At 36.6% G+C, this 56,277-nt stretch carries 47 protein-coding genes and 1 pseudogene; 38 read left to right on the top strand and 10 right to left on the bottom strand.

Annotated features, from left to right (window positions below):
• Positions 1 to 50: 50 nt before the first annotated feature.
• The 5 genes from AC58UU_RS37115 to AC58UU_RS37095 all read left to right on the top strand — a co-directional run bounded on the left by AC58UU_RS37115 (position 51) and on the right by AC58UU_RS37095 (position 5,377).
• Complete coding sequence (locus tag AC58UU_RS37115) at positions 51 to 260, top strand: hypothetical protein (protein WP_497322451.1); 210 nt, start codon at positions 51 to 53, stop codon at positions 258 to 260.
• A 745-nt stretch (positions 261 to 1,005) separates the two neighbouring features.
• The gene (locus tag AC58UU_RS37110) at positions 1,006 to 1,404 is read left to right on the top strand and encodes a hypothetical protein (RefSeq protein WP_497322450.1); all 399 of its coding nucleotides are present in this window, start codon (positions 1,006 to 1,008) and stop codon (positions 1,402 to 1,404) included.
• A gap of 93 nt (positions 1,405 to 1,497) precedes the next feature.
• Positions 1,498 to 2,523 carry a hypothetical protein gene (locus tag AC58UU_RS37105; protein ID WP_497322449.1) on the top strand — a complete coding sequence of 342 codons (1,026 nt, stop codon included), beginning with the start codon at positions 1,498 to 1,500 and terminating at the stop codon, positions 2,521 to 2,523.
• Positions 2,524 to 3,088: 565 nt separating this feature from the next.
• Positions 3,089 to 3,721, top strand: a complete 633-nt coding sequence (locus AC58UU_RS37100) for a hypothetical protein (RefSeq protein ID WP_497322448.1) — start codon at positions 3,089 to 3,091, stop codon at positions 3,719 to 3,721.
• A gap of 210 nt (positions 3,722 to 3,931) precedes the next feature.
• A complete protein-coding gene (locus tag AC58UU_RS37095; protein WP_497322447.1) occupies positions 3,932 to 5,377 on the top strand; it encodes a caspase family protein in 1,446 nt (481 codons plus the stop codon).
• A gap of 264 nt (positions 5,378 to 5,641) precedes the next feature.
• Here AC58UU_RS37095 and AC58UU_RS37090 read toward each other — a convergent pair whose 3' ends face one another.
• Together AC58UU_RS37090 and AC58UU_RS37085 are read right to left on the bottom strand one after the other, a co-directional pair.
• The gene (locus AC58UU_RS37090; protein ID WP_497322446.1) at positions 5,642 to 6,766 is read right to left on the bottom strand and encodes an amidoligase family protein; all 1,125 of its coding nucleotides are present in this window, start codon (positions 6,764 to 6,766) and stop codon (positions 5,642 to 5,644) included.
• 105 nt (positions 6,767 to 6,871) lie between these two features.
• Positions 6,872 to 7,075, bottom strand: coding sequence for a hypothetical protein (locus AC58UU_RS37085; protein WP_497322445.1), 204 nt, complete (start codon positions 7,073 to 7,075; stop codon positions 6,872 to 6,874).
• Positions 7,076 to 7,713: 638 nt separating this feature from the next.
• Between AC58UU_RS37085 and AC58UU_RS37080 the strand changes: the two genes are divergently transcribed.
• The 8 genes from AC58UU_RS37080 to AC58UU_RS37045 all read left to right on the top strand — a co-directional run bounded on the left by AC58UU_RS37080 (position 7,714) and on the right by AC58UU_RS37045 (position 20,356).
• Positions 7,714 to 8,415, top strand: a complete 702-nt coding sequence (locus tag AC58UU_RS37080; protein ID WP_497322444.1) for an HNH endonuclease — start codon at positions 7,714 to 7,716, stop codon at positions 8,413 to 8,415.
• 401 nt (positions 8,416 to 8,816) lie between these two features.
• Complete coding sequence (locus AC58UU_RS37075; RefSeq protein WP_497322443.1) at positions 8,817 to 10,289, top strand: ATP-binding protein; 1,473 nt, start codon at positions 8,817 to 8,819, stop codon at positions 10,287 to 10,289.
• Entirely contained in the window at positions 10,279 to 13,104 is a 2,826-nt protein-coding gene (locus AC58UU_RS37070) for a Z1 domain-containing protein (RefSeq protein ID WP_497322442.1), read from the top strand. The genes AC58UU_RS37075 and AC58UU_RS37070 overlap by 11 nt, the downstream gene beginning before the upstream one ends.
• Positions 13,101 to 14,045 carry a PD-(D/E)XK motif protein gene (locus AC58UU_RS37065; RefSeq protein ID WP_497322441.1) on the top strand — a complete coding sequence of 315 codons (945 nt, stop codon included), beginning with the start codon at positions 13,101 to 13,103 and terminating at the stop codon, positions 14,043 to 14,045. The genes AC58UU_RS37070 and AC58UU_RS37065 overlap by 4 nt, the downstream gene beginning before the upstream one ends.
• 2 nt (positions 14,046 to 14,047) lie before the next feature.
• Positions 14,048 to 16,117 carry an AIPR family protein gene (locus tag AC58UU_RS37060; protein ID WP_497322440.1) on the top strand — a complete coding sequence of 690 codons (2,070 nt, stop codon included), beginning with the start codon at positions 14,048 to 14,050 and terminating at the stop codon, positions 16,115 to 16,117.
• Between the two features lie 562 nt (positions 16,118 to 16,679).
• A complete protein-coding gene (locus AC58UU_RS37055) occupies positions 16,680 to 18,128 on the top strand; it encodes a DNA cytosine methyltransferase (protein ID WP_497322439.1) in 1,449 nt (482 codons plus the stop codon).
• Between the two features lie 423 nt (positions 18,129 to 18,551).
• Positions 18,552 to 18,899, top strand: a complete 348-nt coding sequence (locus tag AC58UU_RS37050; RefSeq protein WP_497322438.1) for a VOC family protein — start codon at positions 18,552 to 18,554, stop codon at positions 18,897 to 18,899.
• A gap of 1,052 nt (positions 18,900 to 19,951) precedes the next feature.
• Positions 19,952 to 20,356 carry a hypothetical protein gene (locus AC58UU_RS37045; protein WP_497322436.1) on the top strand — a complete coding sequence of 135 codons (405 nt, stop codon included), beginning with the start codon at positions 19,952 to 19,954 and terminating at the stop codon, positions 20,354 to 20,356.
• A gap of 76 nt (positions 20,357 to 20,432) precedes the next feature.
• On the opposite strand, the gene AC58UU_RS37040 is transcribed toward AC58UU_RS37045, so the two are convergent.
• Positions 20,433 to 20,777 carry a hypothetical protein gene (locus AC58UU_RS37040; protein ID WP_497322435.1) on the bottom strand — a complete coding sequence of 115 codons (345 nt, stop codon included), beginning with the start codon at positions 20,775 to 20,777 and terminating at the stop codon, positions 20,433 to 20,435.
• Between the two features lie 408 nt (positions 20,778 to 21,185).
• Positions 21,186 to 21,851 carry a hypothetical protein gene (locus tag AC58UU_RS37035; protein ID WP_497322434.1) on the bottom strand — a complete coding sequence of 222 codons (666 nt, stop codon included), beginning with the start codon at positions 21,849 to 21,851 and terminating at the stop codon, positions 21,186 to 21,188.
• Between the two features lie 330 nt (positions 21,852 to 22,181).
• Between AC58UU_RS37035 and AC58UU_RS37030 the strand changes: the two genes are divergently transcribed.
• The 3 genes from AC58UU_RS37030 to AC58UU_RS37020 all read left to right on the top strand — a co-directional run bounded on the left by AC58UU_RS37030 (position 22,182) and on the right by AC58UU_RS37020 (position 25,056).
• On the top strand, positions 22,182 to 22,484 hold the full coding sequence (locus AC58UU_RS37030) for an NUDIX hydrolase (protein ID WP_497322433.1): 303 nt from the start codon (positions 22,182 to 22,184) through the stop codon (positions 22,482 to 22,484).
• 291 nt (positions 22,485 to 22,775) lie between these two features.
• Positions 22,776 to 23,864, top strand: a complete 1,089-nt coding sequence (locus AC58UU_RS37025) for a hypothetical protein (protein ID WP_497322432.1) — start codon at positions 22,776 to 22,778, stop codon at positions 23,862 to 23,864.
• 529 nt (positions 23,865 to 24,393) lie between these two features.
• Complete coding sequence (locus AC58UU_RS37020; RefSeq protein WP_497322431.1) at positions 24,394 to 25,056, top strand: hypothetical protein; 663 nt, start codon at positions 24,394 to 24,396, stop codon at positions 25,054 to 25,056.
• Positions 25,057 to 25,210: 154 nt separating this feature from the next.
• On the opposite strand, the gene AC58UU_RS37015 is transcribed toward AC58UU_RS37020, so the two are convergent.
• Positions 25,211 to 25,369, bottom strand: a complete 159-nt coding sequence (locus AC58UU_RS37015) for a hypothetical protein (RefSeq protein ID WP_497322430.1) — start codon at positions 25,367 to 25,369, stop codon at positions 25,211 to 25,213.
• A 690-nt stretch (positions 25,370 to 26,059) separates the two neighbouring features.
• On the opposite strand from AC58UU_RS37015, the pseudogene AC58UU_RS37010 reads away from it, so the two are divergent.
• The 15 genes and pseudogenes from AC58UU_RS37010 to AC58UU_RS36940 all read left to right on the top strand — a co-directional run bounded on the left by AC58UU_RS37010 (position 26,060) and on the right by AC58UU_RS36940 (position 41,323).
• Positions 26,060 to 26,590, top strand: a pseudogene (locus AC58UU_RS37010) (O-acetyl-ADP-ribose deacetylase).
• Positions 26,591 to 27,785: 1,195 nt separating this feature from the next.
• Positions 27,786 to 28,145, top strand: coding sequence for a hypothetical protein (locus AC58UU_RS37005; protein WP_497322429.1), 360 nt, complete (start codon positions 27,786 to 27,788; stop codon positions 28,143 to 28,145).
• A 121-nt stretch (positions 28,146 to 28,266) separates the two neighbouring features.
• Complete coding sequence (locus AC58UU_RS37000) at positions 28,267 to 28,494, top strand: hypothetical protein (protein WP_497322428.1); 228 nt, start codon at positions 28,267 to 28,269, stop codon at positions 28,492 to 28,494.
• A 1,048-nt stretch (positions 28,495 to 29,542) separates the two neighbouring features.
• The gene (locus AC58UU_RS36995; protein ID WP_497322426.1) at positions 29,543 to 30,082 is read left to right on the top strand and encodes a hypothetical protein; all 540 of its coding nucleotides are present in this window, start codon (positions 29,543 to 29,545) and stop codon (positions 30,080 to 30,082) included.
• 49 nt (positions 30,083 to 30,131) lie between these two features.
• Positions 30,132 to 30,527: a hypothetical protein gene (locus tag AC58UU_RS36990; RefSeq protein WP_497322425.1), complete on the top strand. Its 396-nt coding sequence runs from the start codon at positions 30,132 to 30,134 to the stop codon at positions 30,525 to 30,527.
• 146 nt (positions 30,528 to 30,673) lie between these two features.
• Positions 30,674 to 31,072: a hypothetical protein gene (locus AC58UU_RS36985; protein ID WP_497322424.1), complete on the top strand. Its 399-nt coding sequence runs from the start codon at positions 30,674 to 30,676 to the stop codon at positions 31,070 to 31,072.
• A 1,202-nt stretch (positions 31,073 to 32,274) separates the two neighbouring features.
• Positions 32,275 to 32,760: a helix-turn-helix domain-containing protein gene (locus AC58UU_RS36980; protein ID WP_497322423.1), complete on the top strand. Its 486-nt coding sequence runs from the start codon at positions 32,275 to 32,277 to the stop codon at positions 32,758 to 32,760.
• Between the two features lie 66 nt (positions 32,761 to 32,826).
• A complete protein-coding gene (locus AC58UU_RS36975; protein WP_497322422.1) occupies positions 32,827 to 33,978 on the top strand; it encodes a hypothetical protein in 1,152 nt (383 codons plus the stop codon).
• Positions 33,979 to 35,387: 1,409 nt separating this feature from the next.
• Entirely contained in the window at positions 35,388 to 36,632 is a 1,245-nt protein-coding gene (locus AC58UU_RS36970; protein ID WP_497322421.1) for a hypothetical protein, read from the top strand.
• A 187-nt stretch (positions 36,633 to 36,819) separates the two neighbouring features.
• Positions 36,820 to 37,053, top strand: coding sequence for a hypothetical protein (locus AC58UU_RS36965; protein WP_497322420.1), 234 nt, complete (start codon positions 36,820 to 36,822; stop codon positions 37,051 to 37,053).
• A gap of 94 nt (positions 37,054 to 37,147) precedes the next feature.
• The gene (locus tag AC58UU_RS36960; RefSeq protein WP_497322419.1) at positions 37,148 to 37,444 is read left to right on the top strand and encodes a four helix bundle protein; all 297 of its coding nucleotides are present in this window, start codon (positions 37,148 to 37,150) and stop codon (positions 37,442 to 37,444) included.
• Between the two features lie 241 nt (positions 37,445 to 37,685).
• Entirely contained in the window at positions 37,686 to 37,862 is a 177-nt protein-coding gene (locus tag AC58UU_RS36955; RefSeq protein WP_497322418.1) for a hypothetical protein, read from the top strand.
• Positions 37,863 to 37,954: 92 nt separating this feature from the next.
• Positions 37,955 to 38,122 (top strand): hypothetical protein, encoded by a 168-nt coding sequence (locus AC58UU_RS36950; protein ID WP_497322416.1) that lies wholly within the window; start codon positions 37,955 to 37,957, stop codon positions 38,120 to 38,122.
• Positions 38,123 to 38,909: 787 nt separating this feature from the next.
• The gene (locus AC58UU_RS36945) at positions 38,910 to 40,007 is read left to right on the top strand and encodes a PD-(D/E)XK nuclease family protein (protein WP_497322415.1); all 1,098 of its coding nucleotides are present in this window, start codon (positions 38,910 to 38,912) and stop codon (positions 40,005 to 40,007) included.
• A gap of 485 nt (positions 40,008 to 40,492) precedes the next feature.
• Positions 40,493 to 41,323, top strand: a complete 831-nt coding sequence (locus AC58UU_RS36940) for a hypothetical protein (protein WP_497322414.1) — start codon at positions 40,493 to 40,495, stop codon at positions 41,321 to 41,323.
• A 287-nt stretch (positions 41,324 to 41,610) separates the two neighbouring features.
• Here the strand turns inward: AC58UU_RS36940 and AC58UU_RS36935 are convergent, their stop codons facing one another.
• The 3 genes from AC58UU_RS36935 to AC58UU_RS36925 form a co-directional block, all read right to left on the bottom strand.
• On the bottom strand, positions 41,611 to 41,895 hold the full coding sequence (locus AC58UU_RS36935) for a hypothetical protein (RefSeq protein WP_497322413.1): 285 nt from the start codon (positions 41,893 to 41,895) through the stop codon (positions 41,611 to 41,613).
• A gap of 14 nt (positions 41,896 to 41,909) precedes the next feature.
• Positions 41,910 to 42,110, bottom strand: coding sequence for a hypothetical protein (locus tag AC58UU_RS36930; protein WP_497322412.1), 201 nt, complete (start codon positions 42,108 to 42,110; stop codon positions 41,910 to 41,912).
• 422 nt (positions 42,111 to 42,532) lie between these two features.
• Positions 42,533 to 43,909: a hypothetical protein gene (locus AC58UU_RS36925; protein WP_497322411.1), complete on the bottom strand. Its 1,377-nt coding sequence runs from the start codon at positions 43,907 to 43,909 to the stop codon at positions 42,533 to 42,535.
• Between the two features lie 232 nt (positions 43,910 to 44,141).
• Between AC58UU_RS36925 and AC58UU_RS36920 the strand changes: the two genes are divergently transcribed.
• The 7 genes from AC58UU_RS36920 to AC58UU_RS36890 all read left to right on the top strand — a co-directional run bounded on the left by AC58UU_RS36920 (position 44,142) and on the right by AC58UU_RS36890 (position 53,434).
• Entirely contained in the window at positions 44,142 to 44,333 is a 192-nt protein-coding gene (locus tag AC58UU_RS36920) for a hypothetical protein (protein ID WP_497322409.1), read from the top strand.
• 4 nt (positions 44,334 to 44,337) lie between these two features.
• On the top strand, positions 44,338 to 44,907 hold the full coding sequence (locus AC58UU_RS36915; RefSeq protein WP_497322408.1) for a tyrosine-type recombinase/integrase: 570 nt from the start codon (positions 44,338 to 44,340) through the stop codon (positions 44,905 to 44,907).
• A gap of 143 nt (positions 44,908 to 45,050) precedes the next feature.
• On the top strand, positions 45,051 to 45,842 hold the full coding sequence (locus AC58UU_RS36910) for a TnsA endonuclease N-terminal domain-containing protein (RefSeq protein ID WP_497322407.1): 792 nt from the start codon (positions 45,051 to 45,053) through the stop codon (positions 45,840 to 45,842).
• A gap of 15 nt (positions 45,843 to 45,857) precedes the next feature.
• The gene (locus AC58UU_RS36905; RefSeq protein ID WP_497322406.1) at positions 45,858 to 47,987 is read left to right on the top strand and encodes a TnsB C-terminal domain-containing protein; all 2,130 of its coding nucleotides are present in this window, start codon (positions 45,858 to 45,860) and stop codon (positions 47,985 to 47,987) included.
• On the top strand, positions 47,980 to 49,476 hold the full coding sequence (locus AC58UU_RS36900) for an ATP-binding protein (RefSeq protein ID WP_497322404.1): 1,497 nt from the start codon (positions 47,980 to 47,982) through the stop codon (positions 49,474 to 49,476). Before AC58UU_RS36905 ends, AC58UU_RS36900 begins: the two co-directional genes overlap by 8 nt.
• Positions 49,473 to 50,996, top strand: a complete 1,524-nt coding sequence (locus AC58UU_RS36895; RefSeq protein ID WP_497322403.1) for a TnsD family Tn7-like transposition protein — start codon at positions 49,473 to 49,475, stop codon at positions 50,994 to 50,996. Before AC58UU_RS36900 ends, AC58UU_RS36895 begins: the two co-directional genes overlap by 4 nt.
• 194 nt (positions 50,997 to 51,190) lie before the next feature.
• Positions 51,191 to 53,434 (top strand): ATP-dependent helicase, encoded by a 2,244-nt coding sequence (locus tag AC58UU_RS36890; protein WP_497322402.1) that lies wholly within the window; start codon positions 51,191 to 51,193, stop codon positions 53,432 to 53,434.
• 121 nt (positions 53,435 to 53,555) lie between these two features.
• Here the strand turns inward: AC58UU_RS36890 and AC58UU_RS36885 are convergent, their stop codons facing one another.
• Together AC58UU_RS36885 and AC58UU_RS36880 are read right to left on the bottom strand one after the other, a co-directional pair.
• Entirely contained in the window at positions 53,556 to 54,794 is a 1,239-nt protein-coding gene (locus tag AC58UU_RS36885; protein WP_497322401.1) for a competence protein CoiA family protein, read from the bottom strand.
• Positions 54,795 to 54,929: 135 nt separating this feature from the next.
• On the bottom strand, positions 54,930 to 56,277 hold a 1,348-nt coding region (locus AC58UU_RS36880; protein ID WP_497322400.1), incomplete at its 5' end, for a hypothetical protein.

Below are 56,277 nucleotides of genomic sequence, written 5' to 3'. Positions count from 1 at the left end.
GGTGAGAAATTGGGGAAATGACTGATTTGTAGCAAGAGTTTATTTATGCAATGAACGGTGAAACGGTGCATGCGGGGGTGTTTTTTAGCAGGGGTTTATTCATTTTGAACATAGTAGGGAAGAAAAAAGGAGAAAAGATTCTTTTCTTTTTTTCTTTTGGGAAAAGGGGAGCAGGAAAACCGAGCTTGAACCTAATTTCTCATAGTGTTACAGGAGTAATCGGGGCAATCCTTAGACAAATGTATATGAAATCGAATTAAACTTTACTAAACTATGTATAAAAGGAAGAGGAGAAGTGAGTATTGACGAAGTATGGTTATGGAGGAAAAGAGGAACTGTTATATTTACATACCTATGAGTTGGCTAAGTCAGGGAATGTTATTTTTTTACCCAATGATCAACTCCGGCACTCTCTATTAGATCGAAAACCAACCGCCGCAACCGTCCAATCCCCTACCACGCCTGCACTTCTCCAATCATTCACCCAATCAATTGCTCTTCTCATGCTTCAAGTTCTTTTCCCACGCTTTCTATCTCATTCCTTTCTCTAACAAGCTTTTCCCCAACCAATATCTCCTGCTTCTTTTCATGCTTTATGGCTTTTTCTCCGACTCTAACCCACTCTTTTTAATGCTGGATCTGCAAAATTATTGTGTCTGTATGTTATGATGTAAAAAAAGATTTCTCATATTTTCACCCATTCTTTTACCTAGCTTTGATACGACTTTATTTCATTTCCCAAGCCATTAATCGATCTCGTTTTCCTGATTTATACCCATTCCTCGATACGACTTTATTCTCTTATTTTTTTTAAAAAGTGAGAGGAGAAGCCGGGGAATGCAGGCGGGGTAAGGGATTGGGGGGATGCGTTGGGGATAGAGTTGGAGCGATACGACTAAATTTTCGGTGCATATAGTAGGGATTAGTTTTTTTGAGGATAGGTAACGGTCAAAGACTCATCAGTTTTGGTTACTCTCATCATGTTATAATGGTGCATTTTTACATTTGAATAAGGAACAAAAATTGCTTTTAGAAAAGGCACGAGAAAGAGACGAATTAAAAGGCAAATTAGATGTTATTCAATTTGATATAAAACAGATTGATTTAACAATCAATGCATTTAAGAATGAATTAGATAAACTTACTGGAACTAAAGAAACTTTGGTACAGGTTCCCCTTAGAGGAATAGAAATTGGTGAAGCCGCTATTGAAGTACTTAAACGTTTGGGTAGAGAATCTCATTACATAGAAGTTAAAGATGAAATTGAGAAGCATTATACTATTAGTGGAGTGAACGATAAAAGCAAGGCTGAATCAGTTTGGAATCATATGAACAAAAGTGATCTGGTAGAAAAGTTAGGTCGTGGAATGTTTAGGATTAATCGATGGAATGATAAGGTATAAGATCCAATCTAATGAATATTTCAATTTTACGACTGCTAATGTAGTATAACCGTTAAAACGGACTATATAAGCGAGTTGATAGGTGGGAGTTAGGTGGAACCGAACTATATACTTCTTGCAAAGCAAGTTTTAGAAAAAACGCTATATCGTGATTCTTCAGAAGTAATAGAAAAACTAGCTGGACAATTAAAGGAATTGGACAATTATGGACTTAATGAATTGAACAATGTGTTACTAAGTAATACAAAAAGAAGTTCTCGAAATTTTTTGAGCTTCTTAGCAGAAACTAACTTTGGTGTTGATTTAGCCAGGTTTAACCTACCAAGTGCTCTACTTGAGTATGAACCAGAACAATACAATAAAACAGATTTTGTTGTGCAACGAGATGGAATTTCTTACTTTTTACAGATGAAAAGATTATCAAACAATGAAAGAGAAAACAGAAGATCAAAAGTCATAGATATAATAAAGAAAAATTTCGCAAATATCCCAATAGGAAAATTCTGTTCTATCAAATTTGGAGAGGACTTTAATGATAGTGATATAAAAGAATTTGTTGAGTTTTCAAAACACAAAATTTTATTAGGTCAGGATAATAAGTCTTTTCATTTCCCTAATAAAACGAACACAAAAGCAGTTATTAAATTCTTCCTTCCAAACGTAAAAGTATTGAGTAATCTTACTGTAGGGGTAACAGGCGATCTCAATATGATTAACATCAGCAATGAAGATACAAATCAGATTATTAACTGCATGAAACGAGCATCGGATGTTTTTACATGGGGCAACAGCGATACAATGCTGAACCTCGTAGCTATGGAAGCTGATCACTTTCAAAATATTGATATAAGTGAGGCAGTGTTTGGGACAGAGTTCTTCTTTCATTCGGCTGAGGGTGCTAATCTATGGGATCGTCAACCTAATGGATATTTTTGCGACGATGAAAACTCAGAGAAAATATGTGGGGTGCTGGCTTTGCGAAGACGAGAAGATTCAATTATCAGTTCCTATCATAAGACACTTTTTATCAATGACAGATTCTCACATCAAGTTGAAATTGTTGGAAATATTATGTGTATTGATGAAGTCTTAACGTATCGAGACTTACCATCCAAGTAACTGAGTTTATTTACAGACTAACCAAAAGGACATTTGTACAAATACTCTTCAGAAAAGTATGGACTTCCTTCGAAATAAGTTGCTTGACTTCGGGATGAACATGCAAATTTCCATTCATCAACCCGAGAGAAACCTAAGTATCCACTCCTGATTTTCTCTCGGCTTTTTCTTTCCCGAGACTCCTTCTCGATCGTTATGATCATGCATCCCAATCCTTCCTCTTGTTTATTGACTGGACTTCCCTAAACTTTATCCTTTCCAAATGTTCTTCTCAGATAGCTTTTGAAAGAGAAAATACGGTATGCTGTTATTTGACGATATGCAAATTATTTGCTTAAGTGGATGGTGAATCATGTTATCAATAGAAGAGTACATCGCTCGAAGAAAAAAAGAAGATCTATTGAATGAGTTTAGTTTAGAAGCTCGAATGAAGAATATGAAGACATGTGTAAACTATGTGTTTGAGTATTTTAACCAATACTTGGATATTACCAAGATGGATGAACAGACTGTGTTAAATAATGAGCGGCTTGAAAAATACAAGAAAACAATTTCTTAATTCGATTTGGAAATTCAGGAGTGGCTGGTTAATATATATGACGAACACGACAAACAACTTAATCGCTCGGTAATCAGTTTACTTAAAAAGGACGAGCTTTTCTTTCTGTACAATACTGATAGCGAATTTAGAAGCTCCTCATATGATTGTTACGCACAGTTAGTAAAGAAGAATCCATTTTTGAAGGATCAGACAGAAATGCTGTTTTTGTTTACAAAGGATTATCATCAAGTTCAAAGCCAACTGAGTGACAGTTCGAATAGAATATTGATCTCTGATGAAGTGGACCAATGGATCGAAAAAACGCGAAAAAAGTATAAGGTTGATATATTGTTATTTGCATCGGATTGGGTACATCGATTTTATGATAATAAAGATCAGTGGCCCATAGAACATAGAACCAAGAGTTCCGAAAGTTGGAGAAAATATGAGTATGACTATAAACAGAAAAACAACTTGTTTAATTTAAATTTACTTTACAGGAGAGTAGCAGATAAATCCTTTTTAAAAGGGAAAAAGCAATACCTTGAAATGGTGATGATGCACTTCTGGCTACACGATATTGAAGGTGATGAGGTGAACTATTGGCAGGAGTACGTAAGTAAATGTTCGAACCTAACAATAATAGCTCAACTTTAAGCTAATTTTTAGTTGCATAATAGTGTTGCTGGAGGATTAAGTCCGTGTCACAAGAATGCATCGTGAATTTTTGTAATTTTGATATATGCATATCTGATTTTATAGAGTACAGTGGACTCATCTGGAAAAATATCAATATCTCTCTTAACTAACGTAATTGTTGTCACAGATTTTTTATAACATCATTTTTGACAAGCGAGGTAATTTACATTGTCACACAAAGCATTTTTAGTCGCTACAAATTTAAATGTCTCTCCAGCATTTGCAGATTTACCCAACACATTAAATGATGTAAGGGAAATCAAACGTTTGCTGATTGAATCACCTTCGAATTTCCATGATATAAATATTTTGGGATTTTCGGGTAATATTGTAAGAAAAGGGATTGTGAGTTCCGCTTTACTTGACTTTTTCGAAACTGCTACTGATGATGATGTCCTTTTTGTCTTTTGGGCGGGGCATGGGCATTTGGAGAGTGGCATGGGTTATTTGGTACCTTTCGATGGTGATCATAATGATGCTGAAAATTCGATGATAAGGATGACCGATCTTAAATGTTGGATCGATAATTCTAAAGCAAAGGTGATTGTTTGTTTCATTGACACGTGTCATAGTGGCTCTATTGCTAGAAATAAGGAAATATTAAGGGGGCTTGAATTAACAGGTTCCGGTAAGGTCATTATTGCCGCATGTGAGCCTCAGCAATATGCTTATGACCGGAATGGTCATGGGGCGTTTACAGATTACTTAATACAAGGGTTATCGGGTTCAGCGGCAAATCAAGAAGGTGTCATTGATATATATAATCTTTATTCGTTTATTACTTCTAAGTTGACTTCAGAATTTGCGAATGGTTCTCAAATTCCTGTACTTTCCACATCTACTTTAACAGGTCAGCCTGTTGAAATTAAAAGGATAATAAATCGTAAAGAAGATAACTCCGTAACCAGTGTGAGTGAAGAGAGTATCGATAATTCGGGGACAAGCTTCTGGTTGGGGAATATATGTGATGAATATGATAATTTTTCTGAGGTTAGAGCTGGAGAGTATAAGTTAATTATCAACAATCCCTCTTCAACTGTAGAAAACATTATGCGTAAATATAATGAACAACGGGATGCTATTAATTTTTCCGTTAGAAACCAAGCCAGTCTTGTCAAAGTGTCAAACGTATATATTTCATCAAGTTCTTCTGGGGATAGGCTGGAAATTGATTTAATAAAAGTCGAAGGTAAGCATGAATCCTCTATGATGGAAATGGCATATGGTGGAGGTCAAGGAAAAACGTTCTCAGCCGATGAAATTGCAACGTTAAGGGCCAGACGGATATTGTTGGGAGAGATGTTTACAGATTCACATGGTGAATATCTGTCTAACCTGATTAATTTTAGTCATCCCACAAATAGTAGCCTTAATGAAATGGTTCCAAGTTTAATCTTCAAATTACAAACTGAAAAATATAAAATTACAAGAACTCGAGTAATAATCGTAGGAAATTTAATTCTGTCAGGTATAGTTGAGAGAATAGAGAAGCTTTCTTTCAAGATAAGAAATGGTGTTATTTCTGAAGTTCATTTTGTAGGATACAGAAATAAGTATTATTCTAATGTAGATCCATATCGAATTGAGTTATCCGGGACAATTTCAACCAATTAACCTTTACTTCAAATCGGTTTTTCATCCTAAAAGCCAAGAGAACCCAGGTACTCACCACTGGTTTTACTTGGCTTTTTCTTTTTCCCTTTAACCTCTCAACGAAGCAAGAAAATGGAGGTAACGTGTCTATTTGGGAATTTATGTTGTTTTTCTCTCGAACCTCTAACCTTGTCATGCTACTCCTCTTGTTTCAAATCAATATAATATCCTGTTATTAATGTGATAAGGGGGAAGGAGTGAGAGGAAACTTCACAAGAGTACTTTCTATATACTCCTCAATTTGTTTCTTTTTTCCTCACTTAATTTTCCGCGAAGCACATCGTAGGCATATTTAGGTATTTTAAAACGATTATGATTCATATACCAAAGCATTTTCTTTTGTAGAACACTATCCTTTGTGATCATATCTAAGCTTTTCATGAGATATGTAAGGTCTATCTGGACAAGGTTTTCTTCAGATTCTGTTTTGTGGTATAAATTATCATTTGTATAATTAATTAATTCGAATTGGTGAGAAACTGCCTTTTGGACTATAGAAACTGCATATAATACATATGTTTGAATGAGTGTTGGATTTAATGTACTGTTAAATGTTCGAAATTCAATTGTTTTTATTTTACCCTCGTTTATGTTCAACAAATTAAGACCAACATATTTAGCACCGTAGAGGGTTGTATAAGCATAATTTACATTCTCGTCCTTCTCTAACGATATTAAAGCCTGATCAATTGGTGTACCCTTATAATATAATGATTTATCTGCGATAATCAAAGGTACTGCATAGTGTTCAATACGTTCTTCTGAAACTGCTACTTCTGTACCAGCAGACAATAAATAGGTGATTGGCTCCATAATACGATACAAGTTTCTTAAATTGATCCATTGTCTACCACAGGAGAATAAATCTATACTCCCAATATGTACGTGGAAAGCACATGTTTTATCTGTATATGCTCCAATATTTTTTAATTTAGTACATATCAATGAAATTTGAGACCAATGCGTTTCTAAATCTTTAAGTACGGGAGAAATTAATTCATATCCCCCATTTGTTTCGTGGCTTAGTTTCCAATGTTTCCATTCTTGTGCTTTTTGTTTGTCTACTACTTTTTTTTCAAAACCAAGCTCATTATTTACAAGAAATTCAAGTAATTCTTCAACTTTCGATTCATCTAATTTGAATTCTAATTCGATTCCAAATGTTATTGGAAGATCAGTAGTAAAGACATTGTTTTTTGTTTCATAGGCAGGATAAAAACCTTCTAACTTACATTCAAAATCAGAAAATAAAAACTGCTTTTCTTTTTCAAGTTTATTTGTCTCAGTGTTCTTGTTAGTGTCATCACTATTAAATAAAGTTCTTAGTTTATGTATAAATGAACTAACCATGGGTGTTAACCTCCTAATGTGTGTATATACTCATTTATCGGCATGGATTCAGTGCACCAACAGTAGTGATTTATTTATTTCTCCTCTTTTGAACTATTATTCCTACTATGTAGACAGCAAAATTAGTCTGCCTATGTCCCACAAAGTTTCCCGCTGAGCAATTAAAGTTCGCCACCAAGCCGACCGATCTTCAGGCATTTTCCCTGATTTTCTCTCGGTTATTTCTTTTCCTCTCACTTTTTCTTCCCGCCATGCCTCGCCCTTCATCGTGGTATCCTCTCGACTTTTCTCTCGCTTTCGATCCCTCATCACCGTCCCCCTTACCCCTGATTTTCCGCTCCAGGCTTGCATTCTCAGGCTTTACCTCAGCTCTTCTCCTCGCTTTTTAATGCTCTTCTCAGATCTTTCACCGCGTCATTCCTCGCCTATTTCTACTTACCTATTCCCAACTCTTACCCAGTGATTTTTCCTGCACTCAGCTCAAACTTATTTTGCTTTCGCTAGAGAGGAAATGTGGGTGAAAAAGTGGATTGAAGCCTTGTGGGGCGTGGATTTGAAGTGAGTGGAGGTGGGTGGAGTGGGAGTGGCAAACTTATTTGCATGGTGACTTGGTAGGGATTTCAAAATGGTTTTTTACGGATTCTGTTGATAATTATTAAGATGGTATGTTGGACTAGGAGAAGCAGATCAATATTCCATTTTGTGTTTTGATTATTGATGTAATCAGTATTTACTCATCAAGTGTTCGGACATCGGTTACAGCCAATAAATTAGCTAAATCCGTACAGAGAAATTATATGATATGATTTTGTTGTAATTGCTAATGATCGAAGTGCATAAGAGAAAAGTCATGGGGTTGATGAGTGATTTCAGGATAGATAAGATAATTATTTTGGTTTTCTAATATAAGGTTACAACAAAATAAGCTGATAAGAGGGAAGTTAGATATGATGAACAAAGAAGATTTCGCTAAGTGGTTGAAAAGTAATCGGACCATCAAAGAATATTCAGCAAATAGATATGCGAACGCGATTGTCACCATTTCTTCTGAAATAGGGGGTTATGGACTTGAGGGATCAAATATATTCAATATCTCAAATACAACGTTAATAGATAGAATTCTAATGCATCCTGAGTTCCAACTGAAGGATTCTAAGGGAAATCGGATGTACAGTACAGCGTTGAAACATTTAAAATCGTATATGAAGCAAATTAAAGTTACAAAAATCAACAAGGAGCTTCAATCAGGGGTTTCGGAAAAGGAAGTAAAGTATGAAAGAGAAGAGGTTAATTTTAGACCTATTGAGGTGTATGAAGAAGGGAAGGAGTTACTTAGATTACATAAGTTTCGAGAACGTGATCCACAGCTCATCAAAGATGCCAAGAAGAGATTTAAGAAAATAAATGGGGAATTGTTTTGCGAAGCGTGTGGAATCAATTTCGAAAAAGTTTATGGTGAACGAGGGAAGGACTTCATAGAGGGGCATCATAAAAAGCCGATTTCAGAGATGACGGAAGGTGAGACAACTAAAGTCGAGGATATCGGCATGCTTTGCTCCAACTGTCATCGTATGATCCATCGAATCCCTATGATTAGTATTGAAGAATTGAAGATGAGTCTTAACATGAAATGGGATGGGATTTCTTGAGACTGTCCACGCCCCTAAATAAGTGTCAAGGTATAAAAGTCATTCCAAAAACTGGAAGATGCTAGGGCTAATCCCCAAGCGTTTCTCCAGTTTTTTATCTGTCGCGGCTAACAGGTCAGGGATTTCTCATACAGTTCTCGGCGGAAAGGGTTCTTTTTCTGGATTTTGCATGCAACATAATCTGGTTATATGCAACTAGGTTTAAATACATACATCAATACAAATTGTAGGTGGATTTCTGATTCCTTTGCCTCATGGATGTATAGGTAACTTGATCCAGCTGACCATACCTGGATATGATTATTTTCTTACAGTTTCGACCAGTTTCCACAAATTGTATGGTATTATTAATAGAGTTATATAGGCAACACAGTTGTTAAGAGGTATCGGAGGAAACAACAATGAAAAGGTCAAAACTACCACCATACGCACCTTCATTAGTTGAATCAATTCGTGCTATAGGGTACTCGATGGAAACAGCAATTGCTGACCTAATCGATAATAGTATCTCAGCAGGTGCAACTAATGTAGTTATTAAGTTTAGTCCATATGGTCAACCCTTCGTTGCAATATTGGATGACGGGGAAGGGATGAATCCTGATGAACTTTCAAGTGCAATGCGACATGGGAGCAAAAATCCTCAAGACATTAGAGAGGCTCATGATTTAGGGCGGTTTGGGTTAGGTTTGAAAACTGCTTCTCTTTCGCAATGCCGTCGCCTAATCGTTGCTAGCCTTACTGAGGGTTTGCTTTCAGCAAGGTCGTGGGATCTTGATGTAATTATTGATGAGGAAGATTGGGTTTTGCTGGAATATGAAGAAGAGGAACTAACAGATTTGCCACTCATAAATGAGCTTCGGAAACAAGGAAAGGGAACCCTAGTTATTTGGCAGGATCTTGATAGGGTAATAAGTGGGGAATCCTCAATAGAGACGGCACTGGGGAATAAAATGGATCGGGTGAGAGAGCATTTATCCTACGTCTTTCACCGTTATATATCAGGCGAGAATGTTACGAAGAAAATCAAAATAGGAATAAACAGTACACCTATTAGGACGTTTGATCCGTTTTTGCTGTATCATCCTGCGACTGAGGCTATGCCGGATGAGATGGTGTCTGTAGAAGGCCATATCGTAAAAATTAAACCTTATATACTACCGCATAAAAGTAAGTTATCTCCCGAAGAAATTGTGTTGGCTGGAGGAGAGGAAGGACTAAGAAGGAATCAGGGTTTTTACATATATCGGAATAAAAGATTAATTTCATGGGGGACGTGGTTTAGACTTGCCAAGCAAGGTGAGTTACATAAATTGGCACGGGTAAGGATTGATATATCTAATTCAATGGATCATTTGTGGACGCTTGATATTAAGAAATCGATGGCTACCCCGCCTGAAGCCGTTAGGCAAAACTTAAAACGCATTGTCGATAGAATAGTAGAAGGCAGTAAAAGAGTATATACCTTTCGTGGGCGAAAGAATAATAATACAAATTATATAAAATTGTGGGAGCGGTACAAAGGACGGGAAGGAATATGGTATCAAATTAATCGAAAACATCCGATTGTTGAATCTTTATTAAGCAGAATCGGATCTGAGGGTAGATCAGAACTGGAACAATTATTTAGATCAATTGAAGAAAATTATCCGGTAGATTCCTTGTACGCGGATATGGCATCAGATCAAAGAGTTCAAACGGACCAAGAAGAACTTCATGAGCACCTGAAATCATTGGCGGAGATATTAATCAAATCAGTGGAGTCGGTGGATGGTGGTGAGCAAAGGATTATTGACCAATTGCATATATTGGATCCATTCTGCAACCATCCTGAGATCACGGATTTACTTAAGGAGGAGCTAAAAAGTGGCAAGTGAGAACGCAAAGAAGATAATTGATACGGTTTTAGTGACGTTACCCTCGAATGGATTCGCTTCAGAAGAGGAAATTAAGTCATTATCTGAGAAGTTAAGGGCGATTTTCCCGGTAAGTGATAATGACTTTGTTTATGTACTCCGAACACTTCACTACCGATTACCTATAACTATGGACGTAGGTTCAGCGGTCGTAGCGGAAGACCACGAGTCATGGTATTACGCGAAGAAGCCTGAAATAACGCCTTATTACTGGGATCGGTTTGAAAAATATTTGATTAAAGAAGAAGACTGGACTCCCAAGGTAACTGGTACACTTGACAGAGTGACTGATAAGATAATGGATTTTATGGGCAACCCCAAACAAGACGGAGCTTGGAAACGAAGAGGTTTAATAATGGGGGACGTGCAATCAGGAAAGACTTCCACTTACACCGCTTTAAGTTGTAAAGCGGCTGATAGTGGTTACAAGCTAATTATTCTTTTGACCGGTACGCTTGAAAATTTACGTCGACAAACTCAGGAAAGATTGGATGCTGGGTTTGTTGGTTTGGATAGTTCTAGTTTGTTGTCTCAAAAAAAAATACAAAATAAACTTATAGGAACAGGTTTGATTGACAGCAGACGCCATCCTGGTGTCTTTACATCCATAAAAAATGATTTTAAAAGTAATTTAGTTAATCAACTAGGTTATAAAGTGGAAGCCCACATGGAACCGACCTTACTTGTTGTGAAAAAGAATAAAAAAATTCTGGAGAATTTGGAGATTTGGTTGCGGAATTACAATGCTGATGTAAATGGAAAGATCGATACGCCGTTATTACTTATCGATGATGAGGCTGATAACGCGTCGGTAAACACTACCGGAAATGGTCAGGAGCCCACTGCAGTCAATAAGGGAATTCGCTCAATTCTTAAACTGTTCACTCGTTCTACATATGTTGGCTTTACTGCTACTCCGTTCGCCAATATTTTTATTGATCCTGAATCTAAACATGACATGGTTGAGGACGATTTGTTTCCTAATGATTTTATCTATTCCTTAGATGCTCCCACACACTACATTGGGGCGAACGCTATATTCGGTGAGGAAGCCACCACTTCGTATGTTCTTCGTGAGATTAACGATGCTGATGATTGGATCCCAATGCCTCATAAATCGACTCTAAAAGTCGAGAGTTTATCAGATAGCCTTGAAACGGCGTTACTCTCATTTATAATAGCAAACACAATACGAGACCTTAGGAATGAAGGTCCTTCTCACAGGTCGATGCTTGTCAATGTGAGTCGGTTCACGGATGTTCAAGAGGACGTAGCAGATATCATTGATGTTCGGTTAAGGAAAATTCAACAGGATATACGACACTACAGTCAACTTCCGGAGCAAGAGGCACGTTCCAATGCTTCAATTACATCTCTTTATTATGTTTGGAAAGAGGAGTACAAGGACAACGAATTTGACTGGGAGCAAGTTAGACTTGCTCTATTAAAAGCTGCTCTACCGATTGTGGTCATAACAGTTAACCAAAAAAGGAAAAAAGGGAAGGCAACATTGGATTATAAAGCACATAAAAAGGAAGGACTACGAGTCATAGCTGTTGGAGGAAACAGCCTATCTCGTGGTTTGACTTTGGAAGGATTATGTATCAGTTACTTCTACCGCAACTCTCAAATGTACGATACTTTGATGCAAATGGGCAGATGGTTTGGCTATCGAGAGGGTTACGATGATCTATGCAGGGTATGGATGACGCCTGAAGCAATCCATTGGTACAGGCATATCACATTAGCATCCATGGAGCTTCGAAATGAAATCAAGAAAATGGATGCTGACGGAGTAACACCAGCAGAATTTGGATTGAAAGTTCGTGCCCATCCTGATGTTCCGGATGATGTTAAAGATGAAATCAAGAAAATGAAAGCTGACGGATTGACGCCAGCAGAATTTGCATTAAAAGTTCGTGCCCATCCTGATGCCGTTATAATATCGCTGAGAAACCTTATCGTCACAGCGAGTAATAAATCGCGTAAAGCTAAGCTTGTTGAATGGCTGGTATCTTTCAGTGAGCAAGGACCTGAAACACCACGTCTTCATACTGACCCTGCTATAATTAAAGCAAATGCGATTGCGGTGGAACGGCTGATAAATAATTTGAAAAGTTTGGATATTCATAATGAACCATCCAAACATAGCGACAGCAATATCTGGAAAGGTGTTCGAAAGCAACTTATCATTGACTTGTTACGTGAGTTTACAGTCCATTCCCTCAATTTTAATTTTCAGGCTGATAGTATAGCTTCGTTTCTTGAGAAAACGGATGAGAGTAGCCTAGAGACCTGGGATATTGTTCTTCCAAATGGTAGTGTGGAAACTGAACCATTCCGTGGCATTTCTTACCGATCTCAAAGAAGAACCGTTGAACAAAAAGGCAAATATATTATTGTCGCTGGTTCAAGTGCTCGTGTCGGCTCGCGTGGTGTAGAGAAAGAAGGTATCTCTCCTGAGATCGTCACCCCAATAGACGAAAAGTATAAACTTATGAAGAAAAACCCATCTGATAAAGTTTATAGGAAACTGAGAGAACGTCCTCTCCTTATCCTACACTTTATCACTGCAGAAGTAGGTAAGGGAAAGCCAGCAGTGAATACCGAAGAACCTTTGATTGCCCTAGGACTGAGCTTTCCTAAATTTGATGATTCAAGCGATGAAAAAAAGGTAATCTATAAGGTTAACGTCATCAAATGGCGAGAACTCTTTGAATCGGAAATGGATGATGATGATGAGGAAGAAGAGTCAGGAGAGGAGTCAGAGGAATGAGTTCGAAATCGATTGAGGACATTTGGGAAGGGCTTAGACCTGTCAGGGAATCTATCTTCAAGAGGGTTGATGAATCACATCCGCTAGATTTATACCTTGGTCGTGAAATTACAGGTGAGCGGTTGTTGGTTCTGCTTACGGATGTTGAGCCGCCCGCACTTCCACAAGGTAAATCAATACAATTAATCAAATTGAAAAGAAATGACGGAAAATGGTCATTTATTTTCAAACTAGTTAGCGAAGAATTAAAGAAGATCTTTTCCCATCTTTGCGATGACATTGTGGAGTCAAGCAGAGAGTGTTTAGACCAATCGGTGGGAGTTTCCTTTATTCTAACACGTTATATGCGGTGGAAAAGGCTGTTAGAGAAGGGCTTCTCCGATATTTTAGATGAGTCGCGACTGCGTGGCTTGGTAGGAGAATTATTGTTCCTCGAAAGGTTAATTGAAATCTACGGGGCGGCTGTAAGTCTTAAGGCATGGTTAGGACCATCGGGATCTGATCAAGATTTTCGATTCTCTGATCGATGGTATGAAGTAAAGACCATCCGACCTGGAACAAATAAAATAAAAATATCTTCTGTTGAGCAGTTGGATTTACCTTCTTACAACGGAGAGCTTGTTGTAATCCATCTTGATAACGCAAGTGTTAGTGAACCTGATTCATTTAATCCCATTGATCTTGCAAAGAGAATAAGGGATAAAATTAGTGACTTACAAGCACTTGAGCTTTTCGATGCAATTCTTGAAAGTTTCGGCTTTTTCTTACTTGATGAATATCTCCAATATAATTTTTGTTTGAGAGAAATAAATCGCTTTCAGGTCATTGAAGGGTTTCCAGTAATTAAGAGGGCTGATCTGCATATTGGTATTGACAATGCGAAATATGAGATCAGTTTATCTGCATTATTACCCTTTAAGTGTAATCCTTTGGGGGAATAACTATGGAAATTCATGAGTATCGAAAGGATTTTATTGAAACCGTTAAGTCTTTAGCCGCGGCTGAAGGTGATTTTGAAGAAACGGCTTTCGTCAGACATGTCACGGATAAGCTAATAGAAGCAGAAGAATTTGATAGTTTTGAGCAATGTTACTATGAAGGAAGTGGAAAAAGGAATAGGAAGCTGATGGTCCACGGCTATTCCTTTGATGATGTCGATAACTCAGTTAAGCTACTTATAGCCAATTATCACGGTAGAGAAGAATTAGGTACTTTAACGCAGTCTGAGTTGGGAAAGATATTTGAGCGTATAAAGTCCTTTGTCGATGAGGCTGTAGCTGGGGTTCTACATATAAGAGTTGACGAAAGTTCACCTAGCTACGGTTTGGCATATGAGCTGTACAAAAGGCGGGACGATATTCGAAGGTACAAGCTTTACTTGGCAACTGATAATATTCTGAGTAGCAGAGTAAAGGATCTTGCAGAGGATGAAATTATGGGGAAGTCAGTCGAATACAATGTGTGGGATATTTCAAGAATACACAGAGTATTTGAATCCCAAACAGGTAAGGATCTCTTATTTATAGATTTTTTGCAATATGGTGAGAAAGACGTTCTATGTCTTGAGGCAGGGCAAAAACATGAGGAATATAAAGGTTACCTTTGTATTATTCCAGGGGAAGTGTTGGCCCAGATATTCGACCGGTTTGGAAGTCGGTTACTTGAAGGGAATGTTCGTTCCTTTTTAAGTACAAAGGGTAGTGTAAACAAGGGTATACGAAATACAGTTATAAACGAACCAGAGATGTTTTTTGCGTATAATAATGGAATTTCTGCAACAGCGACAGAAGCGGAATTTCGGAAAACCGGAAAAGGTCTGCAACTAATATCGGCAAACAACTTACAAATTGTAAACGGTGGTCAAACAACTGCATCTCTGCTCATGACCAAGTTAAAGGACAAGAAAGATTTATCTAGCATATATATTCAAATGAAATTATCCGTTGTTTCGCCGGAAACAGCGGATAATCTAATACCGTTAATCGCCCGCTATGCTAATAGTCAAAATCAAATCAGTGAAGCAGATTTTTTCTCGAACCATCCTTTCCATGTTAGAATAGAGGGTTTATCTAGGCGACTTTGGGCACCTGCTGAGGTTGGAGCACAGTATGAAACACACTGGTTCTATGAAAGAGCTAGGGGGCAGTATCTTAATGAACAATCTAAGATGACAAATGCGGAACAAAAAAAGTTTCTTCTACAAAATCCGCGAAATAAGCTTATCACAAAGACCGATTTGGGTAAGTATCATTATTCATGGATGGGGTTCCCTCATCTAGTCAGTCTTGGACCACAAAAAAATTTCAGACACTTTGCCCATTGGATATCTGAGCGATGGGAAAAATCAGATTTAGAGTTTAATGAGGATTTTTTCAAGAACTCTATCGCATATGCTATATTGTTTAAGAACACCGAAGCACTTGTTTCTAATCAGCCTTGGTACAGAAATAGCTATCGTCAAAATTTTACAACCTATACTATTGCCTTACTAGCTCATATAATTGAGAAGAATTATGTGGACATGTCTCTTGACTTACGTTCAATCTGGAACCGGCAGTCCCTTCCGGACGTTTTGGTGCAACAGCTTGTAATGGTCTCAAAAGCGGCACACGATGTAATAATGAGTCCAGAACAAGGAATACAAATCATACCCGAATGGTGCAAGAAAGAACAATGCTGGGACAGAGTAAAACAAGCGAAGGTTGATATTATTGATGGTTTTGAAGAATCACTCATCAATGTTACAGAAATAAAAAAGAGTGTGAAGAATTCGAGAATTCAGCAAAAAGTAGATAATGGCATTGAGGCACAGGTGAAAATACTTGAACTTGGTGCTGAGTATTGGAATAAGCTGAAAGATTATGCACAACAAAAAAGACTAGTCACAAGCGATGAAGAAAAACTAATCAATCTTGCAACCAAAATGATTAGCGGTGTTATGCCGTCTGATAAACAAAGCTTACGATTATTAGGAATTAATGAAAGAATGGTTTCGGAAGGATTTGCGGGCTGAGGTGAGGATTACTGTGTTTTTGTGTGAATGTGGAGGAGTGTTATTGGTGAAAAGTATAGAAGAAGCTTTTCCTGACAACCAAGTCTATAAAGATAAGCTTTGAGTACAATAGAACATTGTTCGGTTGCTAACACCACTTCATTTGTGGTGTTTTTTTATTGAATCTGCTAGATTCTTATTTTTATTTATAGATATTGTTCTATTAGTTCAAGGAGGGATGATGTCCAAGCTCTTCCTTACTCCTATATTGTGGACGATCAACTTCAAGGCATCTTGCAACTCCTAATCTAAAACAACAGTCTTTCCTTTCTTAGCATTTCCTGCTTTTCTGGAATGAAATATTAACGGTGCCTTAATTCAGCTAATGAGATTTCATATCTTGCTGTAGAACCGGAGTATTCTTTTGCAAACTCTCGAAGTTTAGCCTCGGGGGAGAAATTAAAGTAATTCGTTTTCATCAAGTCTTGCTAGGACAAACAGTTGGGCGAAATTAGTCGAACAATCGTTCTAAGAAAATGCTATAATAATATAATAAGATTTTTCAATGAAGGTGCGATGTTCTATGTTTTTATACAAAGTCTTGGACTTATTTGCTGGTGGCGGCGGTTTCTCCACTGGTTTTGAGATGGTAAATATGAATGGTAGTGGATTCGAAATTGTTAGAGCTGTGGAAATTGACGATAATGCGTGTGAAACTCTTGAAATGCACTTAGGGAAGGACAAGGTAATAAAGGGTGATATCACAAAAGCGGAAGTTAAACAAAAAATTATTTCAGATTGTAAAGGGGTCGTTGACGTAATAATTGGAGGACCACCGTGTCAAACCTTTTCTCTCGCAGGACCTTCAAGATCTGGAAAGGCTGAAATGCGAGAAGCTCTTAAGAATGATCCAAGAAACACATTATACAAACACTTTTTTGAATTGGTTGAAGCTATTGAGCCAAGGTTTGTGGTCTTTGAGAATGTCGAAGGGATTATTTCCAAAGAATTCGAACCTAAAAGCGAATTGAACGAGAAGCAACGGGTTGCAATTGAGGTAATTTGTGATGAGTTAGAGTCGTTAGGATACCATACATATCTTAAAGACCGTATTGCTGAGCGATATCAAGTGTTAAACGCGGCGGATTTTGGTGTACCGCAACAGCGTAAACGTGTGATAATCATTGGAAATAAGCATGGTAAACCTAATGTTTTGCCGGAGAAAACGACAGAAGGTGAACACGTATCGATTAGAGAGGCTATTTCCGGATTGCCAGTTGTCTTACCAGAAATTAGTCTTGAAACGGACCTTCTTAAATTCGAACATATCTTTTCCAATTTTGAGAAGAGTATAGAGATGTTTATTGGAACTATTAATGGACTTAAAGACTATTATTATGATCACGATGAAGTTAAAAGCGAAGAATTTTTTGAGTTGGTACATTATGTGAATGAAGCCGGAAGTCAGCTAAAGAAAAGAAAGAATACGAAAGAGAAGAAACTTAAGGAGTTCATCCAAGGTTACAATGTAAAGCTGAAAGCTTTTGTAAATCTGTACAAAGATAAATATGAGACTTTTCATTCTTCACGTATTCATAACTTTCGTGATGTGATAATATTCAGTTGTATGAAACAGGGCACAAGTTCAGCTCAATTCATAAGAAAAGATTCTTCAGTATACGATGAGTTTTTAGACAGTCTGTATCCGTATGATAGAACAAAACATTTAGACACGTATGTGAAGCATGCTTGGGAGAAGCCTTCAAATACAATACTATCGCATATGCAAAAAGATGGATTGAAGTTTATTCATCCAGTTCAACCAAGAACATTTACTCCTTATGAGGCGGCAATGATACAATCGTTTCCCCTTGGGTACAGGTTTGGTGGATTGAGAAACGCTCAATACAGACAGATCGGAAATGCAGTCCCGCCTCTTCTTGCTAAGGGTATTGGTGAATCGGTATTAAGTATGTTGATGGCAATCGATGCTGAATTGTCGGAAAATATTAGACTCAAGGCTTACGTTTGAAGTTTCTATATTGATACAAGAGAAATACCTAAAGGCACTTAAGTGATTTAAGGACGTTATTGATTTGTTTACGTGTTTTGACCAAAAATAATGGTTTGCGTAGGAAGCAATAAAGATCGAAATTGGTTGACAAGGGACAAGGCTCTTCCCTTGTCATTTTTCCATTTGACCTCATATCCAATCTAATGATGATATAATAGGAACATAGCATTGAACGGTCGAATGAAAGGTAAATTGTTATTAGGTAAAAGAAGAATTTTTTGTACGTAAGAAGAATGAGATAGGCGTTTTCGCTCGGCTTTTTTCATTGACAATTTAGAGATCGGCACTCTACATAGTTGAAAAAGGAACTTAAATTTAAATCTCGAATATCTAATGTAATCGGATAGCTAAAAATTTGATGACAGACAGGAGTTAGATACGATGATAAAAGGTTTTGGAGGAATATTTTGGAGAACTAAAAATCTTGAAGTTATAAAAAAATGGTACAGTGAAGTGTTGAAGATTGAAATAGAAAATTGGAATGGGACTGTGATAAAACCCCAATTAGGAAATGAGACTATCTTTTCTTTCTTTACCGAGAATGACAGTTATTTTCCAACAGAACAACAAATGATGTTAAATTTCCAAGTACATAATCTAAACGAGACTATTATGCATCTTGAACATATTGGTGTACCTCTTGCAAAGAAAAAAGAGATTAGTGAATTTGGAAAGTTTATTTGGATTGAAGATCCTGAAGGTCGACTGGTCGAGCTTTGGGAGAAATAACGAGTTGTAATTCATTTGCTATTGAGCTAACGCAGAACGATAGTTCAATTAACCACTAATCTCTGGGCGGTTTTCCTTGTGTTCGATAGTTGATATTAAACTTTAACACGGACAAATTACAAAAATTCTTGCCTTGATGCCGATTATAAAGTATTTTGAATTTAAATGAATATCGAACGGATTTAGCGGAAAGCACCGCAGGTCCCCCATTACATTGTATGGGGAATCTGCGGGTTTTTTGCGTTCTGAAACAAATGGAGGATGAAAATGATGAAATGTTGTACGTTCTGTTCGAATGAAGCCCAAATGCTATTAAACCATCCGATCCACAAAATCGGCTCACTTTGTATGGAGTGTTACATTTTCACGGATCATGTGGGGTTTGTAATGGAAGTTTTGTACCCGCTGAGATAAAGGAAGATGTTAACTATCGGTTTAGGGCTAAGTTCATTAACATGGGTGACAATGAGAATTTTGTGGTTTGCGACTGTTGTTATAAGAAAATTCGGGAGGAGTTCCCAGAGCAGTTTGTAGGGCAGGGGTAAATCATAAGGGGTTAGGGGATACGGATCATTGCTATGGAAATGATTTTCATGATACGGTAATAATAATAAGTAGAACATGGGAATAGGTAGGAGTTAAGAGCTTGAGAAAGCAGGCGGGAAATTGCAAAGTGCGTTTGTGGAAGGTTACAAGACAGTAGAGAAGAACAACTTATCGATTCAACCGGTTTGTGCTCCTTTTCTCCAAAGTATGAGAAGTTATTAATAACCAAGATTAATGAGTATTGATTTGGAATGTGTTCGATTCAGAGTCTAAAGCATAAAGGGTGAGTGAAAACAAATGAGTAAAGAACTTGAAGATTTGACGATGCATTTCCAGTTGGAGTATTTGCCATACCAAGAAATCCAAATGAGCCACGGGTAAAAGTTCGTGCTTTAGCTGAATACTGTGATTCGAGGGGGATTATCCCAAAGGATTTAACAGAGGAAGAATGGGAACAGTTTCTTGTGCGATAATTACAGGCTTAACAGGAAAGAGGTGGGATAGCTATGATTCATATTATCGAGGCAACTGATAGGAAAAGAAAATGGGTATCCGGTATTTTTAAGAATATTTGGGATGCCGAAAGCTACATGGAGGAGATACCTTCTGATCTGAAACCATTCCAACAGTTGCTTAGCATTGATTTGGAATACCCCTTTTACATTGTTGAAACAAGAGGTTTCGAATATATGGGGCTTGATGGATTAATAAAAAAACTCGATAGTATAGAATGCTGTGAAAATGAGGAAGAGGTGTATTTCATTCTTTATGCGATCAAGGGGGATTATAGTGCTAAGAAAGCGGGGACTGACTACATGGGAACCATTAAGCACGATCATGTGACAACGGATTTCATGAAATGGTATAAGAAGAAGGGAATGGACTTTTTAAGGATAAGAGGGCTTTTTTAATCTGGAACATAGTGAAGACCCTTTGAGGCATTACAGAGTTGTGCGAATTCTATGAGGCTTTTCAGTGCAGGTCTGATTATTCCAAATACAATGAATAGATATCCAACACATTGTTTAAGCCGTCATGTAATTCTTTTGCTTTCGGACTACGCTGATCTACGTGAAGGTTGTTATTTTTTGGAGGCTCAGTATTTGATCTATAAGTTAGAAAGTAGTCACTTGGTAGGTTGAAGGTTTCCGTAATTTGTCTGATTTGATCGTGGTATAAGATTGGGTTAGGATTCTCAAGGTTTAGCAATTGATCAATCACGTGTCTTGGAACTCCGGTTAGCTTAGATAGAGAAAGTCTGGAGTAACCTCTAAGTCGAATAAATGTGATCAAACCCATAATATCTCGCTGTTCGAATAGGTTGATATCCATAAATAACACCTCTTTTGCTTGAATAATTCAAGTATACCATCAGTAATGGAACCTACAAAACAATTCAAATTTCAAATATGATGAAGTAGATCATGGCTAGTGAGCTTGAGGCGGTTGATGAATGGAATAAGGAACTTAGTTGTGATATGGAGATGATTGGCTAAATTTGTACCTGATCCTCTGGAATGGGTGCTTCTATAATAATATAGGTAAAATCTGGGTAATAAAGAGACTGGACTTCATACGATACTGTTGAATACAGGAAAAATAAATACAAGAATTTTCTCCATATTACTCGTGATAAGGATTAAGATAGTAGAACCGTGTAGTCTCAGGTATTATTACTGAATCACACGGTTCCTGCTAAGTAAGGAAGGTTTTGTCTCTCTTTTGGTTGACTATCTAATTTTACGCAGTTTTCCTGCTTTGACTCTCGAATCTGGGCATAACCGATGTCGCACGAACATAATATTGAGACGAGATGAAGGCATTAATGTGTGCTTCCGTAATCAAAAGAAGGCTTTTGATGTCATCATTCGTTAGAGGAACACGGAGAATCTCCTCTGGTCGGTTATACTTTGGTACAATAAGTCCTGTTTCTGATTCCTCGCCTGCACCTGTTTCAGCAGATAGGATCCATGGCATTTTCTCACCAGGAGTGATCTTCAATTGACGTGCAAGTGATTTGCCATCAGGACGGGCTTTACCGCGTTCTTTCAGCTTATCAGCTGGAATGCCTCCTTGATCGAGCCAAATATGTTTAGCGTAAGCTTTTTTGCCATGTCCCTCTTTATTTAATTTTTCTTGTTCACGCGAGGCTTGTGCCTTAACATTCTTCGCCAACCCACTCATTCTACCACTCATGAAGTCGTGCTTCAGAACTAAAAACTTGTCAATATCGATGTAGATGGGGATCTCGGACTGCATCCGACTACCTACTGGATTGGAGTCATCATACTCGACAAAGTTTATCAAAACCTTTCCAATTTCAAAAGCTGTGCTCAGCACTTCTAAAAATACTCCTTTCCCGTCAATTCGAATGATTTGTTGAAACTCTTTTGGTAAATTCATCATGTGTTTTTTCCTCCTGATATTTATGATTTGTGGTCGTACATTAATTAATGTAGTGCACGATTGTTACTAACAATATGATTATATGAAATCGTCAAGCATTTGGGGGGCAAAAACGGTTCGAGTATGTTCGAGCTTGCATAAGATTTGAATATTCATTTGTTAGTGTTTCCCTGCGAGGGGCATGGATGGCTAACGGAAAACGAGAGTGGAGGGAGCTTCGTTGAGACAGCTCCTTTTTTGATTTCATTGAAGTAACGGCAGTTTAATGCAATGAATCTCCTAAATGACAAGCGAAAATGGTACAATATTCCACGTTGGTACATAATGAGAATGGATGTGAACTGGGTGGAAAAAATACGACTTCGTGCGTGTTCATTGATTATTAAGGATGGAGCCATTTTACTTATCGAATACGAGAATGATAATGGTGACGGTGTCCATTACAATCTTCCCGCAGGTGGTGTTGAGCTAGGTGAAACCTTTGTCGAAGCTGTGAAAAGGAAGCAAAAGAAGAGGCGTGTGTTGACTTGGAAGTCGGTCCTGTTGCCTTTGTTTACGAATATCAACCAACTAAAAGCAATTATATTTATGGTGACACCCATTCTGTGGGGATTACATTTGAATGTGAATTAAAATTAGGGTCATATCCCAAACTTCCACAAAAGCCAGATACTAAACAAACAGATGTTAAATGGATACCGATTTCGGAGTTGCATTCGATTCAGCTATACCCAGAAATTAATCAAGACATTATTGATTATTACAGCGGTAATAAGTATCGCAATTATGTTGAAGAACAAGAGATACAACATAAAAAGTTGTTACGCTATCGGAGTACGATAGCCTCACGATCATAATCGCCGTAGATGACTATTTTTTGTTGGTTTTTAATCGCTCGGATGACCCTAGACGATCACTTTCTTCATGTCCGCAAGCAGAAAGGGATATGAAGATCCGAAATGGAAGGATTGCTCCACTAAAACAGGTTTGAATAATAAGACATATGATCTTCGGAACACATATGTGGTTTATCAATTAAGAAATGAAAGGCTTGATATAATGGATAGGGACACCGCTTACGCAATAGGTATTTTTTTAACATTTATTATTTCAGCGTATAATGCACTTTTTTCATTCCTTAATAACCGAAAGTCGAGATTTGTGGAAACAATTACATCTGAAAGAATTAAGTGGATGAGTTCTTTAAGGGACGAGTTTTCAGCTTATTTTTCAATTGTTGATCAAATTGACAGAAAAGTATTTAAAGATAAAGATGTTTTCGAATTAAACGATAAGTTAGTAGCTGGTAATGCAAAAATTAAATTGTTACTTAACCACAAAGGTACAAGGGACAAGGGTTTGTCTTTTCTTGTCGATCAAATTAAGAATAGTGCTAACAAAATGGCACAAGTTATTGATTCCATTAAATCTACACAGACCAATCAATATGTGGCAAATCTGATATTACCAGAAGCAAAAGAAATTGATGTAGCACGGCATGCTGATTATTTAGATCTGCTTGATTTGAGTAACTGCGATGCTCTTGTTTCTGAACTCATTCAAGATGAGTTAATGATTCTTATTAACAACGGTATTTTCATGAGTGAGATGAGTATTGTTAAGATCAACACGGATATACAAGTCGAACAGTATTATAGGGATGAAGATTTTTTTCAAGATAGAAATTATAAACAAGAAGAGAAGAGATTGAAGAACCTCTTATTTCATCATAAAGTGTTGATTCATATTTGTATTAGTATCATTACAAAGCTACTTCAGGGTTATTTAAAAGATGAGTGGGAAAGGGTGAAAGATGAATCCGAATTGGGGAATTTAAACTATACTGTTGAGAACAGAGTGTGGAAGAATTTTAGCGATATGAAACGGTTAAATGAGGTTAGAAATTGGATCATTTTGAAAGGGTGGCATGACAGACCGTTATTAAATAAAATAGCGATAATTTTGTCTATATGTGCCATCGTACTTGCTTTTCTTTCGCTGATATTAATTTGACATCAAATGTGCGATTTTTTCCATACATTCAAAACCAAAATAATAAAGAGTAGGCTAGCTTATGGTAACCGGTTCGGTTTTAAGGTGCAAAAGATTAAACTATAAAGTTTATAGATTGAAATTGGCAAAGATTTTTCATTACAATCGACTGAAACGACGACCAAGTTGGTCGCCGTTCCTCAGTGTTTTAGTTGAAGAAACCGCAAGAAAAGCGAAATCAATTAAGGTAAATCGGAAAAATCAAGCGAAGACATTTATTACGCTAACGCAGAACGATAGTTGATTTAAGGCAGTGGCAGTCTAGGACTTTTTGAGTCCGTGACTGCCGCTGTCTTTTTATTTCTGTTCTTGTCAAAGAAATAATACTCAAAACTTGTCCAGTTACCCCTCTGAAATTCGCATTACGTAAGGGTTCCCAGTTTTTCATCTAACACCTTAAATCTATTAATCCCTGATTTTTCGCATACAATATGAGGTTACAAGAAAATAGGATTGAGGATTCTCAGAGAAAATCAGGAGGAATAGAATCATGAGCAAAGGAAACAGCAGGAAGGCATTCCAAAAAGGGGAGGTAACATCAGCAGTTAAGGTTTTCGGGAGTAGCTTTCTATCAGCATTGGGCATTCAAATTGAGGGGAAGATTATCGAGCATATTCCAACTGAAATTGAATTAATACGGGAGAAAAAGCATGTAGCCGAGGAGCTTTTTCTCTTAGACGATGACAGCATATTACATCTTGAATTTCAGGCAGAATCCAACTTTGACAGTTTGGTTAAGTTTTTGGAATTCGATTTGTTACTCTACGAACAGCAATTGAAACAGTTTAGAACCATTGTTATTTTTGGTCCAGATGTGAGTGAAGCACTTTCGGTAGCGGATTTTGGAGCAGTAAGGTACGAAGTTCAAGTGCTAGAATTAGGTACAATAGACGGCGATGTGATTTTGGCAGAGCTAGTGGAAAAGGTTGAGCAGAAGATTGAGCTTAAAGATGAAGATTTGTGTAGGCTCATGATTTTGCCTTTCATGAGGACAAGCGGTGAACGTTCTAGGAGGGCAGAGGAAGCAGTGCAAATCCTCGATCACATAGGTGATGATAAGAAGAAAGGTGCTATGCGTTCACTTATGATCAAGCTGGCAAAGGGATTATTAACAGATTCTGAAATTGACGATGTAGTGGTAGTGTTGAGTTAAGATAGAGATTAATGTTGAGATTTAAGTTCAATCAGATCTCAGATATGTCTGCTCATTTTACATTACTGCCAACAACAACTGCATTACTGAAAGCACATTTAATAGAGCCTTTACATCAAAACACTACTCCACCCGTCAGGAGTGGTGTTTGTCTTTATTTAAAACAGATGAATTGATTTATTTGATGAACAAATACATATCCAGCAATTAATAATTCTTCTTTCATTTCATCGATATTAATAAATATATCCTCGGCTAAATCCTCTAATGAATCAAAGCGACCAACTTTCAACTCTCCATTAATAAATTTCACTCTTTCCTCTACTGAAGCTTGAAAAAACTGATGTCAGTACACAATTTGTATCCCCCTCGCGTTAATTTTACTTTTATCATATTAAAATAATTATTGGTCAACTACCGTATTTGGGGCTAAGGTTGTCTGAGTATCAAGTCTATTTCCAGTTTATTTCCTTTATTATTGAGTTAGGTCAATATTGAGTTAGGTCAATTGAGGGGTGGAAAGGAGTTCAGGGTCCCCTTATGATTGAGTTTACAGGGGAGGGCGAAAGCTAATTGAAGGAAACTAGAGAGATGTACCTAAAGAGACGCAAAAGGCAATATAAAATTTATGCTGATAGGCATAACCAGATTATTAATATTGAGATGTGGCGGGATTTGGTCGCACAATGGAAGTATGATTATGATATGGAGAAGATGTATCACAATAAATAACTATGATAATGGAATGCAGGGACTTGCTGGGATGGTTAGTATAAAATACCCAAGCAAGGCAAGGTGGTATTAAAAGAAGAGGCAAGATATGTGTGAAAAAGTGAAATTTAGTAGGAGATAGTCGTCAAAATGTGATATTAAGGGCTACTATATGGAGAAAAACATTAAACAAGGAATTTTGCGAAATCCAACCATAGCGTACGGAGAATCGTAAATGTACTCTAAATCGCTAAAAGTGAGGAGACCTATAATGAGAAGAAGCATTGCGAATATAGAGGTAGAGGCAATCGTTGGTGATATTACTAAGGTTGAGAGTGATGTCATCGTTAATGCCGCCAATACAAGTCTGCTGGGTGGCGGCGGGGTAGATGGAAGCATCCATTGAGCTGGGGGGAAAGCAATTTTAGAGGCTTGTATGAAGATACGGGATCGTCAAGGTGGATGCCAAGTCGGGGAGGCTGTCATTACACCAGCGGGATCGTTGAAGGCTAAATATGTCATACACACAGTCGGTCCGGTTTGGAATGGCGGAGATTCTGACGAAGAGTTCAAACTTCGGAACTGTTATAAAAATTCGTTGGTCCTTGCCAGCGAAAATGGGGTTGAAAGTATTGCATTTCCTGGGATCAGCACGGGGATATATCGGTTCCCTAAAGATATTGCGGCTTCTATTGCCTTTGATGAGGTGAAGAACTATATTGCCGCGATTGCAGGAAATACGTCTTTAAAAAGAATCATATTTGTATGCTTCGATAATGAAAGCTTTGAGATTTATCAGGGGAAAATGATGGATCAGGGCTGAGAGAGAATGAAGATTGAGTTGAAGAAAATGGAGGAAAGACAGGAATAGCAGGAAAGGCAGGAAAGGCAGGAAAAGCAGGTTTTCATGAGTTGTCGAGAGTTAGCGTCCTAGGTATTAGCTCTCTTTTACCCCCAAATTCGGATGAATGATGGAAAACGGTGTCAACTTATTGTGTTTTCTTTGATTTAGATTACTGGTAGTTATGAAAAAAGACCAGAAAAGATGGAGCGTCATGCACCGAATATTTATGGAAATTTAGCTGTTGAATGTCGATGTCATGACAATATATATACGATATAATGAAATGTTCTATACATAGTATTGAAGGTATCATGAAATTGTATATATAAAATATAGATGTTATATGTATAAGATATGGATGATGTATAGAAAAAATATAGATATGATATAGATGACGTGTAGAATATCTGATCAGAATTCTGTAATTTCATGGATGTATCAGCATCTTGCAGTTCCTATATAGTTTCTTAGGTAAAACAATTACAATTTGAAGGTTGAATTCCATAATTTTCTTTACGGTTGTTCGATTTGGTGCTATTATTTTTAAAAAAGAAGGCATCTTATTGTCATTAAAAGGATGAGATAAATATGATTAATCGACAGTTCACCTGTTTATCCATATATAAATTTAAAATTAAAGTCTGAGGGAAAATTTTCCTTTGGGCTTTTTTTATTTCGTTCTGTAGGCAACGGTAAGACAAGGGAGGATATAGTTGGCGAAACCGTCAGTAGTATCGGAATGATCCAAGTTACGGATGGGGTAGAGAAAGAACCAAAGTTATAAGGTTGTGGGAGTTGGGATGGAATTTTAAGTAATTATGAGGGAGATAGTCACGTTTTTTTGCAATTGTCAGGTACTTAGCTATGAATTTTCAAAAAAGTTGGTGACACTGCTATGAGAGGGGGTGATTTTGTATGCTTGCAAAATTCAGCGATAAGCGATTTGTACAAAAGATTGTCATTGAAGTAGTTGCAGACTCTATCATGCTAGTTTGTGGTCTAGTCGTCGGCTACTATATCAGAACATTACTCTTTTAAGCAAAAGAGAGAAGTGGATGAAAAACAGTTATTATCTCCGTCTTTTAAATATTATGGAGCTGTAGGGAGTGTGGGCAATGTGAGGCAATGTACACCATGTCGATGTGGTGGATACGCTGATTTTAGGATCGACACTGTGGAATTCAATATCGGTGAGCGGAAAATTAGAGTTTGTCATGTTCCGCATTTCCGGTGCTCAAGTTGTGAAATGGTCATTTTTGGGACAGTTGAAGTTGAAGGATTGGTTGAGTTGATCAGTTTTGCTTTTAAGAATTCGTTTGCAGAAATTGATTATACTAACAAAGCTGAGCATCTGATAAAGTTCAACATCGATTTGGAGGATGCTACAAAACGTGAAATTGAAGAAGCAGTATTTAAGCAGATGGCGAAAATTCAGGATGGCGAAGAATTTGCAGTTATTAAGGGGGAAAGGTGCTTTCATGGGATCAGGCTGGGCAATCAATTTTTCATTAATAGGCAGGTTTCTTTAATATAGGGAAAGTATAAGGAAAGTAGAGTTAGGTTGCGAGTTTAATGTATGAGTAAATATTAAGCCTACACAGCAATAATAATCATAATTGGATAAAAATGAGAAGATGAGGGTGGGACGCAAAATAGTGGCACGGATAAAGCGTGGAAAGCAGATTGAGATTTACAAAAGCACCCAGATCAATTTTGAAGACGACCCAACATTTAAACAAATCCGAGCGGCTAACCAGAAGGCTGTTCAAATCCTCGATGCAAGAGTACGTAATTATCGCCTAGTAAAGAAAGTTTTCTGGTACTTCTGGATCCGAGAAAAGGGAGAGGAGGGTCGTGAAGAGCGGCAACTTATACAGAAATAATCTAAATGAAAAAGGGGGGCGAATGAGGATCTGTGTATATTGGCAACTTACCGAAAAATCCGATTGATGTACCACAAATGTAAAGTATAAATAAGGGGTGAAAAGGAAAGTATGCGAACTCGAAAAAGCAGAAAGACGCAAGACTACCTGGAGACCAAAATTAATTTTGATAGTAACTCATCGTTAGGAAAGCTCCTCGAATCCAATGAGAGAATACTTAAGAGCCTCAAGGAAGAGGAACAGAACTATAGCTTTATTAAGAAAATATTCTATAGCTTATGGAAGAAAAGGAATCCATAAGAGAGATGGAGTAGTCTTGATCAAAACGGTAAAAGATAAGTAGTTAGCCGCATTTTAACGTAAAAAGTAAGGACATATGAGTTGATTTTAACAAAAGTTGGGGACATTGCTTTGAAAGAGGTGATTAGAATATTTGCTAGGATTAATTCAAAGCAATTTTTGCAAAATGTTATTACTGAATTGGTTGCAGACTCGATCACGTTGCTCAGTGGACTTATTATCGGATATTACATCAGAACTATATTATTCTAAAAGTAGTGGATAAGTAATAAGAAGTATGAGAAGAAAGAAAATTGAGTAGTGCCATTTGAAGGAATCGAGAGTGGATTATGTAATGAGACGAAAGATTCACTTTATGGAACCTACGACAAGGCATAATCAAATTATTAGTATCAAAATCTGGAGGAATTTGATTATGACATGAACAAGATGTATCAAGTAAATACCTGCTAAGCGATTGCAATTGTAGAGAGCAGGGATTTAAGAAAACCTCTGGAGAACTTAAGTTTAGGGGATATAATGTGCCAAATTGCGAGTTGTAGACAGTTAGCGAGGTAGGTATTCTACGATTCTGAGGGGCTATCTGTTTAAGTTGACGACAATAAATTAGTTAGAGTTAGAGGACTAATTGATAAGCCTATTGTTCTTGGTTGTGGGGATAGTGTGTGCTGAAGGTCTTGGGCGTGTTAGCACCAAACCATTGGATCAAGTAGTGTTAAATCGGTGTACTTGAAGAAAGGGGAATAGTATGGGACAGTATCTTCAGATGGGCATCTGTTATCAAATTAAATTGAATAAACAGGAAATGAGCAAACATGGTCTAGCTATCGATGACATGAAAGCGGAATTGAAGGAGAAGGTGGATTTATCGCTATATGATTGTGTCGATATGGATGAGCATTACAGTTTCCACCTTAAAGAATCGATTATCAAGCAGGAGTTGCATGGATTTTTACAATTCCTATTTTCCCTTTACCCTCAAGATGATGCCGAGGGATTTCAAATTGCTGTTAACAAGGTATCAGCCGCCGCGTCTTCGTTTCAAGAGCTGGTAGAGTTGGCGAAGGAGAAGAGTATACCAAATTTTCAGTACAATCAAATCGATGAAACAATTTCGGTGACACCCTGGAAACGGTTATGTTTTGATATACGCATGTTTGTTGTGTTCGTCGAAGGCAAAATAATTATGGAAAGCTATTCAGATTTCCTGCAATTTATTGAGTGTCTTGTTAGAGAAGTAGGAAAGGAGTGGTCTATTTCCGGTGCATTTCGAGCTTTTATTGATTGAGGTAAGGGCAGGAAATGCAGGATAGAGTGGGATAGGAAGGGGTAATCTTATGGATCAAGATGATATTCGCGACATAGCGAAGAGAGTAAAAGAACGCTATGAGAATCATTGTGAAGAAATATTATCAAAAGAGGAAATGGATAAAATCGATTACAAAGGAATTTATGAGCTTGCACAGCTCTTCGGAAGCGATCTGGAATTCTGCTTAAAATTGCAATGTTATTATTACGATAAAAGAGAGAGATCACTGACGCAAAAACTAGAGGAGATTAACTGCCGTATAAAAGATTTTGAGATCAAGTATGGAGGTGATTTTCAATCAGTTTTTGGTCATATTAGTGGTAGGGTGGAAGCGGATGGAATGAATATAGCTTTAGATTATTGTGACTGGCTTGATCTTGAGGAAGAAAAAATCTATCTTAACGAAAAATTAAGGGTTAATTAGTCATACCTCATGTATGAACTTGAGAATCGAAAGTATTGACTACTCGGATGGATAATCGATGAAAGTCTATAGTAGTGAAGAAGATATGTATTAAGAAGGGCATAGTTCGAGACTTCCGGAGAACGTTTAAATAAGGGGGAGATGGGATGGATCAGAATATTTTTATCAGGTTTGTCGATGAGATGCAAAGACATCTTTTTGAGGGGACTCCGGTCGATCAGATACTATGGTCTCATCATAACAGCCATAGAAGCAGTCGCTTTATATCGTTATACCTACTCAAAGACCGATGTACATTTGAAGAGCTTTTCGATAAGAAATCGGAATACCAACTTGAAGCGATTATTAATAAAGTGCTGACGACTCTGTTCCGGCATGAAAAGCATGTAGATTTGAAGAAACAATTCATTGGTTTACTCGGCGTATCCCTCGAAATGATTACGGCTGAAGCCTCACTCCAGGAAGTAAGAGAAATGGATAAGGATCTATCTAGTTTCGAATTGTGGAGGATGAAAAGAGTTGAGGTTGGAGGGGATGATCAATGAAGTAAATAATAAATGCCGAAGCATATGGTCGTCATGGGATCGAAGAGAGATTTGGGGTTGCTACATAGATACTAAATGAATTGTACATCTGCAAAGTGGAGGGTTCAGATGCGAAGGGTAACCTAGGCGGAAGCTACGGATAAATTTGAGTTGATACTCATATTTGATAACGAGGAGTACCTGATTTTAAATATCAGAGATTTTCTTGAAAACGTACTTGGTTTTCTTGCTGACGTTCGTGATGACACTCTGATGTTCCAGTCCGTAGAGATCGATTCGGGTTCAGGAAATATAAGGTGGCAAATGGGGTAGATATTGACCGGTGTACTGTATGAAGCCAGCAGGGAATTAAAGATTCTATAATTAAGTCGCTCAGTCACCCCTGCCCACTATTCGTTTAATCTCCAAATCCACAAACCACAATGTGGAAAAACCCCAAGAAACCTGTTAATAAGTTTAGACTCAAACCTGTTTTTATCGACAATAAAGATTCCATTACATATAGGCAAAGATTCATATAAACTTCATTTAGGCAAGCATTGTCTTTAATCCTTGGTCCTGATATTATACTACTCATGACGAATATATGTTCGTTTTTGAGGGGGCGAGAGAGTGCGAAATTCGAGAATTAAAGATAATATGCAAGTTAAGTTGCAAAAACCCATAAGGGCTACTACTCCACAGAAATGGAGCGGAAGCCCTTTATTGTTGTTTCCATTAATGTTCTGCAGGCAACTCAGTCATAAAAGGCGATGGGAGGAGGACATCATTTTGTGAGGCTCAAATATACAAATCATTTTTTAATACGATGTCGTCAACAGAATATCGATCCAGGAGAGATCAGCGAGCGATTGATGTGCCTGCCTAAATTCGAGGGATTTATATGCTGGAGACTTGAGGAGGGTTTAGAAGTTGTCTGTATGCATGCAGATGGACAATTAATACTCATCACAATTATTGGGATCGAGAAAAAGAAGAAAGCTTTGAGGAAAGTTAAAGACCGGAGTCGGAAGTTCGATGAATGAAGGCGGAACAAGGGATAAGGAAGTCCAATGCATAGGAGGGGATAGAGTGGAAAGGAAATATCCTGGCTGGGAATAGTTATAAATGCAGTTATTGATGTTCGAGGAAATGCCTATAATACAAGGTTAATAAGAAAGAAAATGGATTCTTGCAAGAAAATTTGAACAGGAGGAATTGGTATGAATCAGGATGGAGTGTTACAAGATGAAAATAAAAAGGAACTGTTGGAGGTGTCTGAGAATTTTGGGATGCTACTCAAATTTTTTCGATTGCTTAGGGGCTATAGCTTGAAGGAATTGGAAGAAATTAGCAACGTATCCGCCAGTTATATTTTTCGATTGGAAAATGGGGATCGTAAGGCTCCTTCACTTCCGAAGGTGTTTGCCCTGGCTGAAGCTTTGGAGATTCCATATTACAAATTGCTCGAAACCGCATTTAAGGAGGCTTTGTCTGCCCAGGACACTACGGCTTCATTGCAGGAAGTGCTTATTCAAAATGATTATTTTGTTAACCAGAGGGCAATTAGTAAGGATGTGAAGGAGATCTTGGTGCAAATATTCGAAACAATTGCAGAATGCGATTGGAATGAAAAATCAAAATGGCAAGTGATGTGTCAAGTTGGAGAATTAATTGAGCATTATAAAGAACTTACTCAAGTCAACTAAAGTAAAAACGGGGGAGGGGTGATGAAAGTGATCACCCCTTTCTCCAAATAGAGAGGTAGATCTTTAATGAGTATTGGTGGAAGCGAAAAGGAATTTATACTAAGTATGTTTTTGATGACACATAAAGAGGTTCTGGAAAAGGTATTGGGGTTCGAGTTGGACCAAATTGTATTAGAGATGCCTCATGGGCGAAGTAAAGTAGATATGTTAGGCGTAGATGGGGATCGTCGGGTTGAGGTTTTTATTGAAAATCAGATTAAGCCATCTGATCGGAGCCACTTGATGGAAAAGATTTTGCCCCGAATAGATGATGTATGTGAAGGCTGTATCATCTGGATTGCCAGCTCTTTTTGTAAAGAACATTTAGCAATTGTAAAGCAACATATACAACGAAGCCGCCACAAATATATCAACTTTTACGCAATTGAATTTAATCAACATACATTAGAACAAATTGAGAGGTTGAACAATCTTTATAAGCTCGAAATTGTTCCAAACTTATCGTCGATTAACGAGATTCAAGATCCACCGCTATCACTGGTCTATAAATATGAGCAAATACCGAAGACGCATGTTGGTAAAGCATTTGTTGGTAAGCGGCTCTTAGATTTAGAGAGATCAGAAGATGTGAATGAGTATATGTTGGAGCAGTTAAGGGTATCTCTACCGGAGTTCATAAATCTATTTAAAGCCAAGAAGCATAACAAGCATAATTTGATTGTTAGTTTAGGAGCCGGCAGGTCGGGAGCATCCTACAGAATTTCAGTAGGTCGAAGGATTCGTCCGGCGTTTGCGGAGTTGTTTTTCGCTTCTAATCAAACCTCTGTTTTCGAAAGTTTTAAGAGAAATGATATGGCAATAAAAGAAGCAGTTCATAATGATATCGTCATGGGTAACAGAAGGATCGGAGTATATTTCAGACCTGATCCTGACCTGGATGTGACCATTTCTCGTGTAGGTGAGATTCTTTCCAAATTGATATCGTATTTCAGTCCGTTTTTATATGGGCAAGAAGAAGTGGATATTCAATCAGATGAGGAAGATGAAAAAGGAGATTTGAAGGAAGACGGTGAAGTGGAAGGATTGGATTTTAGGGAGTATCTTAGATTGCCTGGAGTAAATCCATACATTGCTGAACTAATGCTTGAAGAAGTCTATGATGAACGAGCATTGCAAAATAATGAAGAAAAAATTGCTGACTATCTTTTATGGTCATAATGTATTATTTAGCCGCCGATAGAGCGGTTTTTTTGTTGTTTATTATGAGGTAGTCATACATATTAATGTGATCATAGATAAAAATGCATGTTAAGACGGTTCTATATTTTTATGTACCAACTTTACTACCTCGAGAATGCAAGGAATCGACTGGAAATGGAGGATAACTTCCTTTACCCTCTTCTCCGGTATCATTGCAAAGAAACTATACTTATTCATTCGCACAGTTATTCATTGAGTATGCAAAATATTGTAGTAAAGTTGTCGGAGTAAAAAAGAGTATTTTGTATGCCGCGGCGAAAGGATTACGTAATCTGTGTATTGGTTTTAAGAAAAGGTAATCAACTTTCAGAATACATAATAATATAGAAGCAGTTTTCGTAAACGTAACTTTCAGCATACATATTACCTATATATACGAAAAAAAGTCGCTTTACTCGAATAAAGTGACTTTTTATTAATTCGCTTCTTATCGAATATCGTGTCTCCGGTAAAACGTTTCTGCGGTACCAGAACCTATCTGTTGATATCGCCCCTATGGGCGGGGTTGTACTCAAAAGATATGCGAAAGACATGAAAATCGTTATCGCTCTCTAAACTGGTAATGTGTTGAGGTGCTGTTATTTCAGAAGTATCCAAATGGCTTGATGCAACAATGATATTTTTGCAATAAAAATGTGGTTTTTCTTTACTTTTACGGATAACTGTAGATTGAAGCGGTACATCGAAGAATATGTCTCTTATAAGCAGATTGTTTATGTTTTTTAGTCCTTTCGCGAAGGCGATTAGTACAGTCAATTCTTTTACGATGAGCGACCGGAGTGGTTGTTGCAGAAGAACATCCGCTTATCTCAATAGAGTGATTATATTATAAAGGAAACGCATATAAGGCTTATATGAAGCCGCCCATGATTGATTTCTGCAAAGTCAAGCATCATGATGGTGTGTCGCGGATACACAAAATTTATGATGAGAGAAACAGAGGTTTTGAAGAACAAAATTAAAGTAACATATCTATGCATCCAATATTTTACATAAAACTCAGAAAGCATTATCACATCTTTTCGGATACATGCTACTGAGTATTCTTTTGTAAACATGGTATTAAAGTGCTTCGAAAAACTGTTCCCTCATTTCCCAAAACATCGTAAGTCTTCTCCTTCAAAAAACCTTTAAACAGATTGCTGGATCTAAGCTTTACTTATTGTTTTGGCAACCGAAAACCCTTGTTACTAAAGACCAATACTGTTGCCTACCGAAAGTAATCCCATAAAAACAATGTCTATGTGATTAAGTCTTCATGTCAATAGAAATGTTGTTCAACCTGACTCGACACATAACTTGTTTTAAGTGATTGTTTTTTTACGTATCCTCATGGTGAAACAAATAATCATGAGGAGGTCGTTGAAATGGGAACTATTGAAGCGAAAAGCAAGAAGATGGAATATGAAAGGGTTAACCGGATCCGAAGAGAAGTTGAAGATGCTAGAGAAAGTGGGGCAACTGGAACGGAATTAAGAAATACCGCTTACAGAATCATGATGGAACAGTCCAGGGAGAATAATCAATCTATTTATGTAAAACCTGGTGTCGCCGAAAAACGAAAGATTCGGCAGACATTAATTGAATCAGGCAGACTTGAAAAATTCGTTAAAATTCAACATCGTTCCCAACTGTACATGTTTATACAAACGAAACAAAAGTTTGTTGACTATGCATTACATTTTAATATGTTCGAATTGATCTTTAAAAATTTGCAAAACAAACAAACTGATGAGAAATTTCCCTGTGAAATTCAGGAGAATGCTATCGGCTGGATTTCAAAGGATCCAGATAGCGGAGTGTTTCGCTATTTTTCTAAAAAAGGTAACAAGACAATAGGTCTCAGCATTTTCGATTTGATTGAAATTGTGGATGGTGTGGTCATCGGAAAGAAAGAAGGATTTAGCTATGCGTGTAAAGAGTTGGCTAAACTTCTGGATCTTGAGGAGCTTAAGGATGCATGGGTACTTGAACGGATAAAAGGATATCGAGATAACTTGGAGTTTCTCTCACGAGCAGAAGAATTAATCGGGACAAGATATCCTACCTTGTACGAGTATCTACGGAAGCATGTTTCACTTTTGAAATTTCTTATTAGCTATGGAGAGGCTCGTGTAAGCAGACAGTTTTATTTTCATGGCGATCATGTTTTTTGTGTCGCTACAACCTATGTACCAGAACACATGGAATATGATCAACCGGAGGTATCGCGGCTAATGAATCTGTTCGCTTTACTCGGATTAGTAGTGAAAATTGACCATTCCACACTCCCACGGGAGTTGCGTGAAGTAGCAACAAAAATATATTCACGAAGAATTTCGAATACGAGAGACGGCGTTGGTAAGTACAGCTATATTTCATTTTACCGTATTCCACAATATTCAAATACAACGATATTTGAAAAGGCAGAAAATATAGCAAAAGTTATGAAGCAAGCTGGAATGAGAAATGAACGGCGAATTACCGAAGAATCCGTACTAAAGATCTTCGGGGAAGAGAAGGTTCATGAAGTGTATGTATCTAAATGCCATGTAAAAAAAGTAGAGGAAGTACGGAACAAGCCAATTTACGCTTCTGCGGAAGACGATGACATAAGTTATCTTCCTTTTTGATTAAGAAACAAAGAGAGGATTACTACACTATTCATGGTGTATCAAAAGAGATTTCTCGCATATTTCAATCATTTAAGGGGTTAAACCAGGTTCGACCGATAAAGCATATTCAGACGCTTGCATATAAATAAAATATAAATATAAGCAGAAATTGCTACTTTGCTACATGATAAGGAGATTTGGATGAATGAAGTATAAAAGCATCCAAGAAATGATCAGAGTAGAAACGTGGGGAAAAATCGAAGACGAAATGGCAGATGAATTTGTACTAGTATCGAAATCGTTAAACGAAGTAGTAATCGAGAAATCGGATTTAGGATTAACATTGGGTTGTGACTTTAATAACTATTATCAAATACCTATCTATTCGATTTCTAAAATCATTGAAGGGAGTATCCGTTCATCAAAAGAAAAGGGATAAAATATTAAACGTGGTGCAGTGAATATGGGCAAGGTTTTGTAAGGATAGTTGAGGTTGCGTAATAGTTACTCAGAATTTTTAGGGGGATCATGAAATGGAACATATGAGGGAGCCACAAGTCCGTGACTTTCGAAAACTAAACGTTTACGAAAAAGGAATGAAATGGATTAGTGAGATCAGAGAGATAGTAAAGGGGTGGAAGTGGGAGGATCGTCAGGTAATTGGAAACCAGGTGATGCGATCCTCTACTTCCACAATCGCCAATCTGGTCGAAGGAAACGCGAACTTATATATGCAAAAGGAGATCAACTTCATAAATATAGCACTTGGGTCCGCTGGAGAGACACAATTTTGGTTGGAGGAAGCCCGAAATGCCGGACTGATTGGCTAAGACGTATTTGAAAGGCTGGATGAGCAAGCAATAGAGATTAGGAAGATGTTGGTCGCGATGATAAAGCGTATAAAGATGGAGATTACGGAGAAGAAAGGTGCTTGAGGATAAAACAAAAATGTCGAACATACTCCGATAGTAAATGAGTTATCAGGGGATGTGATCCGCACTATAATATGAAGAATTGAGGAGCTAGGGCATGGAAAAGCCGAGAAATTCGGAACGGAGGGGGGATTCTTCATTGAACCAAACGAAAGTGATGGGAATCGTGAATGCCCATCTATTATTGAAAATGATCATCCGCCTAGCACTCAACCGGGACTCTGGCTTCAATGGATTCCGACCGATGATCGAAGACATATTATATGGGATTCTAACGGAAGATTTTATGAAGCGGACAAATGGATTATATATCTGATTGACCGAATTTTGACTCCGAGAGGTTACTCACTAAACGGCGTGGTAAATTGCCAGGGTGCGGACGAGAAAGATCAATGGAGTATTACAGTGATGGAGAGTAGATGCCGGTTTCGAAAAGTATTGAGTCCAGTGGCTCCAGTACCAGAATTTGAAGGATGGTATGAGGAGCAGTTGGAGAGGAAGAAGGCGGCTCTTAAGGAAATTATGGGTGTAGAGGAGTTCGATAAGCTTAACGAAAGAATCGATAGAATCGCCTAATTATTAAAGTTAATCCGTAGTTATAAAAGGTAATTTCTATAGTATGAAATTGAAGCTATGGATGGCCATGGAAATCGATTAGATTCCATGGTATACATAATTATATATGACTTAAGAGGTAGTTATTGACGTGTTGGTCGGTGACGAAATGCTAAGGATTGGTTAATCAAGTGTTTCTTAGTCATAAAAGAACTCATCGAGATAAGCTGTTTTATTATCAGCATGAACTCTGCACAGTTGGCTGTTACAAGCTTCATCAATAATGTAAACACGATAATCAGACTCCAGCTCAATAATACGAACTCGCTTGCCTTAGTTTATATTTATTTTCAGTCAGTCACCTACTTTCCAAAGGATAATGTTCTCTTGGTAACAGTATGGGAATATACGTTCGTTTTATTCGTTGGATATATTTTAGTGGATAAAGGTAAAAATGGTTCAAGTTATTCATATCATTAAAAAATGATTAAGATAAGGAGTCGAGAAAGGAAAGCGGTATTTTAAACCATGATATAAAATAGTAATAATTCAAATGGTTTTGATAAAATTGTCAATAGAGTAAATCATTTTTAAAAAAAGTAAACTTGTTCATTTAGTTAAGGGGGGCAGATGGAATTGTGTCCGAACTGTCGTAGAAAAGTCGAATATGTGGTTCGATATCTTGATGAAGATAAATTTCTGTCAACTGTTAATTGTGTTTGTGCTGATCAATGTGGGTATTCGGATGCCATATCAAAGTGCCCGCTGTGTCAAAGTGATTTGATTGATGATGCATGGGATCTTATACATGAGACGGAAAATGAGGACTACATCATGGATGCCTTTTATGCTTGGGTTTGCGAAAAAAGATGTGGTTTCTTCGTTAGAAAGGATTGAAAGAAATTGGGGGATGTTGATGATTGAAAATTTTTTTGCAGATATTTGGGGCACAAAGGAAACGTCTTATTCTTCAGTGATTGCTCAAGCGATTGGAATATCCCCGATATTTCGGGAATTCTTTGAACAAAAATGCAGAATTGAAAGTTCTGCACATATTATGAAAGCTGAAACTGAAAGTGTGCTACCTGAAGGATTTGGTCGAATTGATATTTTAATTGAATATGATGACGGGATGTTAGTTGGAATTGAGAATAAAAAATGGGCGGGACTTCAAGACAACCAATTGCAGAATTATAGTATTGCCTTGAAAAAAATGAGATCTCAGAGTAAACTGATTTTTTTATCTCCATCAATATATCGATTGAATGACAATGATAAACCACAAGATCTAGTGGAAATAACATATAAGGAAATTATAGATAAAATAAGACAATCGAGTTGCAACAATGAATTCGAATCTAATTATTTACAATACTGTATCGAATACTTTGAGGTGATGGAAATGAAACCATTTCATGAAAAAGAAATCAAGTCACTTTTTTATTACAGCAGTATACTGCAGAAGCTCGATCTTGTATTGAATGAAATGAGAAGTGATACTGATCCCAAAATCGAAACTTTGAATAGTAATTATAAATTATTTCGTAGAACTATACGTAATTTTGATATTTTTATTGGTTTTCGATTTGGAACAGATTGGTATTACCGTACCCCTATGTTAAAAAGCTCCGAAGGTGATATGACTCCGGAATGTATTGTTTATATAAAAGATACTTGGAATGACCAGGAGCAGAAGAGTAAAAATGAAGCAATATTACAGGTACATAAAGAATCTAAGTCTGCATTGAGCGAACTGGGAGAGGTTGATTATTACGATCGGAAAAAGAAAGACGAATGTAGATTAGTCATTAGAAAGCCTTTATTCGATTTTATTGGTCAAGATGGGTCTGAAATTGTTCACTGGTTTAAAAATGTCGTTGTACTAATTGAAAATAAATTACCCTAAAAATAGTTTGATGATGGGAATAAAAGATTCCTTTGAACTGAATTGAATCAGCACAGGACTGATCAACGGAAAACTGTCTTCATAACTAATGATTATGTAAAAAAACAAATGAACATTAGGGGGGAATTGGAGTCATCACTAATAGCAGTTGAAAATAGCAATTCGCGAGAGAGATATGTGATTAATATCATGAGGTGTGCTGTTCCGAGTTTTGGGGAATATACTGATTCTAAGAAAGATATGGACTTAAAGAAATGGTTGAGGATAATATTCCCAATATTGCACTAAGTAATATATAATAGGAATTGATACATGTGCATATTGGTAAAAGAAATTTAGTCTTGATGATTGATTAATTGTGAGCGAGAAAATCTTAGATAACTTTATTGAGGTAGTCTTCCATAAGTTAATAATTTATCGAAGTTTTCATAAATAGAGGCAAGAGAAGAACTATGTGATGCAAACATATAAATAATGGAGGAAACATGACGCTACTAGTATCTTGGATAGGTGTTGATTCTCGAGGACCAACATCAGCTTATATAGCAAGTGATAGTAAGATTACATGGGGGAAGATTGGCGAATTCAATTATGGTAAGAAAGTATTTGCGTGCAATAACCATCCCGACATTTTGGCATACTGTGGTGATGCTCTATTCCCATCAATGGTTCTAGCTCAAATAGTAGAAATGGCTGATTGTGGTTTATTATTTGGACCAAGGGCTTCCTGCGAGGAGAAATTCTCAGCTGTAAAAGAAAAACTAATTGAGATACTTAAAACATATCCTACCAGTATAGCAGGAATAATTGAAGTCGTAGAAATCATTCATATTTCAAGGGATTACGAGCATTGTCGCCATTTTCAAGGTCAACTCTTAAAATGGCGGCGTGGAAAAGACTGGACGTCTGAGCAAATGGACTTACCTACTAATTCAGATGTTTTATTTGTTAGTGGATCCGGTACTCGTGAATTTCAGCGAAATTATACAAACAGATATCAGGCAGGTGACAGTAACAACAGGAATACTTCCAGAAATGTGTTTCATTGTTTCTGTGATACAATCTTTAATACTAATGATTATACCGTTGGAGGTCCACCGCAACTTGTAGGCTTGATAAGCAAGCCAGGTACTGCATCAATTAAATATGGAATTATTAAGGACAATAAGAGATATTTATTTGGGGCAGATATTGACAATTTAAGGAATTATGATAGTATTGGATGGAGAAATGACCTGTTTGAATTGTGTGATGGATATACAATGAAAAGAATTGAAAAAGCCGCTAGTCAACCGGATTATTTAAGGCGGCACTAAACATGGCAACTCCCTGGGTCCCCCCAATACATTACATGGGGAAGCGAGGTGCAGAGACATTCGGTACTGAGTGTACCGAATATCTTGCCAGGGTTATATAGATAAAATGAAGATAGGGATCCTACCTATCTTTTTTTGCTTTTTCATAATAAGAGATTCTTTGAAGATAGAGAAATGTATTAAAGGTTCCATTAATTCCATGTTTGAAGGAACCCTCTACATAACTGATCATTATGTTAAAAAGCGACCCCAGAATACAGGTCGCTTTTAAATATTTAAACGTATTTTTATTCTGTAATCATTTTTGAGAGTTGATCAATTAGAATTATTGAACGGTCTTTTTCTTCATTAGAAATACTTTCATTTGTGAATCTCACATCCGCTTGAGAACGTAAAATTCCGATAAGACCTGTTGGTGCGTAGTTAAGTGAAAGATTATCAAAATGTTCACGATCACGATAAACAATCCAAGCTATATCTTGAAGTAGGTCTACTTGTGCCGGTGATAGATGTGTTTTGCCTTCTTGGTAAGCACTTGGCTCGGAATGGTGTTTTTGTTCCTTTCGCATCATGATTCCCCCAGTTATTATAGCCTTTTGACTTCATCTTTATATAAAGTAATATATGATTTCTGCTCTTGTCCAGTCAAATCGTTAATCAAGTTCCCCTTTAAATTTCCCTCGCTAGACTCCTCATATATGTGTGCAATTCTACTGATCAAATGTTCGTCCTTTCCCTTATGATCACCCGTCCGTGCGATGATCTCTACCTTATAAAAAGAACTCATACTTATTACACCTCCAGTAAAATTATACCATAAAATAATTTGGAGAATAAGGGGGGAAGACCACCGTTGATGATATATGATGAGTATCAAAATGTGTGCATTTTGACGCAGATTAAAGAGACCCGATTTTTGTGTGCCTAACATTGGAATATAATCAAAACATGTATCAAAACTAATCATAGAAATTGTGGTATATTTTTGTTGAACAGCTTAACTATCAAGCGGAAAATGGGGAGGAATCATTGTTGAGGATTGCTAAGTAATTCTTCTTTTAAGATGAGATCCAGTATCATGCTTTGATCTTTTAGCATTTAACTGTAGTATTGTTCATACAAAAATGCAAAGATGTCTGCATAACGAATGATTATGACAAGAGATTATGTTATAAAAGAAAAAGTACGGCAATAAGCCCGTACTTTTGGTTAAAAAAGATAATCCCACGGAGCATCATTTTCATCAATCATAAAATGGTATATGACATTTGCTGTGTTTTTTAAGTAAACTAATTTAGATACTTCATCTTTTGTTAAGCGTGTAGCTAAAAAGATATGTACGGGATATGGGAATACACTGTGTAGATTTCCATCAAGTATTCCCGTATGCCCGTTGGTTATATGATTAATAATTCCTTCATTGGAGGATGAATACTCAGTAATTATTATTTCTGTATTTTGATCTGAAATCCAAAGACCGCTCGGATAATCATGATAAACAACAGAACTATCAATTTCACTTGTAGTGGTTATAATTTCCTCTACATATGATTTTATTTGAACGTCCTTACTAAGGGTATTATTAAAATGATAAATCCGATTTTTTCTACTGTAATCATGACTTTGTAGGTCAGATAAGGACATTTTATCTTTTAACATATTACTTTGTTCGACAAGGTATTCTATAGTGTTCAGTATTAATACCTGAAATGTAACATTTTTGTTTTCATAGACTTCAGCTGGACTAAGGAACGCAAACCTAATTATTTCATCCACTTGTTTTGACTCACTATTTAAATATTCCTGGCATAAATCAACTAATTCAAATAGACTTATGCTAATTAACTTTAAGTCATTAACCTTTTTTGATAGTTTTTCACGGTAGTCACTATCTAGAGTTAATAGCTTTCTGAATGCTTCTTTCAACTTTTCATCAGTATTTTCACTTCCAAAACCATGCATTGAAGGGGCGGCGGAGGATATCTCCAATAAAATATTTATTCTGTCCAATAGCATAGCAAAGATCTTTCTACAGATATAATTAAAGTTCTTCTCTTGAGTCTCTTGAGTCCTTTTTTCTTTATTCATAATTTCAAGCATAGTATTAAGTTTATTTTCTAACTCTACATCAAAAAGGGAGTTGTAAATTCCCTGGTCTTTCATATCAATAATAAGTGTACTTTGTGTTAACAATGCAATTTCGATTGTATTATGTTTATCTTTTAATTCTGCTTTCAATTTTGACCAACGTGCCATTTGAATTGTATCGAAATCAATTGGTACACATAAGGTCCATTTATTGAAAGTGAATTTTTCGGAGTTAAGTGCGGATTTAAAGGAACTACTTATTTGTGAAATTTGGCTATCATCAAATTTATCAATAAAATATTTGCATTGGTATATTTCAATAGGTTGTGAGAAGTCGCCGATCATGATGTCTATACCATCATCACCGGGGTTTGGCTCAATTGTTTGAACCTCTTCACCATGTTTCTTTCTTAACAGGTATAAACAAGATGATTCGAATTTTTGTCTTGCCCCAGCTGTCCCGTATTTATCTCTAAAATACTTAAAATCTCTTTCCAAAAAATGATCCCCCTCAGAATTTCCGCGTTTATATTAAAGGAGTATACCATATTTTGGGATATAATTGAAATTGACACAACCTGATTAAGTCAACCTAAGAATCCTTTAGGTGTGGGATTTCTGAAAAAGGGTCAATTTCATATTTTTCTGTTTTATCTTGTATCTTACTAAATGGTCCTGATATACTATTTTTGTAAGTTTGGTGGATTTTAGTGGAAAAATGGTGATTATAGTGGAGAATGATGATAAAAAGGAAGAAATGACTGAGCATGAAAAACTTCTGGAGCAAATTTATCAGATGGATCCACTGATTGCAAAGGCGGCGGAAAAGTTAAAGCATCTATACGAGGATCGCGAAGTAGTCAAACAGTATAATCAAAGAGAAGAACAATTGAGAAAAAAGAGGTTAGAGCGGGAGAGGTAGCAGAATGAAGATGGTTTACCCAATCCGAGAGAAAAAACAAGTAGAAGTTGTTAAGAGCTATCTGAAATCAAAAAGTGTGAGGGATTACTTGATGTTTCAAGTGGGGATATCATCAGCTCTCCGAATATCCGATATCTTACAACTTCAAGTAAAGCATATATGGAAGAATAAGAAGCCAACCGAGTACATTGAGATAAACGAAAAAAAGACGGGGAAATATAAAAGATTTCCTATCACGCCGAATCTAGCAAAAGCGATAAAAGAATATGCACTGGAATATGAGGTTAACAATCCGGAATTGTACTTGTTCCGAAGCAGGAAGGGTGAGAATAGGCCAATTAGCCGCCAGCAAGCTCATTCCATTCTGGATCATGCATGTGACATGTGTTCAATACCTGAGCCATTCGGCACGCACGGCATGAGAAAGGTCTGGGGCTTTTTTGCCTTCAAGCAAGGAATATCATTGGACTACATATCAATTGCCTTAAACCATCGGAGTATTGCAGAGACGAAGCGTTACCTAGGATTACTTCAAGATGATTTGGATGACATCTATATTCAAGTAAATTTATAAAAAATGATAAGAGCCATGATCACGTAGGTTACCGTTAAAAAAAACGGTTGAAATTGCCTATGTGATTATGGCTCTTAAATTTTGACTAGAAACAATGTAATTGAATTGATAGTAAAAGGAACCGAAAACTTTAGGAGGTCACGATGAGTATCTGGACTAAAGATAAAAGAAGCAGATATATAAAAGAAGGAAGAGGTGCTGGAGTTGGGAAGAATTACATTCCATGGACCAAAACCCACGATTTCTCCTCGAAAGGCAGAGCTACAAGAATATTTGGTATTAAAACTAATCGCATACACCATCTCCACTCGGACGTTCAGTTACGTGCATTTCTTATGTATGAATGGAATGACGACGTGATTGATATAAGAGAATGTTTCCCTTTACTGGATGTTATGGAGGTAATTGATAATAAAGAGGATCTAAGGTTAGATAAATTTTGTGATAAAGAGTCGGGAGAACCATTAGTGCTAACGACAAATTTCTTGTTAACAATAAGAGACCCAAATGGTAAAGAAAGATATATTGCTAGGTCTATTAAAGATTCGTCTGAGCTTAGTAGAAAGATCACTTTTGAAAAAATGGAAATCGAAAATCGATATTGGCGAGCAAAAGGAATTGAGTGGAAAATAACGACGGATAAACAATTACTGAGGCAATTTGCTAAGAACATTGAATGGGTTAGAGAGACAATGTTGGTGACAGAATCAAATGAAGTAGACAAAGACCAGCTTTCCGTTACCTTATTAAATCATCTATTGAATAATCACGACTTTATTTTAAGTAATATTTTAAAGGATTTCGATAAAAGGGAGGGGGCATCTAAAGGTACTGGGTTGTACTTGTTTAGATTCTTAATTGCTAAGAAAGAGATCAAGATTGATATGAGAAACAAAATCGATTTGTCATTAAGAGTTAAAGACATGATGATTTGAAAAAGGGGGATTGCAATGAGATATGTAGAGAACATGTTGCTTAAATACGGAGACGGAAAAGTAATTAGAGTTCTGTATATAAATCGAGTTACTTCTATTATATATGTGATTGACATGGGGAGTAACAGGTTGTCATATCCTTTGAAACTTGAGGAACTTGAAGTACTGCAAGAGCAATCGAAATTACTGATAATGGAAGAAGATGCTTACTGCCGGATTGCATTTGAAGAGGATTTGAGCGAAGCAGAAAAGACTAAAAGAAAACATGCCTGGGAGGTTGTAAGACACATACTAAACAATCTAGAGACCGAGGAACTAATTTATATCAGTAAATATAGAGAAAAGGCAATAAAAGAAGCAATGCAGATCTTTAAGGTGAGTTATAACGGAGTGAAAAACTTACTTGTCCGCTATTGGCAGGGTGCCAAAACAAAGAACAGTCTGTTGCCTAGCTACTATAGATGTGGTGCAAGACAAAAGGAAAGAAAAAATAGTGATAAAAAGCGTGGAAAACCGCGATATGGAGAAAAAGGAGTGGGTGTGAATGTTGATGAAAATATGAAGAAGATTTTTAAGGTGGCACTCAATCGTTATTTCTACTCCGAACGGAAAAACTCGTTAAAAATAACGTATGAATTGATGCTCAGAGATTTTTTCGCTAAAGAGCATGTTGAACAAAACGGAATAAAAATTCCCGTACTTTCCGACAGTTCTCTACTACCGACGTATCAACAGTTTTTGTATTGGTTTAAGAAATTGAATAACAGCAAAGTAGAGATATCTAAAAGGAGTGGAACCAGAGTATACCAACAAAATTTCAGAACAATTATCGGGGATTCGACCCAAGATGCAGGTGGAGCATGTGGTTCGCTTTGGCAAATTGATAGCACATTATTTGATATTTACCTTGTATCAAGCGTTTCGAGGGATTTAATTGTTGGTCGCCCAATTGTCTTTTTAACGATAGATGTGTACTCCCGCCTCATTATGGGGGTTAACATTAGCTATGAATCTTTAAATTCTTATAGTGGAGCAATGGTCGCCCTCGCAAACAGTATGACTTCAAAAAAAGAGTTTGCTTCGAAATATGGCATCAAAATTGAAGATGATGAATGGCCCTATTGCGTGCCGATTCGTGTGATGGCAGATAGAGGTGAACTCGTGGGGAAACAGATTGAAAATGCAATAGAAAGCTTGGGGATAACGATACAAAATAGCCCACCGTACCATGCTGATTACAAAGGAATTATAGAGGTTGCCTTCTCGGTGATGAATTCGAGGATTAAGCCCTTTGCCGATGGTGTTGTTATAAATGGAAAGGGCAATAAGGGACGCGGAGAAACTGAATATAGATTGAAGGCTAATTTAACGATTGAGGAATTTACAGAGATAATATTGAAGTGCGTGTTGTTTCACAACAAAAGCCATGTTCTAAAAGATTACATATTAGATGAATTAATGTTGGAAGAAAAAGTAGAAAAGATACCAATCGAAATTTGGAATCATGGTTTAAGGCATAGGAAAGGACAATTGAGAACTCTCCCAGAAGAGATGATTAAAACGCACCTATTTCCAACTGACACAGCTTCAGTGACTTCAAGAGGGGTTTCTTATAAGAAGATGCTATACGCTTCCGAATACACTCTTAAAAATGAATGGTTTCAAAAATCAAGAATAAAGGGCAGTTGGAAAGTGAAAATCTGCTATGACCCGCGAGATTTAACAAATATCTATGTAATTGATGAAAATAATCAGGGATTGCAAAAGTTGACCCTATTGGATCATCTAACGAAATATGCAAATAAAGGAATAGAAGAAATAGAACGGATGGCTGAATATGAACAAAGTATGGATGAGAAGAGCAAAGATAGGGAGTTGCAAGAAAAAGTAAAGCTTTTCACCGAGATCGAGCAAATTGTTAAAGATGCAAAAAGAAAAACAGACTCCGAAAGAGATTATAGTAAAAGTAAGAGTAAGCGTCTAGCAGGTATTAAAGAGAATCAACGAAACGAGCGATTGTTGCATCGAGGAAATATAAATAAAAAAATATCTATTACCGAAGACACATACCCTCATGCTGAAGAACTTGACGAATTACAGTTATTCAGACAACTTCAAAATGATGAACAGGAGAATCATGAATAAAATAATTCAACTTCCTAATGGAATGGAAGCATACGAAGCTTATTACAGCGAATTTCCTATTGAAGAATATAACTGCAATCCTTTTATCCAGGCATTGCCACCTTTAATTGATAAAAAGACAATTATTCAGAAGTTGAAAATGAATCCATCTTTTAAAGAAGAAGAACGAGAATTGGATAGTGCTTACAGAATTCATATTATTCAACGGCTGTATAAGATTTTTCAGGTTTTACCTATACATATTGACATCTGGAACATGATTTTTTCGCTAATTTATCAAGGGTATTTAGCAAGAAACCCATTTGATAAAGAATACAATAAATATGTTAATTCAACGGGTAAACAAATAATAAATAGAACTTATGATATTAATAATAGGATTGATTTTAGAACTACTGCCAGCAGTGGGCTCCTAATTGGTTTCTCAGGTATGGGAAAAACAACAACTATAAATAGGATTCTCAGGAGTATTCCACAGGTTATCATTCATAATACGTACAACGAGCAACACTTCAATCACACACAATTGGCACATTTAACACTGCAAACTCCGCATAATTCAAGTCTCAAGGCATTATCCCTGCAATTTTTTATGAAGATAGATGAATTACTGGGAACAAATAACTATAAAAAATATGTTTCACGAAACTTATCTGTAGATGCTATGCTCCCATTAATTGGAATTGTTGCTAATAACATAGGGTTAGGTCTGTTAGTGATTGACGAGATACAGCATATACAGAATCGTGGTATGCATCAGATGATGAATTATTTTGTAACCCTGATGAACTCGTTCGGTGTTCCTGTTGTCTTTATTGGTACACCAGCTTCCTATGCGATTTTCCAAACCGAGTTTAGACTAGCTAGAAGAGTTACAGGTAGTGGTGAGATTGTATGGAATAATTTAGAAAATAAACAAGAATTTCGATTCTTTCTGGAGTCAATGTGGAAATTCCAATGGAATCGTAAATTTACTCCATTAACCGAGGAATTAATACAACTATTCTATGAAGAAACTCAAGGTGTATCAGATTTAATTGTTAAATTATTTATAAATGCCCAGCATTTAGCGATAATCAGCGGAAAAGAGGAGCTCACTACTGGAATTATCAAAAGAACGGTGAAGGAAAACTTTAAACTAATGAAGCCCATGCTTGATGCATTACGATCAGGAAATCCTTTTAAAATTTCCCAGTATGAAGACTTAAGGAAAATAGAAGTAACCTCAATAACAAAGAAAGTTGAGCTTCTTGATCAGCAAGACAAAATAATTGAACAGCAAATGGATGTAAGCCAAAACCAAACTAAGAATATAATTACAACTCTACCCGAAACAAAGACAAAAAAAGTGATAGACTACTTGAAGAATGATATTAGATCATTATTTAATCAAGCTTCCAAAGTAGAAATATCCCCCTATGAACTTCTTTTAGAAGGCGGTTATATAGATGAGATGAGTGATTGGAAAGAGGAGGAAGATGACCTATGATGAACTTTCTTCCTTTAGTTTACAAAGATGAACTGCTTTATAGTGTCATATCACGATATAAACAAAAGTGTGGCATGATAAGCAAAGCGGCTTTAAGTAAGGACTTATTCAATGGGAAAACCTTGTTTAAGTCTGTATTGTTCCCTCAATATCTAAAATTTTTTATGAGCAATTTGCCATATAACTCAAAGTTAAGTATGGATGAGCTTATTCTTAAACATACACTGTTCCCCTTCTATACAGCATTTCTGGCTGAAGATCATGCTGAGAATATTTACAATGGTATGGTAGAGGGTATTGGCACTAGTTTTGAAAATCAAATCGGTCTTGCTGGGTCTAAAGTGAATCTTAATAACTTTTTGAAATTCTGTCCTCTATGTTATAGAGATGATATTGAAAAGTTGGGAGAAAGTTACTGGAGAAGGTCACACCAAATAGTTGGGGCTTTTTACTGCTTACAACATGAGGTTACTTTGGCGAATAGTAATGTTGCTAGTTCTCATAATCTGATAAATTATTCGTGTGCTGACGTAGGTGCTTGTAATCAAAAAGTATTAAATGATCCCTATTCTATAAAAACAAAAAGACTTAATTTAAAGTATCTTCAAAATGCTTCTTATCTATTGGATGAAAATCAGAAAAGAAAGAAGCCGACATTTATTATTGACTATTACATTGATAGATTGAGAGAAAAAGGCTTCGCCACAAAAAGTGGTCAAGTGTGTATTAAAGAATTATTAAAGGCTTTTTTGGATTTTTATCCAATAGACTATTTAGAACTTATGCAAAGCAATTTTGAAATTGAAAATGGAACAAATTGGTTAAGACTTTTTGTTAGGAAGGATGCTAGGGGCAGTACTAGAAATGTTTTAAGACATCTTCTATTGATTCAATTCTTGGAAATAAATTTAGATGATATGTTTAATTGTAATAAGGTTATAGGAAAGATAGAAGTGGTTAGAAAAATTAATCCTACTTTGGATTTTAATAAAAAAAGGGCTGACTGGTTGAACATAATAAAAAATAATCCCAATGCTAATCGGCTTGAACTAAAGAATATAGGTAAGGGTGCTCACCAATGGGTCTATCTTAATGACAGGGAATGGTATGATCAAGTGACACCGAGAGTAAAAGAAAGAAAGAAAAGAAGAGAAACAATAGACTGGCTTCAAAGAGATGAGGAATTCTTACTACAAGTGAAACATGCAGTGAAAAACCTGATGATTGTTGACGGCAAACCAATAAGAATTACACCTGCAAATATTAGAAGATTTTTGGGTCAAAAGAGGAAAATTTTTCATGAAAAGCTGATAAAAACAAGGCAGTATCTAACTGAAATAACAGAAGATATTGGAGATTATCGGATTAGAAAGATTAAATGGGCTATAGATGATTTAGAGAAGCAAGGAAGGAAAATTACACCTTATAAAATTCAGTTACACGCAGGCTTTGGAGGAGCAGGAGGGAGAATGGGTATTATAAAAGTAATAAATGATATTTTACAAACTGATTTAAAGTAATTACCCTGTTCTTTTATCAAGAAATTATGAAACTAATACAACATTGAAACCTATTTTACCGAATATTGGTTACTGTGTCCTGGTGAGCAAATTTAAAATAATAAACCTTATCCCTATCTCTCTGTTTTTCCACTTTTTACTATAACTAATGATATAATGTTTTTAAATTACTAGTGGTAGTGGGGTATTAGGGCATGCTTGCAAATGAAGATTTTTTTGAACGTAAGAAATATCAAATAGGAGTTTCATTGAGTGAAGTCCAGAAGCAAGCAGTTCTTCAGACTGAAGGTGCACTGCTTCTTTTGGCATCACCAGGGTCAGGTAAGACGACAACCATTATCATGCGGATTGGCTACCTCATCGTAGAGAAGGGGATCGTTCCTTCTCGAATTAAGGCAGTTACATTCGGTCGTGTATCAGCAAGTGATATGAAGGAGCGGTTCAAACGTTTTTTTCCTGATCTTCAGCCTGTTGATTTCTCAACAATTCATAGTTTAGCATTTGAAGTTGTTAAAGAGTATTTCCAAAAAACGAGGACAGACTTCCAATTCATTGAGGGAAATTTGGATATGGAGGAGCAGGAGGTAATCGACTCAGATAATTTTCCGCGACACAAGAAAATCATATTGCGGAGGTTGTTTAAATTAATTGTTGGTGAAAAAATTACCGACGATCAAATGGACGAGTTGACCACCTATATCAGTTTCATAAAAAATAAAATGATCCCACAAGAAAAGTGGTCGTTCGTTAAGGTAGAGGTTCCCAAAGCCGAGCAGATCCTACAAGAATATGAAGCATTTAAGAAGACGGGAAATCGAATGTTACTGGTTGATTACGACGATATGCTAACGATAGGAGAGCAGGTTCTAGAGAGTGATAGGGAACTGCGTCAGAAGTATCAAAAGAGGTATGATTACGTCCTTACGGACGAGAGCCAAGATACCTCTTTGGTTCAACATAAAATTATCGAAAAATTGGTTCGAGAACATGGGAATCTTTGTGTTGTCGCCGATGACGACCAGTCGATTTATTCCTGGCGGGGTGCAGAGCCATCTTATTTACTTAACTTTAAGCAAGCATACCCTCAAGCACTTGACTTGTTCATGGAGCAAAACTATAGGTCATCCATGGAAATTGTAAATGTAAGCAATCAATTCATTAAGCGAAATAAAAATAGATATGAAAAGAACATGTTTACCAAAAACCCACCACATAGACCTATTAAAATCAAGAGTTTTGCTGATTATCAATATCAGGCGAGATACTTGGTACAAGAGATAAAAAAAGCAGAAAATCTTAGAGATGTAGCGATTCTCTACCGTAACAATTCGTCCTCTATTAGCTTGATTAATGAATTTGATCGAGCTGAGATTCCTTTTTATATGAAAGATGCAGATAATCGTTTTTTTTCTCATTGGATAGTGAAAGATATACTTAACTTTATGCGTATGTCCTTTACTGATAAGCGTCTTGATATTCTGGAAAGTATTCGAACAAAACTTAACGTATTTATTTCCAAACAGCATATAGAAATATTAAGTGAAATTGAAAATAACGAATCTGTCTTCGACAATTTGCTAAATCACATTGAATTTCCGGGAATTCAACGAAAACAAATTTTGGATTATAAAACGAAATTTCGGCAAATGAGAGGCATTCCGCCGCTGGATGCAATTCGAGTGATTCGAAACCAAATGGGCTATGAAAAGAAGATTGAAAAAATGTGTGAGCAACTTGGATTTAGCAAGGAATATTTGATCGGTATCCTAAATACTCTCGAAGAGATTGCAAATACTTTGAATACGATGGAGCATTTTGCGAATCGGTTACATCATCTAGAATCTATTATGAAAAACTCGAAATCGAATAAAGATCAAAATGTAGTGACATTCTCTACCTTACATAGCTCAAAGGGATTGGAGTTTAAGCGAGTCTATATGATTGACTTGATAGATGGCATCCTACCTTCGAACGATGACGTCCAGAAAGGTGCTGGAGGAGACCAGGCGTTCATAGAAGAAGCCGCTCGATTATTTTATGTCGGGATGACTAGAGCGGAAAAAGACCTGGAGTTAATCACGTACAGGATGCGGGACGGTGAGAAAGTAGTAGAATCCCAGTTTGTCTCCGAAATTCGTGGAATATTAAATCCACCAAAACCAGAACCAAAGGAAGTATCACCAACGGATAAAGGTGAACAGAAATCAGAGAAACCGATAGCACATTTTAATCCAAAAGCTATTAGGGATAAAAAAGATTTAAGAATAGGAGAGTTCGTTAAACATCGTGTGTTTGGTCACGGGAAAATCTTAAAAGTAAATGCTGAAAGCATCTACATTGGGTTTCAAACAGGTGTAAAAGTCCTGCTCATTCAGACAATTATAGAAATGGGGGCCATAGAGCCAGCAGACTTTATCGAGCAACAATTATTTTTTTAAGATTTTTTGGTTAGTATTAATGAAACGGTTTAGTAGTAGAGGGATAAAAGACGAAAAAAAAGACTTGGAAAAATATAAGACCAGCAATGAGTTAGCCCCTCAATACTGGTCTATTACTTGATTATGCTAGGTATTCTAAAAGAGCTAGCTCCAACTGTTCAAATGTTTCAAGTTGCTCAGCAAGAAGCCAGATCTCGTCGAATTGTCTTATCCCATATTTCAACACGTAAGTATGCCATAATCTTACTTGTTCCTTTTGGGTCATTCCAAGTTTGTGATATAGTTTACTTTTTAATTCAGTATAGGATAATGTACTATTTTGAAGAGAAGATTCTGGTGTGGGACCGCTTCTAATGGTCGTTGCAAGTATACTTTGGTTTGAATCAACCTCTTGCTGATACTCTGCAGTGGTGTTTCTTTGATTAAATTCCTCATGAAATCTTTGGCGGTCTGTTATCTCTTGTTTAGGGTCACTTAATGCAAGTTTTCCATCAAAAGAAAGAGCTGTAGATATGCTCATTCTATATCCTTCGCTTAGAGCAAAAGCACGAAAAGGAAATTGATTCTCATCGATTATAAATCGATGAACGGAAAAATCAATGCCTTGTTGGGTCGAGTACACGTAGTATAGACTACGAGTGTCCAATGAAATGCCTCTATTTTTACTCCAGAAACCAAAAGTTCGGAAAAGTTCAAATGCGTCATCACTGAGTCCTATTAAGAATTCATCCCATTTTAGATCCTCTGTTGATTTTACTGCAAGGTCTATTTCAGATTCCCATAAATGGATAACGTGATTCTCAATATCTAAAGAAAGTTCAGGTTCTTCTATGAACCAAATTGTTTGTAGGTTGTGCTCCCTAAAGTAGTCGTTTCTTTTCTTTATTTGTTTTGAAAGTTTGTTGTCTCTTGATCGATCGACATTAGTTAAAATGGAGATAGCCAATTCTTTGCCTTGATTTTTTAGAATAATATCTGGGAATTGGGACCACTTCTCTTTAGCTTTAGCAATATAACCATACTCGACCTGAAGTTCGGGGCGGATCTTTTCTTGGTTTTTTAGAACTTCATGTATGATCTCTCGAATTACCGAATGATTTTTAGACTCACGTTTTACTTGCGTCTTATATGCTTCAGATGATTCCGTAAGTAGACACGATTTCCCAGAACTGTGTGAGAAAAAGACACCACGAATAACGCCAGCTTTGACAATTAAGCTCTCATCGCAGTGAGGACAATTAAATGCACCTTTATCAGCTCTTTTTTTTAGGCTATCAATTTCTTTATTACGATCTATGCTTAGTAATTGAAGATGCTGTTCTATATTGAAGAGCTTCCCCTCATAAATAGCGTGATACATGAAAACACCTCAAATGTATTTCATAATATAAAAAAGGGTAATATACGAGAATCGTATAGAAAAAGAAATAGTAGGAGCGATGACAACGATATGTATACGTTTCAACTTTAGGTGAAAAATAAATCATCCTTGCAGTTAGAAGATACTATTTGCCTTCATTACGTAAGAGTACGGATTGTTCCTCAATGATGACTGTTTCTCTATATTATAAAGAACATTATTTGCGATAAGGGATATTCCAGATGCAGTAAATATTGCTTGTGGAACTGAGAGTCCAAACATTGTTGACATAAACGATGTAGCACCAAAAGATAGCAAAGATACTTTTAGGGTTGATTCTACAGCCCATTTAATACCACTTTGATCCAAGGCTCTTTTTTGTATATTAATTGCTGGTTGTACCTCATTAATATAGACATCACTTATGTGTTGACGTAAATGATTTAAGGGCATATCGTTGTTAACTGACTTTGTTAGTTCTTCAACTTTCTGCCGAAAAAGTCCAAGCTCATCAGCATGATTTTTTCTGAATTCGATGATTTTACTGACATCTGTGTCTGGGGAAACCTTTACAGACTCTATTATTAAATCTGCTAAAACTCCTTGAGCAAGCTGTTTAGAGACGTATTCAGGTCGTTCATTATAACTATATTTATCTCTATTTCTATCTATTGCATTTAAGGCTCTTGCACGATGTATATTCATTCTTTGTTTCATCACTTTTACTTTAGCGTCTAATTTAACCGAAGTAGCAAGCTGATCGTTTAATGTTTCTTCGCAGAGCAAACCAAGACCTAAAGATTCAGAGATCTTTGTAGCTAACAGTGTCATATAATAATTCGAAAATCTGCGGTCTACAGGAATAAAACCATCTTTAGTGCGTTGAAACCTTGCTTTATCTTGAAGAGCATAAGGTAATTTTTCAGGATGTATTCTTACCAAATCTTCAAAATCATAGGGTAATTTTTCGGCATGAATAACATCCGTTTCAGTTATTTGATCAGTTAGCAATAACCTAGATCCTTCATCGGAATTAAGATACTCCATGACTTGCTTTTTTAAAGAGCGAATTTCTTTAGAGGAAGAATCAACAAAATGTGGAATTAAAATCCCTTCGTTATATAAATAGTTTGAGGTCTTAGTTGTATATGGATCAGAGATCGAATAGGGGACAATTGTTTGTATCGAGTCCCAATATAAAAGAGAGTTCTTTAACCAGCTCTCATCTTGGATTTCAATCCAAGGGTAATATAATGCTCTTGTAAATGCCATATTAATCCCCCCGTAAAACATATAAGCAAATAATAACATGACATTACAATTATTAACAGTATACTTGCGTGTAGCTATGCCTGTCCCCTTAACCCTACTATGTAGCAAACAAATAAACCTTTGATATAACAAACAAACTCCTGACAAAATCGCAATAAAGCCTTGATAAGCCAGGAAAATGCCAGAAATAGAACGCCAGAATCGAGCCACA

The organism is Paenibacillus sp. JT22N1 (genome assembly GCF_059692155.1).
Note: the sequence above shows the minus strand (reverse complement) of the source record. Positions and strands in the feature narration are given on the sequence as shown.

What these genes read in the sequence shown, in the direction of transcription:
- AC58UU_RS37080 (WP_497322444.1), top strand. Translation starts at nt 7,714, where the DNA reads ATGATGAACAAAGAAGATTTCGCTAAGTGGTTGAAAAGTAATCGGACC.
- AC58UU_RS36985 (WP_497322424.1), top strand. Translation starts at nt 30,674, where the DNA reads ATGGATCAGAATATTTTTATCAGGTTTGTCGATGAGATGCAAAGACAT.
- AC58UU_RS37085 (WP_497322445.1), bottom strand. Translation starts at nt 7,075, where the DNA reads ATGAGGGATCGAAAGCGAGAGAAAAGTCGAGAGGATACCACGATGAAG.
- AC58UU_RS37035 (WP_497322434.1), bottom strand. Translation starts at nt 21,851, where the DNA reads ATGATGAATTTACCAAAAGAGTTTCAACAAATCATTCGAATTGACGGG.
- AC58UU_RS36995 (WP_497322426.1), top strand. Translation starts at nt 29,543, where the DNA reads ATGGGACAGTATCTTCAGATGGGCATCTGTTATCAAATTAAATTGAAT.
- AC58UU_RS37055 (WP_497322439.1), top strand. Translation starts at nt 16,680, where the DNA reads ATGTTTTTATACAAAGTCTTGGACTTATTTGCTGGTGGCGGCGGTTTC.
- AC58UU_RS37050 (WP_497322438.1), top strand. Translation starts at nt 18,552, where the DNA reads ATGATAAAAGGTTTTGGAGGAATATTTTGGAGAACTAAAAATCTTGAA.
- AC58UU_RS37060 (WP_497322440.1), top strand. Translation starts at nt 14,048, where the DNA reads ATGGAAATTCATGAGTATCGAAAGGATTTTATTGAAACCGTTAAGTCT.
- AC58UU_RS36980 (WP_497322423.1), top strand. Translation starts at nt 32,275, where the DNA reads ATGAATCAGGATGGAGTGTTACAAGATGAAAATAAAAAGGAACTGTTG.
- AC58UU_RS36970 (WP_497322421.1), top strand. Translation starts at nt 35,388, where the DNA reads ATGGGAACTATTGAAGCGAAAAGCAAGAAGATGGAATATGAAAGGGTT.
- AC58UU_RS37090 (WP_497322446.1), bottom strand. Translation starts at nt 6,766, where the DNA reads ATGGTTAGTTCATTTATACATAAACTAAGAACTTTATTTAATAGTGAT.
- AC58UU_RS36975 (WP_497322422.1), top strand. Translation starts at nt 32,827, where the DNA reads ATGAGTATTGGTGGAAGCGAAAAGGAATTTATACTAAGTATGTTTTTG.
- AC58UU_RS36890 (WP_497322402.1), top strand. Translation starts at nt 51,191, where the DNA reads ATGCTTGCAAATGAAGATTTTTTTGAACGTAAGAAATATCAAATAGGA.
- AC58UU_RS37030 (WP_497322433.1), top strand. Translation starts at nt 22,182, where the DNA reads ATGGATGTGAACTGGGTGGAAAAAATACGACTTCGTGCGTGTTCATTG.
- AC58UU_RS37025 (WP_497322432.1), top strand. Translation starts at nt 22,776, where the DNA reads ATGTCCGCAAGCAGAAAGGGATATGAAGATCCGAAATGGAAGGATTGC.
- AC58UU_RS36965 (WP_497322420.1), top strand. Translation starts at nt 36,820, where the DNA reads ATGAAGTATAAAAGCATCCAAGAAATGATCAGAGTAGAAACGTGGGGA.
- AC58UU_RS36935 (WP_497322413.1), bottom strand. Translation starts at nt 41,895, where the DNA reads ATGATGCGAAAGGAACAAAAACACCATTCCGAGCCAAGTGCTTACCAA.
- AC58UU_RS37040 (WP_497322435.1), bottom strand. Translation starts at nt 20,777, where the DNA reads ATGGATATCAACCTATTCGAACAGCGAGATATTATGGGTTTGATCACA.
- AC58UU_RS37075 (WP_497322443.1), top strand. Translation starts at nt 8,817, where the DNA reads ATGAAAAGGTCAAAACTACCACCATACGCACCTTCATTAGTTGAATCA.
- AC58UU_RS36915 (WP_497322408.1), top strand. Translation starts at nt 44,338, where the DNA reads ATGAAGATGGTTTACCCAATCCGAGAGAAAAAACAAGTAGAAGTTGTT.
- AC58UU_RS36900 (WP_497322404.1), top strand. Translation starts at nt 47,980, where the DNA reads ATGAATAAAATAATTCAACTTCCTAATGGAATGGAAGCATACGAAGCT.
- AC58UU_RS36945 (WP_497322415.1), top strand. Translation starts at nt 38,910, where the DNA reads ATGAGACGGAAAATGAGGACTACATCATGGATGCCTTTTATGCTTGGG.
- AC58UU_RS37045 (WP_497322436.1), top strand. Translation starts at nt 19,952, where the DNA reads ATGATTCATATTATCGAGGCAACTGATAGGAAAAGAAAATGGGTATCC.
- AC58UU_RS36895 (WP_497322403.1), top strand. Translation starts at nt 49,473, where the DNA reads ATGATGAACTTTCTTCCTTTAGTTTACAAAGATGAACTGCTTTATAGT.
- AC58UU_RS37020 (WP_497322431.1), top strand. Translation starts at nt 24,394, where the DNA reads ATGAGCAAAGGAAACAGCAGGAAGGCATTCCAAAAAGGGGAGGTAACA.
- AC58UU_RS36940 (WP_497322414.1), top strand. Translation starts at nt 40,493, where the DNA reads ATGACGCTACTAGTATCTTGGATAGGTGTTGATTCTCGAGGACCAACA.
- AC58UU_RS36885 (WP_497322401.1), bottom strand. Translation starts at nt 54,794, where the DNA reads ATGTATCACGCTATTTATGAGGGGAAGCTCTTCAATATAGAACAGCAT.
- AC58UU_RS36990 (WP_497322425.1), top strand. Translation starts at nt 30,132, where the DNA reads ATGGATCAAGATGATATTCGCGACATAGCGAAGAGAGTAAAAGAACGC.
- AC58UU_RS36930 (WP_497322412.1), bottom strand. Translation starts at nt 42,110, where the DNA reads ATGAGTTCTTTTTATAAGGTAGAGATCATCGCACGGACGGGTGATCAT.
- AC58UU_RS36960 (WP_497322419.1), top strand. Translation starts at nt 37,148, where the DNA reads ATGGAACATATGAGGGAGCCACAAGTCCGTGACTTTCGAAAACTAAAC.
- AC58UU_RS36950 (WP_497322416.1), top strand. Translation starts at nt 37,955, where the DNA reads ATGGAGAGTAGATGCCGGTTTCGAAAAGTATTGAGTCCAGTGGCTCCA.
- AC58UU_RS37115 (WP_497322451.1), top strand. Translation starts at nt 51, where the DNA reads ATGAACGGTGAAACGGTGCATGCGGGGGTGTTTTTTAGCAGGGGTTTA.
- AC58UU_RS36910 (WP_497322407.1), top strand. Translation starts at nt 45,051, where the DNA reads ATGAGTATCTGGACTAAAGATAAAAGAAGCAGATATATAAAAGAAGGA.
- AC58UU_RS37065 (WP_497322441.1), top strand. Translation starts at nt 13,101, where the DNA reads ATGAGTTCGAAATCGATTGAGGACATTTGGGAAGGGCTTAGACCTGTC.
- AC58UU_RS36905 (WP_497322406.1), top strand. Translation starts at nt 45,858, where the DNA reads ATGAGATATGTAGAGAACATGTTGCTTAAATACGGAGACGGAAAAGTA.